Annotated in this window: 53 protein-coding genes and 2 pseudogenes (2 of these 55 only partly in view); 27 read left to right on the top strand and 28 right to left on the bottom strand. The window is 66.1% G+C overall.

Translation table 11 applies throughout. The annotated features are described in order from the left end of the window. Positions 1-314, top strand: partial view of a dienelactone hydrolase family protein gene (locus ACWF99_RS12045; protein WP_452535867.1) — the 3' end only. The gene continues 400 nt to the left of window position 1, outside the view; the window shows 314 of its 714 coding nt (coding positions 401-714); its start codon lies off the left edge, out of view; its stop codon occupies positions 312-314. Positions 315-482: 168 nt separating this feature from the next. Here the strand turns inward: ACWF99_RS12045 and ACWF99_RS12040 are convergent, their stop codons facing one another. From ACWF99_RS12040 to ACWF99_RS12025, 4 genes are all read right to left on the bottom strand, one after another. Further along, entirely contained in the window at positions 483-740 is a 258-nt protein-coding gene (locus ACWF99_RS12040; RefSeq protein WP_452535866.1) for an SHOCT domain-containing protein, read from the bottom strand. A 183-nt stretch (positions 741-923) separates the two neighbouring features. Further along, positions 924-1,262 carry a spore germination protein GerW family protein gene (locus ACWF99_RS12035; protein ID WP_452535865.1) on the bottom strand — a complete coding sequence of 113 codons (339 nt, stop codon included), beginning with the start codon at positions 1,260-1,262 and terminating at the stop codon, positions 924-926. Then, complete coding sequence (locus ACWF99_RS12030) at positions 1,249-2,259, bottom strand: Acg family FMN-binding oxidoreductase (protein WP_452535864.1); 1,011 nt, start codon at positions 2,257-2,259, stop codon at positions 1,249-1,251. The genes ACWF99_RS12035 and ACWF99_RS12030 overlap by 14 nt, the downstream gene beginning before the upstream one ends. Then, positions 2,249-3,235: an Acg family FMN-binding oxidoreductase gene (locus ACWF99_RS12025; protein ID WP_452535863.1), complete on the bottom strand. Its 987-nt coding sequence runs from the start codon at positions 3,233-3,235 to the stop codon at positions 2,249-2,251. Before ACWF99_RS12025 ends, ACWF99_RS12030 begins: the two co-directional genes overlap by 11 nt. A 209-nt stretch (positions 3,236-3,444) precedes the next feature. On the opposite strand from ACWF99_RS12025, the gene ACWF99_RS12020 reads away from it, so the two are divergent. Further along, complete coding sequence (locus tag ACWF99_RS12020) at positions 3,445-6,675, top strand: beta-phosphoglucomutase family hydrolase (protein ID WP_452535979.1); 3,231 nt, start codon at positions 3,445-3,447, stop codon at positions 6,673-6,675. Between the two features lie 131 nt (positions 6,676-6,806). On the opposite strand, the gene ACWF99_RS12015 is transcribed toward ACWF99_RS12020, so the two are convergent. From ACWF99_RS12015 to ACWF99_RS12000, 4 genes are all read right to left on the bottom strand, one after another. After that, positions 6,807-8,159 (bottom strand): wax ester/triacylglycerol synthase family O-acyltransferase, encoded by a 1,353-nt coding sequence (locus ACWF99_RS12015; protein ID WP_452535862.1) that lies wholly within the window; start codon positions 8,157-8,159, stop codon positions 6,807-6,809. Between the two features lie 176 nt (positions 8,160-8,335). Then, positions 8,336-8,725, bottom strand: coding sequence for a three-helix bundle dimerization domain-containing protein (locus ACWF99_RS12010; protein ID WP_452535861.1), 390 nt, complete (start codon positions 8,723-8,725; stop codon positions 8,336-8,338). A gap of 56 nt (positions 8,726-8,781) precedes the next feature. Next, complete coding sequence (locus ACWF99_RS12005) at positions 8,782-9,018, bottom strand: hypothetical protein (RefSeq protein ID WP_452535860.1); 237 nt, start codon at positions 9,016-9,018, stop codon at positions 8,782-8,784. Further along, a complete protein-coding gene (locus tag ACWF99_RS12000) occupies positions 9,002-9,352 on the bottom strand; it encodes a hypothetical protein (protein WP_452535859.1) in 351 nt (116 codons plus the stop codon). Before ACWF99_RS12000 ends, ACWF99_RS12005 begins: the two co-directional genes overlap by 17 nt. A 529-nt stretch (positions 9,353-9,881) precedes the next feature. Here ACWF99_RS12000 and ACWF99_RS11995 point away from each other — a divergent pair. From ACWF99_RS11995 to ACWF99_RS11980, 4 genes and pseudogenes are all read left to right on the top strand, one after another. Beyond that, positions 9,882-10,616, top strand: a pseudogene (locus ACWF99_RS11995) (1-phosphofructokinase family hexose kinase). Between the two features lie 68 nt (positions 10,617-10,684). After that, the gene (locus tag ACWF99_RS11990; protein WP_452535978.1) at positions 10,685-11,554 is read left to right on the top strand and encodes an AAA family ATPase; all 870 of its coding nucleotides are present in this window, start codon (positions 10,685-10,687) and stop codon (positions 11,552-11,554) included. 171 nt (positions 11,555-11,725) lie between these two features. Further along, complete coding sequence (locus tag ACWF99_RS11985) at positions 11,726-12,709, top strand: Acg family FMN-binding oxidoreductase (RefSeq protein ID WP_452535858.1); 984 nt, start codon at positions 11,726-11,728, stop codon at positions 12,707-12,709. 225 nt (positions 12,710-12,934) lie between these two features. Further along, positions 12,935-13,810 (top strand): universal stress protein, encoded by an 876-nt coding sequence (locus ACWF99_RS11980; RefSeq protein ID WP_452535857.1) that lies wholly within the window; start codon positions 12,935-12,937, stop codon positions 13,808-13,810. A 25-nt stretch (positions 13,811-13,835) separates the two neighbouring features. Here ACWF99_RS11980 and ACWF99_RS11975 read toward each other — a convergent pair whose 3' ends face one another. Further along, the gene (locus ACWF99_RS11975; RefSeq protein WP_452535977.1) at positions 13,836-14,834 is read right to left on the bottom strand and encodes a zinc-binding alcohol dehydrogenase family protein; all 999 of its coding nucleotides are present in this window, start codon (positions 14,832-14,834) and stop codon (positions 13,836-13,838) included. Between the two features lie 182 nt (positions 14,835-15,016). Between ACWF99_RS11975 and ACWF99_RS11970 the strand changes: the two genes are divergently transcribed. From ACWF99_RS11970 to ACWF99_RS11950, 5 genes are all read left to right on the top strand, one after another. Beyond that, complete coding sequence (locus ACWF99_RS11970; RefSeq protein WP_452535856.1) at positions 15,017-15,937, top strand: universal stress protein; 921 nt, start codon at positions 15,017-15,019, stop codon at positions 15,935-15,937. Beyond that, on the top strand, positions 15,934-16,602 hold the full coding sequence (locus tag ACWF99_RS11965) for an SRPBCC family protein (RefSeq protein WP_452535855.1): 669 nt from the start codon (positions 15,934-15,936) through the stop codon (positions 16,600-16,602). The genes ACWF99_RS11970 and ACWF99_RS11965 overlap by 4 nt, the downstream gene beginning before the upstream one ends. 18 nt (positions 16,603-16,620) lie before the next feature. Continuing rightward, positions 16,621-17,679 carry a zinc-dependent alcohol dehydrogenase family protein gene (locus ACWF99_RS11960; protein WP_452535854.1) on the top strand — a complete coding sequence of 353 codons (1,059 nt, stop codon included), beginning with the start codon at positions 16,621-16,623 and terminating at the stop codon, positions 17,677-17,679. Next, complete coding sequence (locus tag ACWF99_RS11955) at positions 17,676-18,188, top strand: GNAT family N-acetyltransferase (protein ID WP_452535853.1); 513 nt, start codon at positions 17,676-17,678, stop codon at positions 18,186-18,188. The genes ACWF99_RS11960 and ACWF99_RS11955 overlap by 4 nt, the downstream gene beginning before the upstream one ends. A 555-nt stretch (positions 18,189-18,743) precedes the next feature. Beyond that, on the top strand, positions 18,744-18,881 hold the full coding sequence (locus ACWF99_RS11950; RefSeq protein ID WP_452535852.1) for a hypothetical protein: 138 nt from the start codon (positions 18,744-18,746) through the stop codon (positions 18,879-18,881). Between the two features lie 382 nt (positions 18,882-19,263). Here the strand turns inward: ACWF99_RS11950 and ACWF99_RS11945 are convergent, their stop codons facing one another. Further along, the gene (locus tag ACWF99_RS11945; protein ID WP_452535851.1) at positions 19,264-20,178 is read right to left on the bottom strand and encodes an ABC transporter ATP-binding protein; all 915 of its coding nucleotides are present in this window, start codon (positions 20,176-20,178) and stop codon (positions 19,264-19,266) included. 157 nt (positions 20,179-20,335) lie between these two features. Between ACWF99_RS11945 and ACWF99_RS11940 the strand changes: the two genes are divergently transcribed. The 3 genes from ACWF99_RS11940 to ACWF99_RS11930 all read left to right on the top strand — a co-directional run bounded on the left by ACWF99_RS11940 (position 20,336) and on the right by ACWF99_RS11930 (position 22,914). Further along, the gene (locus tag ACWF99_RS11940) at positions 20,336-20,893 is read left to right on the top strand and encodes a flavodoxin domain-containing protein (RefSeq protein ID WP_452535850.1); all 558 of its coding nucleotides are present in this window, start codon (positions 20,336-20,338) and stop codon (positions 20,891-20,893) included. 46 nt (positions 20,894-20,939) lie between these two features. Further along, entirely contained in the window at positions 20,940-21,848 is a 909-nt protein-coding gene (locus ACWF99_RS11935) for a universal stress protein (RefSeq protein WP_452535849.1), read from the top strand. A gap of 85 nt (positions 21,849-21,933) precedes the next feature. Further along, positions 21,934-22,914 carry an Acg family FMN-binding oxidoreductase gene (locus ACWF99_RS11930; protein ID WP_452535848.1) on the top strand — a complete coding sequence of 327 codons (981 nt, stop codon included), beginning with the start codon at positions 21,934-21,936 and terminating at the stop codon, positions 22,912-22,914. A 66-nt stretch (positions 22,915-22,980) separates the two neighbouring features. On the opposite strand, the gene ACWF99_RS11925 is transcribed toward ACWF99_RS11930, so the two are convergent. Both ACWF99_RS11925 and ACWF99_RS11920 read right to left on the bottom strand, forming a co-directional pair. Beyond that, a complete protein-coding gene (locus tag ACWF99_RS11925) occupies positions 22,981-23,880 on the bottom strand; it encodes a universal stress protein (protein WP_452535847.1) in 900 nt (299 codons plus the stop codon). A 90-nt stretch (positions 23,881-23,970) separates the two neighbouring features. Continuing rightward, complete coding sequence (locus tag ACWF99_RS11920) at positions 23,971-25,677, bottom strand: SulP family inorganic anion transporter (RefSeq protein ID WP_452535846.1); 1,707 nt, start codon at positions 25,675-25,677, stop codon at positions 23,971-23,973. A 127-nt stretch (positions 25,678-25,804) separates the two neighbouring features. On the opposite strand from ACWF99_RS11920, the gene ACWF99_RS11915 reads away from it, so the two are divergent. The 3 genes from ACWF99_RS11915 (at position 25,805) to ACWF99_RS11905 (ending at position 28,774) form a co-directional block, all read left to right on the top strand. Next, a complete protein-coding gene (locus tag ACWF99_RS11915) occupies positions 25,805-26,257 on the top strand; it encodes a hypothetical protein (protein WP_452535845.1) in 453 nt (150 codons plus the stop codon). A gap of 95 nt (positions 26,258-26,352) precedes the next feature. Next, complete coding sequence (locus tag ACWF99_RS11910; RefSeq protein WP_452535844.1) at positions 26,353-26,997, top strand: response regulator; 645 nt, start codon at positions 26,353-26,355, stop codon at positions 26,995-26,997. Positions 26,998-27,037: 40 nt separating this feature from the next. Next, the gene (locus tag ACWF99_RS11905; RefSeq protein WP_452535843.1) at positions 27,038-28,774 is read left to right on the top strand and encodes a sensor histidine kinase; all 1,737 of its coding nucleotides are present in this window, start codon (positions 27,038-27,040) and stop codon (positions 28,772-28,774) included. Between the two features lie 5 nt (positions 28,775-28,779). Here ACWF99_RS11905 and ACWF99_RS11900 read toward each other — a convergent pair whose 3' ends face one another. Next, a complete protein-coding gene (locus ACWF99_RS11900) occupies positions 28,780-29,727 on the bottom strand; it encodes a CHAD domain-containing protein (RefSeq protein WP_452535842.1) in 948 nt (315 codons plus the stop codon). Positions 29,728-29,931: 204 nt separating this feature from the next. Between ACWF99_RS11900 and ACWF99_RS11895 the strand changes: the two genes are divergently transcribed. Beyond that, positions 29,932-30,801 carry a universal stress protein gene (locus ACWF99_RS11895; RefSeq protein ID WP_452535841.1) on the top strand — a complete coding sequence of 290 codons (870 nt, stop codon included), beginning with the start codon at positions 29,932-29,934 and terminating at the stop codon, positions 30,799-30,801. A gap of 943 nt (positions 30,802-31,744) precedes the next feature. Here ACWF99_RS11895 and ACWF99_RS11890 read toward each other — a convergent pair. The 3 genes from ACWF99_RS11890 to ACWF99_RS11880 all read right to left on the bottom strand — a co-directional run bounded on the left by ACWF99_RS11890 (position 31,745) and on the right by ACWF99_RS11880 (position 33,627). Continuing rightward, positions 31,745-32,128, bottom strand: coding sequence for a hypothetical protein (locus ACWF99_RS11890; protein WP_452535840.1), 384 nt, complete (start codon positions 32,126-32,128; stop codon positions 31,745-31,747). Between the two features lie 426 nt (positions 32,129-32,554). Next, a complete protein-coding gene (locus tag ACWF99_RS11885) occupies positions 32,555-33,043 on the bottom strand; it encodes a YybH family protein (RefSeq protein ID WP_378628033.1) in 489 nt (162 codons plus the stop codon). Then, positions 33,040-33,627 (bottom strand): NADPH-dependent FMN reductase, encoded by a 588-nt coding sequence (locus ACWF99_RS11880; protein WP_452535839.1) that lies wholly within the window; start codon positions 33,625-33,627, stop codon positions 33,040-33,042. Before ACWF99_RS11880 ends, ACWF99_RS11885 begins: the two co-directional genes overlap by 4 nt. A 133-nt stretch (positions 33,628-33,760) precedes the next feature. Between ACWF99_RS11880 and sigJ the strand changes: the two genes are divergently transcribed. Further along, entirely contained in the window at positions 33,761-34,651 is an 891-nt protein-coding gene (gene sigJ / locus ACWF99_RS11875; RefSeq protein ID WP_378628029.1) for an RNA polymerase sigma factor SigJ, read from the top strand. Between the two features lie 714 nt (positions 34,652-35,365). On the opposite strand, the gene ACWF99_RS11870 is transcribed toward sigJ, so the two are convergent. The 3 genes from ACWF99_RS11870 to ACWF99_RS11860 all read right to left on the bottom strand — a co-directional run bounded on the left by ACWF99_RS11870 (position 35,366) and on the right by ACWF99_RS11860 (position 36,737). After that, a complete protein-coding gene (locus ACWF99_RS11870) occupies positions 35,366-35,731 on the bottom strand; it encodes a cold-shock protein (protein ID WP_452535976.1) in 366 nt (121 codons plus the stop codon). After that, positions 35,706-35,849 (bottom strand): hypothetical protein, encoded by a 144-nt coding sequence (locus tag ACWF99_RS11865; protein ID WP_452535838.1) that lies wholly within the window; start codon positions 35,847-35,849, stop codon positions 35,706-35,708. Before ACWF99_RS11865 ends, ACWF99_RS11870 begins: the two co-directional genes overlap by 26 nt. A gap of 462 nt (positions 35,850-36,311) precedes the next feature. Further along, the gene (locus ACWF99_RS11860; RefSeq protein ID WP_378628027.1) at positions 36,312-36,737 is read right to left on the bottom strand and encodes an Hsp20/alpha crystallin family protein; all 426 of its coding nucleotides are present in this window, start codon (positions 36,735-36,737) and stop codon (positions 36,312-36,314) included. Positions 36,738-36,891: 154 nt separating this feature from the next. Between ACWF99_RS11860 and ACWF99_RS11855 the strand changes: the two genes are divergently transcribed. Continuing rightward, positions 36,892-37,200, top strand: coding sequence for a MerR family transcriptional regulator (locus tag ACWF99_RS11855; RefSeq protein WP_452535837.1), 309 nt, complete (start codon positions 36,892-36,894; stop codon positions 37,198-37,200). 389 nt (positions 37,201-37,589) lie between these two features. Here the strand turns inward: ACWF99_RS11855 and ACWF99_RS11850 are convergent, their stop codons facing one another. Continuing rightward, entirely contained in the window at positions 37,590-38,003 is a 414-nt protein-coding gene (locus tag ACWF99_RS11850; RefSeq protein ID WP_378628022.1) for a GlcG/HbpS family heme-binding protein, read from the bottom strand. Between the two features lie 140 nt (positions 38,004-38,143). Then, the gene (locus ACWF99_RS11845; protein ID WP_378628020.1) at positions 38,144-39,283 is read right to left on the bottom strand and encodes a glutathione-independent formaldehyde dehydrogenase; all 1,140 of its coding nucleotides are present in this window, start codon (positions 39,281-39,283) and stop codon (positions 38,144-38,146) included. Positions 39,284-39,638: 355 nt separating this feature from the next. Between ACWF99_RS11845 and ACWF99_RS11840 the strand changes: the two genes are divergently transcribed. Both ACWF99_RS11840 and ACWF99_RS11835 read left to right on the top strand, forming a co-directional pair. After that, entirely contained in the window at positions 39,639-39,935 is a 297-nt protein-coding gene (locus ACWF99_RS11840; protein WP_378628017.1) for a putative quinol monooxygenase, read from the top strand. Between the two features lie 75 nt (positions 39,936-40,010). Next, entirely contained in the window at positions 40,011-40,220 is a 210-nt protein-coding gene (locus ACWF99_RS11835) for a hypothetical protein (protein ID WP_452535975.1), read from the top strand. On the opposite strand, the gene ACWF99_RS11830 is transcribed toward ACWF99_RS11835, so the two are convergent. Next, positions 40,164-40,316: a hypothetical protein gene (locus tag ACWF99_RS11830; protein WP_452535974.1), complete on the bottom strand. Its 153-nt coding sequence runs from the start codon at positions 40,314-40,316 to the stop codon at positions 40,164-40,166. The two genes, ACWF99_RS11835 and ACWF99_RS11830, sit on opposite strands and share 57 nt — an antisense overlap. A gap of 578 nt (positions 40,317-40,894) precedes the next feature. Here ACWF99_RS11830 and ACWF99_RS11825 point away from each other — a divergent pair. From ACWF99_RS11825 to ACWF99_RS11815, 3 genes are read left to right on the top strand one after another with little or no spacing between them, the layout of a single operon-like run. After that, on the top strand, positions 40,895-41,311 hold the full coding sequence (locus ACWF99_RS11825; RefSeq protein ID WP_452535836.1) for a hypothetical protein: 417 nt from the start codon (positions 40,895-40,897) through the stop codon (positions 41,309-41,311). 47 nt (positions 41,312-41,358) lie between these two features. Then, a complete protein-coding gene (locus ACWF99_RS11820; RefSeq protein ID WP_452535835.1) occupies positions 41,359-41,529 on the top strand; it encodes an Lsr2 dimerization domain-containing protein in 171 nt (56 codons plus the stop codon). A gap of 18 nt (positions 41,530-41,547) precedes the next feature. After that, the gene (locus ACWF99_RS11815; RefSeq protein WP_452535973.1) at positions 41,548-41,727 is read left to right on the top strand and encodes an Lsr2 family DNA-binding protein; all 180 of its coding nucleotides are present in this window, start codon (positions 41,548-41,550) and stop codon (positions 41,725-41,727) included. Between the two features lie 630 nt (positions 41,728-42,357). Here the strand turns inward: ACWF99_RS11815 and mbp1 are convergent. The 4 genes from mbp1 to ACWF99_RS11795 all read right to left on the bottom strand — a co-directional run bounded on the left by mbp1 (position 42,358) and on the right by ACWF99_RS11795 (position 44,965). Beyond that, entirely contained in the window at positions 42,358-42,603 is a 246-nt protein-coding gene (gene mbp1 / locus ACWF99_RS11810; protein ID WP_063005764.1) for a microaggregate-binding protein 1, read from the bottom strand. Positions 42,604-42,998: 395 nt separating this feature from the next. Next, positions 42,999-43,655, bottom strand: coding sequence for a nitroreductase family protein (locus ACWF99_RS11805; protein WP_452535834.1), 657 nt, complete (start codon positions 43,653-43,655; stop codon positions 42,999-43,001). 370 nt (positions 43,656-44,025) lie between these two features. Then, positions 44,026-44,616 (bottom strand): DUF1877 family protein, encoded by a 591-nt coding sequence (locus ACWF99_RS11800; protein ID WP_452535833.1) that lies wholly within the window; start codon positions 44,614-44,616, stop codon positions 44,026-44,028. A gap of 115 nt (positions 44,617-44,731) precedes the next feature. Continuing rightward, a complete protein-coding gene (locus ACWF99_RS11795; protein WP_452535832.1) occupies positions 44,732-44,965 on the bottom strand; it encodes a hypothetical protein in 234 nt (77 codons plus the stop codon). Between the two features lie 244 nt (positions 44,966-45,209). Here ACWF99_RS11795 and ACWF99_RS11790 point away from each other — a divergent pair. After that, positions 45,210-45,398, top strand: a pseudogene (locus ACWF99_RS11790) (IS110 family transposase); the annotation flags it as partial. 105 nt (positions 45,399-45,503) lie between these two features. Here the strand turns inward: ACWF99_RS11790 and ACWF99_RS11785 are convergent. Both ACWF99_RS11785 and ACWF99_RS11780 read right to left on the bottom strand, forming a co-directional pair. Next, positions 45,504-47,660 carry an elongation factor G-like protein EF-G2 gene (locus tag ACWF99_RS11785; RefSeq protein WP_452535831.1) on the bottom strand — a complete coding sequence of 719 codons (2,157 nt, stop codon included), beginning with the start codon at positions 47,658-47,660 and terminating at the stop codon, positions 45,504-45,506. A 1,282-nt stretch (positions 47,661-48,942) separates the two neighbouring features. Then, complete coding sequence (locus ACWF99_RS11780; RefSeq protein ID WP_452535830.1) at positions 48,943-52,578, bottom strand: P-loop NTPase fold protein; 3,636 nt, start codon at positions 52,576-52,578, stop codon at positions 48,943-48,945. A 695-nt stretch (positions 52,579-53,273) separates the two neighbouring features. Between ACWF99_RS11780 and ACWF99_RS11775 the strand changes: the two genes are divergently transcribed. Next, positions 53,274-56,282: the 5' portion of a DUF4185 domain-containing protein gene (locus ACWF99_RS11775; RefSeq protein WP_452535829.1), read on the top strand. It continues 342 nt past the right edge of the window; the window shows 3,009 of its 3,351 coding nt (coding positions 1-3,009); its start codon is at positions 53,274-53,276; its stop codon lies beyond the right edge, outside the window.

The raw sequence follows: 56,282 nt of genomic DNA, 5'->3' as shown, positions 1-56,282 counted from the left end.
GCAGAATCGAGGCTGTTGTCGTCCGGGGCGGGCGCCCTGACCTGGCAGGTGCTCGGCTGGCCCGAATCACCGCTCCGACTCTGTTTCTGATCGGCGGCGGAGATCGACAAGTGCTGGCGCACAACCGTTCCGCGGCCGCGAGCATGCGGTGCGAACACCGCGTCACCGACATGTCCGCGCCCGGGCGCCGGGCGACCGGCAGCCAACTCGCCCGATGGGAGTCCTATTTGTCGGCGATGTGGATCACCGAGCACCTGCGACCACCAGGCCCTGCCGAGCCGAAGGCGCCGCGAACCAGCGGCAGAGGTGACTGATGTATTCCGATCTGGTGCCTTCGTCGTTCGAGACGACCGGGTGCGGTGGCAGCCGACGGCCGAAACGAATCGGCTGATCGTCGCGAGGGAGCACCGACCCCGCCGCGGGTGCCGTTGGCCGTCACGTATCAGTGCAATCGACGCCGCGTAAGAGCGCCGATCGGCCGACTATCGCTGGGCGGCCGAACGCAGAACCGCCAGTCGGTCGGCATATTCCTGCGCATCGATCTCGCCCCGTGCGAAGCGCTCTGCCAGCACGTGTTCGGCACCAGTAGCCGCCGGGTGTGCGGTTCGATCGGTGTCGAACCGGAACAGGTACCGGAGCGCGAGCACGAATCCCGCGAGCAACAGCCCCCAGAACAAGACCATCCCGAAGCCCATCCAGGCATATCCCCAACCATTGACGTCGTGGTCGTACCAATTCATCGCGGTCTCCTCCGGTATGAAACGCTCACTGCGCGTTTCCGGTCGTTACCGCCACTATGTCTCCGGACGGCCGCCTGCAGGGAGGGCCGAGCGCCACCATTCGGGACTACCAATGGCACATCGGCGAGTGACAAGAATCGGTCCGCCCTACCGTGACAGCGGTAGGGCGGACCGCGGACAAAACTAAGGCCGGCGCAGCCGGCGCGCGAAGCGGGCCCCGACGATCAGCGCGGCGAGTGCGACGGCACCGACCACGGCGATCAGCCGGTTGACATCGACAGCGGGCTGCCAGCGGACCCAGCCGTCGCGAATCACGAACGCGCCGACCGGTTTAGCGCCTATCCCGAAGCCCGCTCCCGAACCCTGCTGGCCCTCGGGGTCAGATCCGCCGCCACCACCTGCGCCGCCGGAGACCGCGGCGACGCCGATGACGGTGGTGCCATCACGCTCCACCGGCTCCGCGTATACCCGCTCGACGGTCATCGCGTCTTTGGCGATCGAGAATGCGTCATCGATTTTCATTGTTTCCTCCGGTGGGGTGGTCGGCTGCGCCGATATCGAGAAAGTCGTCAAGAGGGCGGCGTGGGGTTCTGGGTGGCGGATCTGTCCGCGCGGTGCCGATGCGCACAAGAACTTGCGGGTACCGCAGGCCCACCAGATCGGCCACGGCGGCACGGGCGGACGGCAGTTCCACGACATGTGTGATGGTGCAGGTGGACAGACCGCGCACGGTGCATTCGAGCAGTACCGCCGACAACGCACGCCCGCAGTCGAGCAGGTCCTCCGCCGAATCTCCCGGCGTCGACAGCACCGCTACCATCGCCTCGTCATCGCCGTCACCTGCGGGTTCTACAGTCCCGGAGGGGAATTCGCGGCCGATCGGGACCCGGGAGCGGTCGGTGGCCGCCGGCAGTGTGGCGGCGGGCACGCCGGCCCTGCCCGCATCCGGAGCCGCGGCCCACCAGCTCAGCTCCGCTTGGTACAGGGGGTCGTAGCGACGCAACCCGGCAGTTGTCGCGGAGATCCCGCGGAGCGCGTGCGCGGCAGGCGGGTCGAGAAAGATGATGGTCGTGCCGGATCTGTGTCCGAGGAACTCCAGTATTTCGCGCGTCACCAGCCGATCTGTGGGCGGCGCCATCGGCGTCCGGTCGGTGTAGCGCCGTTCGATCGCCTGGGCGAGAAGCAGTTCCGGCTCGGAAGGCACGTGCGGGCGCACAGGTTCGAGTGAGGCGAGGTGGGAGCGCACCGTGGGCTCCGGGAAGGTGGTGACGCGGGGCTCCCACCCCGCGGCGTTCCACGCGACGTCGGCGTGGTTCAGCATCACCCCGCAGCCGAGCATGCCTTCCCGATTGAACATGTCCGTCGCCGGCAGCAGCCGGCCGGCATCGACGTAGAGCGCCGCGGCGGTGCCGTCCCAGCGCCAGCGCCACGGCTGGCTGTTGTGGAGCGAAGGCGCGCGAGCGGCACGGTCGAAAACAGCGCGGACAGTCGCGAGGTCGGGCCTGGGGTCACCGGTCATCGGAATCCTCCGTGTCTCGGATCAACAGGTCGGTTATCGGTCGACGGGGCGTTTCGGGCGGGAAATCAGCACTCGTCGGTGCCCAACCGACCCGGACGATGGCCTGCGGATAAGCGGTGCCGAACAGCAGATCTCGACGAATAAGTGCGCGTTGTCCAGCGATCTCGAGCGGTTCGGTGAGCACGCAGGTGGCCAGGCCGATTCCGGTTGCCGTCAACAGCACGCTGCTGAGCGCCTCGCCGGCCCGCAGCCTCGACCGCCGATCATCGGCGCCGGTGCCGAGCACCAGCAATTCGGCTTGATCGGGTTCGCTTGCCGGATCGGCGAATTCGGCTGCGGCGAATGTTCTCGGCGGGAAGTCGTCCGCCGGATGCGTGGGCGGTACGTTGCGGGCGGGGACTCCGTCGGCACTGCCGTGGCGCCCCGACCACATCGCGAGTTCGAACCGATACGACTCGTCATCGGCATGAATCCTGCCCGCGTGCGCGGCGGCGGCTTTCACTCGTTCGCGGTCGTCGATACGTCGCACGATCGCGCCCAGTTCCATCGCTCGCTCGGCGAACAGACTCAGGTATCCCGGCGGTACCGGCCACGACGTGTAGTGGCGGCGGTCGGTCCTGCGTGCGGTGATCGACTTGCTCATCTCGATGTCGAGCGAGGTCGGCCGGCGCCGCAGCAGAGTCACCGCCGCCAGGTGGTCCGGATCGGCGGGGTCGGGGATTCGGTGAATGACCGGCGCCCACCCCAGCGCCGTGAGCGCTACGGACAGATGGTGCAACGCCGCTCCGCAGCTGAGCACGATGTCGCGGCGATCAGGGTCGGTCGCGGGCAGCGCACGCCGCGGGTCGAGGTAGAGGTGGATGCTCTGATCAGCGATGCGCCAGCGCCAGGGCTGCACATTGTGCACGGACGGGGCGCGCCCGGCCAGCCTCAGCGCCGCCATCACGGTGTTGTCATCGGGCAGTCCGCGCTCCATGATGTCCGTCCTTCGTCGATGGTCTGTCTGTCCACGGTCTCAGCAGCACCCAAGCGGGATAAGAGCACGATGACCCCGTTCGGAAGGACTTCAGGTCATCGGCGAGCCCTCCTGCGGCACTTCCGCTGCGTCGTGTCGTCGAGGCAGGATCGAACTGTGCATGGTGAACGAATTCGGGTGCTCGGGTCCCGCGACTGTCGGGCAGGGTGATGCGCCTCGAGAACCTGCCGAGATCGGCAGGCAGGACCGCCAACGGATACGGCGCGGTGGTGTTCGACATGGACGGCGTCGTCACCGACACCGCGACTGTGCACGCCGCGGCATGGAAGCGACTCTTCGACGAGGTCTTGCCTCAGCTGACCGACCGCCCGGTCCCCGCGTTCGATATCGAAGCCGACTATCGGCGGTTCGTCGACGGCCGTAGCAGAAGTGACGGAGTCCGATCCTTCCTGCGCTCCCGGAGCATGACCGTCCCCGAGGGGACGGCGCAGGATCCGCCGAGCAGTCTGACCGTGGCCGGACTCGCCGCGCGCAAGCAGGATCTGTTCGCCGCCGAGATCGCCGCATCGGGCGTACGTGTCTTTCCGGACGCCGCCGCACTGCTGGGTCGCCTCCGCGCGGCCCGGGTGCCGACGGCGCTGGTCACCGCGAGTTCCAACTGTGCCGCCGTGCTCGACGCCACAGGTCTGACCGAGGCGTTCACCGTGCGCGTCGACGGCAACGACGCGCTACGCGAGGCACTGCCCGGTAAACCCGATCCCGCGATGTTTCTCGAGGCCGCCCGCAGGCTCCGGGTGGAGCCGATCGACGCGGTGGTGCTCGAAGACGCGACGGCCGGGGTCCAGGCGGCCGTCGCGGGCAGGTTCGGTCTGGTCATCGGTGTCGATCGCACCGGCGCGGGCGCCGGACTCGCGAAGGTCGGCGCCGACGTCATCGTCACCGATCTGTCCGACCTGGCCCTCACCTCGTCGAACGCTGACCCGATCCCCGCGCGTTCGGCACGCTGGTGCGGTGGAGCGGCGCCCGCGAGTTCCGGCGGCTGGAACCTCATCTATGACGACTTCGACCCGGTACAGGAGGGCACGCGAGAAGCGTTGTGCACCACCGGAAACGGATACTGGGCCAGCCGCGGCGCCACACCGGGAACTACGCCGGACGGGGTGCACTATCCCGGCACCTACCTGGCCGGGATCTACAACAGGCTGACCTCGACGGTGGGCGAGCGGGTTGTCGAGACCGAACACCTCGTCAACGCGCCGGATTGGGCGTACGTCACCGTCCGGCACTCCGACGGAACGGTCCTTCGACCAGGCCTACCGGAAATGGTCAGCCACCACCAGGACCTGAACCTTCGCGCGGGAGTCCTCACCTGCCTCGACCGGTACGAGGACAGCCAGGGCAGGCAGACGACGGTGACCACTCGACGGTTCCACTCCATGGCGGATCCACACCTCGCGGTGCTGGAACTGTCGATCCAGGCCCACAACTGGGACGGCGAAGTGGTCGTCGAATCCGTGATCGAGGGCAGCGTGAGCAACCGCAACGTCGGCGCAGATCGAGCATTGGCCGCACAGCACCTGATTCCGGGAAATCATCGGAGGCTCGGCGAGGAGACCGTCCTGTACGAAACAGCGACCACACAGTCGGGTCTGACGATCGCCACGGCCGCGCGGACCAGGGTCGGTGCGACGGTCCTCGAGCGCCGATTTCGCGGTGACAGTTCCCGCCCGGGACTCGTCGTCACCGCCCGGATCGGCCCGGCGCATCCGGTCACCGTCGAGAAGGTCGCCGCCGTGAGCACCTCCCGGGATCGCGGTATCTCCGCCGCCGGGCTCGCCGCCGCGGATCGCATCGCCCGCGGCGCGGATGTCGCCGCGCTCCGTGATGCCCATGTCGCTGCCTGGGCGCAGCTGTGGGATCGCTTCGCCATCGGCCTCGGGGACCATCACGACCGCAACCTCGCACTCAACCTTCACGTCTTCCACGTACTGCAGGCGTTGGTGCACACCTCCACGAGCGATCTCGACGTCGGTGTACCTGCGAGAGGACTACACGGCGAGGGGTATCGGGGACACGTCTTCTGGGATGAGCTGTTCGTATATCCGATGTTGACGTTGCGGCAACCGGAGCTCACCCGAGCGCTACTGCGCTACCGCTACGAGCGGCTCGACCGCGCCCGCGACGCCGCGCGGGCAGCGGGCCTCGACGGTGCCCTCTATCCGTGGCAGAGCGGCAGCGACGGCCGGGAGGAGTCGCCTAGCGAGCTGTTCAACATCCGCAACGGGCAGTGGATGCCGGACCACTCCTCCCGGCAACGCCACGTGGGTCTGGCCGTGGCCTACAGCATCTGGCAGTACTACCAGAGCACGGGCGACGAACGATTCCTCATCGATGTCGGCGCCGAGATCGTGGTCGAGGTAGCTCGGTCGTTCGCCTCGATGGCCGTCTACGACCCGGGCGCGGACCGGTTCGACATCGAGGGAGTCATGGGCCCGGACGAATACCACGACGGAGATCCGCGATCGCCGGGGCGCGGGCTGCGCAACAACGCCTACACCAACGTCCTCGCCGCGTGGACGTTGGCGCGCGCCCGCGAGGTGGTCGCGCTCCTCGACGGCCGCGACTGCGCTCCTCTCTGGAATCGGCTGGGCCTGCGGTCCGATGAACCCGCACACTGGGATCGGGTCAGTCGGCGACTGCGCGTGCCGTTCCATCGAGACGGGGTGATGAGCCAGTTCGAAGGATACGAGGCGCTCGACGAATTCGATTGGGACTCCTACCGTGCGCGCTACGGCAACATCGAACGACTCGATCTCATCCTGCAGGCCGAAGGCGACACGACCAACCGCTACAAGCTGTCCAAGCAAGCCGACGTGCTGATGCTGTTCTACCTGTTCTCCGCGGAAGAACTGCGCCACGTTCTCGAACGGCTGGACTATCGCCTGCCTCCGGAATCCATCCCCCGCACCGTCGAGTACTACCTGGCCAGAACCAGCCACGGTTCGACGCTCAGCCGCCTCGCGCACGCCTGGGTGCTCGCCCGCACCGACCGGAAGGCATCGTGGTCGCTGTTCACCCGCGCCCTGGACGCCGACCTGGCCGACACCCAGGGCGGCACGACTCGCGAGGGCGTGCACATCGGCGCCATGGCCGGCACCGCCGACATGGTGCTGCGCTGCTATTGCGGCATCGAAACGCGCCAGGACATGTTGCGGCTGCACCCGGTCCTTCCTGCCGAGCTACCCGAGGCGGAGTTCACCATCTCCTACCGTGGACAGCCGCTCACTGTTTCGGTCACCCACACGGGTGTGCGGTTGCGGTTGCACCCCAGCACCGCCGGGCCGATCCGGGTCGACGTCGAGGGCAGCGAGCGGGTGCTCGAGGCGGGTCAAACGTGGGAAGTCCCGCTCGGCGCGGCGCCACACACCGCGGTCGGATAGGTGTCGGGGGCGTGCCTCGTCTCGGTGTCCGGTCGCTTTCAACGGCGGAAGCGCACTGGTTCGGCCGATGTGTACGAGCGCGTCGAACCGGGTCGCGCGATCCGGCACGCTCGGCGCACGGGTCCGGACAGTCAGCGAGAATCGCCGAGGCCGGCGCGGCTCGCTCGTGCCGATAGTTCAGCGATCTCGCGTTCGATGCCGTCGGCGATGTTGTCGATATCAGGTGTGGTGTCGAAGTCGCCGGTGATTCCGAAGATGAGGCAGTCGCGATAGCTGAGGACTGCGATGGTTGTGCGCAGGCGCATCGCGAGGGGGACGCACGGCAGGATTTCGAGCACCTCACGCCCCTGGAAAGTCAGACGGCGGCGGGGGCCGACAACATTGGTCACCAATGCGGCGACACTGCGCTGCGGGAAATGCCCCGCCAGCCGGAAGGTCCAACCCACAAGAGCATGGGGCAACCACTCGGCCATCGCCAGCAACGAGCTCTGCGCCCCGGCCTCCCCCCGGGCGCGATGTCGCGCGACGCGTTCGTGGACAGCGGTCAGCCGCTCGACGGGGTCGTCCAGCTCGATCGGCAGATACGGGATCATCGCCGACACACGATTGTCGGTGATCTCCTCGGCGCCGGGAGCACGCACCGATACCGGAACCAGAACACGGACTTTGCCGGCCGTCGGCTCCTCGCCACGCCGTGACAGCACGGTGCGATAGGCCGACGCGACAGCGGCTAGTACCACGTCGTTGACGGTCACTTCGAAACTCGTGCTGATCGCGCGGACATCTGTCAGCGACGCTCTGGCGATCGCATACCGGCGCTGTCGGCCGATAGAACCGTTCAACGACGACGAGGGCGCCGGCGAGACTGCCGCGCCCACCACCGGAAGCAGACCGCGCGCCATGGTCAGGGCGAAGCGCGGCACCGCCCACGGGTCCCGCACGCCCCTGACCAGTCGATCGACAAGGCCAATGCCCGAACCACGGGACGGGACAGTGCGTTTCGAGACACTGTCTTCGGGCGGATCACACAGTCGCTCGAACAAGCTCATCCCCGAGACACCGTCGACCATGCTGTGATGTGCCTTGACGATCAACGCCCAGCGGCCGCCGGCCACACGATCGACGACTACGCACTGCCACAGCGGATGGTCGCGGTCGAGCCTCTCCTCCAGCTCGGTAGCGACGAGCTCCCGCAGCGTCGGCTCATCGCCCGCGCCGGGCAGCGCCGTCCAGCGAATATGGTGTGCCAACGCGAAGTCGGGGTCTTGCTCCCACACCGGCGCGGTCAGATCCAGCGGTGCCCGGCGGACTCGCTGGCGAAGACGTTCATTGCGATCGACGCCTTCGGCGAGCATCGCGTCGAAGGCCGAGCGGGTCGGTACCGGCCCAGCCATGATCGCCACGGCACCGATGCCGAGGCTGATATGGCGATCGGTGTCCTCCAGCTCCATGAACCCCATGTCCAGGGGACGTAGCTCTGTCATCAGTCGACCTCGAAGTGGACGGTCGTGACAGCTCGTCACCGGATGGGACTGTGGCGCTGCCACTGCATCGATCCTTGCGCGAAAGCTCGGTCACGGGAAGTGCGAATAGTCCATCACCGGCCGCCGAAATACCCCGATGCGAGCGGTCCCGGTGCCGCGACGTTCTCTTCAGCCGATCACGCACCAGGTGCTCGGTCTTTCGTCATCATGATAGTTCTGGCGCGGTTCACGGTGAGCGGGATCAGATGTGTGGTGATCCGGGCCGCCGAGGCAATCCGCCGATAGGCGTCGTAGACGACGTCACGGACTTCGGCGAGGCTGTGCCCGGGAAACCTCGACATCAACACCGTCGCAATGGAGTCGAGCTCACTCGCCGTCGACGCCGTCACCACGGGTGACGCCGTCGTTTCCCGGACCGGATCGAGACTCCGAGTCGGCAACACGAGATGCCGCCCGACCGGTGCCGATCGGCACCGGTCGGGTGCGATCCAGTCGTTGGCTGTCAGTGCCGATGGCATCGTCTGCGCCGTGAACGCGGCCGGAGGTTCTTCGGTGAATCCGCCCATTGCCTTCGCTCCTGTCAAATCCGACCTTGGGGACAATTCGCGGTGACCTCGGCCGATCACGGTGCTGACATGTGCCGGTCCCAGGCGATCGAGTGGAGCCGGGTCACCAGTGATTGTGTGAGGAAGATCAGACACACCCCGGTGAACCCCGCGCCGATCAGAATCACCATGGCGGCACCTATTCCGCTCATCACGGCTGCGGACGGTGCTCGCGGATCGGGAATCGGATTGCCGGAGGCGTTGAGCCACAAGGGGATCCGGTCGCCTTCGGAGATCTTACGAACCACCGTCACCGTGGCAACCGACGAGCCGGAGGCGCCCGCCCAGCTCACCCGCGCGGTACAGGTGGGCGGGGGTGCGCTCGGGGCGTTGCAGGACCAGAGCAGTCACGACAGTGGCGCCCGCTCGCTGTGCGCGGATATCAGCGGCGTCGTCGGTGTAGGTGATCGTTCCCACCGCGCCGGCCACCGGCACCGAAACCAGCACCAGGACGGCGACGAGTATGCGCACCGCAGCCAGCAGTCGGTCGGGCCAGCGCATGAGCGGATTGGTGTTCCAGGGTCGGCACCGCCACAGCCTGGCCGTCCGCGACACCATGCCGTCGATCTGGAATGTGGAAGTCGTCATCTGTTCGGCTCCGATCAGCATCCGGTATGGCCCGGGGAAACTGCGGCCCCGCACCGGCGCGCACGCTCAGGTCGAGTCCGTCCAGCGCCGTGGTCGGCCGAAGACGTTTCATCAGACCTGCGATAGCGATGGCGAGCACGGGACTGGTTGTCATGGCTCGATCGTCGCCCCCCGGCAAGCACCGATTGCAGAGCCGAAAGTCCCGGGGCCGGTCGCGAATGGTCACCACTGTGGCGACGGTGCCTTTGGTCCCCTTCTCGCAGGCATCATTGCTCTGCTCCCCTGCCCCGGTCTCGAGCGACGCTGGCACCACGGCAACGAAATTTCGTCGCCATCACCGGAATACATCGACTCGCTGCGGCCCTGCACCCAGGCCGTCGCCCTCCACGCCTGACCGACGCGTCGAAAGGACAACCATGAACGGGCTGCTCACTTGCGTACTCGGCGCCGAAGCACTCGTGCTCGTGGGCCTCGTACGGACATATGTGTATCTGACAGCGCACCCCTCGAGCGCGAGACGCTGACGCCCATGCCCGTCTCGCCGCGCTCGGTGCCGATCGCCACTTTCACCGTCAATCCCACCGTCGACCTCTCGCTCGTCGTCGCGCACCTGCTACCGGAGGGAAAGACCCGCGCGCAGGTGCACTCGATTCGTGGCGGCGGCGGCGGGATCAACGTGGCTCGCTGTGTTCGGAGACTCGGCGGCGCGGCCGTTGCCGTGCACACCTGCGGCCGCGAAGTCGGCGCACGCCTGGAACGACTCCTCGATGACGAGAAGCTCGAACACACATCCATCGAGATCGCCGAAGACACCCGTGAGGCATTCGTGCTCGCGGACAACGCCGAGGGGCGCAGCTATCACATCGTGGCGCCCGGCCCGGTCCTGACCAGGAACGAGCAATAACGCTGTCTCGATACGATCGCCGAAATCGCCGGGCGCTGCGATTACTTCGTCCTCTCCGGTAGCGCGACTCCCGGCCTGAGTGAGGATTTCAGCGCCGCTGTCGCCCGCACCGTCGGCGCCCGCGGCGCGCGGCTCATCGCCGACATCGCCGGGGCACAACTGATGACGATGTTGCGCGAGCGGGTCTTCCTGCTCCGGCTCGACCGAACCGAGGCGGGCACGCTGCTCGGACATCCCGTCACAACCTTCGCCGACGCGCGCGCCGTGAACACCTGGCTGCTCGAACGTGGCGCTTGCGAGCACGTGATCACCACGGTCGGTGCGCTCGGTGCGGTCTGTTCCGACAGGCGCGCCCACTAGGGCGCATCATCGACGGACACGGCGACCTACTCACCGAGGACATCTTCGACCTGCCGGACGGGTTTCGGGTGCTGGACTGCCTGGACTTCGATGACCGACTGCGCTACGTCGACCGATTGGACGATATCTCGTTCCTCGCGATGGACTTCGACTTCCTCGGCCGCCCTGAACTGGGCAATCATTTGGTCGAGGACTACCTCCGCGCAGCGGGTGACCCCGCGCCTGCCTCCCTCCGCGATCACTACATCGCCTACCGGGCGACGGTGCGGGCGAAGGTCGATCTGATCCGCGTCGGACAAGGTGATCCGGCAGCGGCCCCGCGCCTACGCGAACACCTGTCCATCGCCGCCCGGCGACTCGACGCGGCGGCTGTCCGGCTCACCCTGATCGGCGGGCTACCGGGAACCGGAAAATCCACTGTCGCGGCGGAGTTGTCGGCGGCTACCGGAGCGGTATCACTGTCCAGCGACTCCATCCGCACGGAACTGGCCCAGGTCGGTGCGCTGGATGCGGAGGTCGGCCGGTTCGGCGCCGGACGGTACTGCGCCGCCGGTCGGGCCCGGGTCTACGACGAATTACTCTGGCGCGCGCGGGTTCTGCTCGCGTCAGGGGTGTCGGTGATCCTCGACGCGAGCTGGATCGACCTCGACGATCGACGACGCGCCACGCAACTGGCCGACGCGGTCGCGGCCGATCTCGTTGCCTTGCAGTGCGTGTGCCCCACCGATCTCGCCCATCAGCGCATCGGAGTGCGTCGCAACCATGAATCGGACGCGACCACCGCCATCGCCGATGCCATGGCGGCGACGGCTTCGCCGTGGCCCGAATCGGTCACCGTGGACACCGCCGTGCCCCTCGCCGATTCCGTCGCGGTTGCCCTTGATGCCTGGCACAGCACCACCACTGACACGACGGCGCTGGAATTCACGACTGGATGACAACGACCGAACCAGGCTCGGCGCCATCAGCAACCATCTGATGCGGCACCCCGACTGCCCGATTCATGGTTCGAACACCTGTGATGATCTCGATGCTGAGGGCATTTGGTCCCCGTCGAACGTGCACAAAGACCGTCTCGGCAAACATCTGGCATGACAAGAATCGGTGATATGAACGATCAACCGATTCCCGTCCCTGACCATCCCACGATCCGGGCCGCCATCCGGCTCGGGTCGCGCGCGCCGTCGGTCCACAACACTCAGCCGTGGCACTGGGTGTTCGACGGCAATCGGCTGCACCTGTTCCGCGATACCGATCGCCGGCTCATCGCCGCAGACCCGGACGGACGCCAATCGGTGATCAGCTGCGGAGCTGTACTGCACCATGTGCGGACCGCGTTCGCGACCCATTACTGGCGCACCGACACCGCGCGGCTTCCCGATCCGACCCGGCCCGATCTGCTCGCCACCATGGCGTTCCTGCCTTGGGCCGACCCCCCGATGGGCATTTTCCGGCGCGCCGAAGCGATCGCCCATCGATATACCGACCGGTTGCCGATGTCCGAACCCATCGGCTGGGCCTCGGTTCGGCTGGCGCTGGACAGCCTGGTCTCCCCGCACGAGGTGACCCTCGATGTTCTCGACGAAGACGCTCGTGCCCGCCTGTCCGTCGCTTCCGAGCAGTCCGACGCCCTGCGCCGATACGACATGGCCTATCAAGGCGAACTCCGGTGGTGGGCCGGCCATCCCGGCACATCCGAGGGCGTTCCGCCCTCTGCGCTGCCATCAGAATCCGAGCTCGCCGGGGTCGGTGTCGCCAGGACCTTCCCGACGCCGGGGGCCACGGACCGTCGCGGCGATCTGCGTGACCACGCCAAGCTGGTCGTGCTGACCGCGGCCGACGAGACGCCGATGACCTGGCTGCACACCGGCGAGGCACTCTCGACGGTGCTGCTCGAGTGCACCGCATCGGGAATGGCGACCTGCGTGCTCACCCACATCACCGAACTCGCCGTGGGACGACGACTCCTGAGCAGCCTCGTCGGCCATCCCGGAGTACCCCAGGTCGTCCTACGGATCGGCACGGCCCCGGACGACCGGCTGCCGCCCGCGACCCCGCGCAGACCGCTCGCCGACATCCTGACCGTCGTGTAAGCAACACTCCTCGAAGGACGAGCGCGGCCAACTGATACCGGTGACCGATGCCGGCCGGTCAGGCGAACTGGATCCGCACACCCGCACCCCATGGCCGTTCACCCTGCTCGGTCCCCGATCCTGGTGAGCTCGGCGACGACCTTGTGCCTCTCGGACCGGGACATCCGGCCCTGCCCCGCACCTCGGCTCCCGGCGCACAGTGGCAGGGACAGAAAGGCAGGCATCATGTCCGGTCCCAGAAATCTGAATCAACCTGTCGTGGTCGGAGTCGACGGCTCCGAGCAGTCACGGATCGCGCTACGTTGGGCGACCGAGTATGCCGCGCACCATCGCGCGCCGATGCAGCTCGTCTGCGCCATCGAGATCCCGATCGACTACGGCCCCGGCGTGGCCGGACCACCGTTCGACATCGCGACGCTGCGTCGCGACGGCGAGTCCATCGTCACCGACGCGGCACAGCGCGCCGTGGAGTCCGCTGCCCCGATCGCCGAGACAGTGATCTCGACCGCCGTGGTGGAAGGCTCCACCGTCGCAGTACTGCGCGACCGCAGTCGATCGGCGCGCCTGCTGGTCGTCGGCAGCCGTGGGCGGGGTGCGCTGCGGCGAGCACTGCTCGGCTCGGTCAGCACATCACTGGCCAGGCACGCCGAATGTCCCGTCGCGGTCATTCCGGAAACGGGATTCGACGCGGACGCCGCGGTGGTGGTCGGTGTCGACGGCTCACCGTGCAGTGCCGATGCGATCGCCATCGCCTTCGACGAGGCGTCCCGTCGAGGGGCCCGGCTCGTCGCTGTCTACGCCTGGTCGGAGTTCTACCGCTACGAAGCGCGCACCACCTTGCAGGTCGAAGCAGAAGCGGTGCTGTCGGAATGCCTCGCGGGCTACGCGGAGAAGTATCCCGAAGTGAGCGTCGATCGCATCGCGGTGGAGGATCGGCCCGCCCGAGCGCTACTGAACGCCGGGGCCGATGCCCAGCTGGTCGTAGTAGGCAGTCACGGTCGCGGCGGATTCGCCGGTATGACCCTCGGTTCGGTCGCCCAGGCCGTGCTGCACGGCACCGATCGCCCGCTGATCATCGCCCGCCCCCACACCGGGAGCTGACCGGCTCATTCGGACAGGTGACGCGTCACGGTACGAGTACCGCTGCCCCGTCGAACCGGCCCTGAGCCAGATCGGACAGTGCACGGTCAGCGTGGTCCAACGGGTACCGATGGGTCGACACGACCAGCCGATGCTGCTGCGCCAGGGCGAGAAACTCGCGGGCTCCAGCTCGGGTATTGGATGTGACACTACGAATCTGGCGTTCCCGGAACAGGTGTCTCTGGTAGTTCAGCGCGGGGATATCGCTGAGGTGGATGCCGGCGACAGCGAGTGTGCCGCCGCTGTCGAGCGCCTCGAGGGCGGGCGGCACCAATTCACCGACGGGCGCGAACAGTATCGCCGAATCCAGGGGTTCGGGAGGAGCGTCGGCGGCCTCCTGCACCGAATCGGCACCGAGGGCGAGCGCCAACTCCCGTGCCGCCGCACCCCGGGTCATCACGTGCACCCGCGCACCGCGGGCGATCGCGATCTGCGCGGTGATATGGGCACTGCCGCCGAAACCGTAGATGCCGAGCACTCCACCGTCGGGGACCTCGGCGCGCACGAGCGCGTGATAGCCGATGATCCCGGCACACAGCAACGGCGCCAACTCCTCGTCGTCGTACCCTGTCGGCAACGGCAGCACGAATTCAGCGGGCGCCGTGGCGAATTCGGCATATCCGCCGTCGTCGTCCCATCCGGTATAGCGCGAGCGCGGACACAGATTCTCGGCACCGCGCCGGCAATAACGACAGTGACCACACGTGTGCCGTAGCCACGCGACACCGACGCGATCACCCACCGCGACATCGGAGCACCCGTCCGCGACAGCGACCACCTCGGCGACCACTTCGTGCCCGGGCGTCACCCCCTGCCGGTGCACAGGCAGGTCACCTTCCACGACGTGCAGGTCGGTGCGGCAGACCCCGCAGGACAGGACCCGCACCAGCAACTCCCCCGGCTTCGGCACGGGAACCGGTTCGCGACCCATTCGAAGCGGTCCGGTCGCGACAGGACCGGGTTGTCGAACTCGCCAGACTCGCATCATGTCTTCGCTCCGAAGGTCTGCTCACGGATCGTTGCCGGTGTCCAGCCTCGCACGCGACCGACGTCGAAAGTATGTCCGATCGGCCCTTCGGTCGGGGACCTACGCCAGCAGTCGTTCGGCGCGGCGATTCCTACCGTCGAAGTATCCGCACCGCACACACGCCGATTGGGGCACTCATCATGAGCACTCATCTCGCCGACCACCCGCACGAGCTCGCGACATCCGCTGTCGTCGTCGGCACCGATGGCTCGGAGACGGCCGACGTCGCCGTTCGGTGGGCCGCGCAGACCGCCGCCGACCGGGGCCGCCGCCTGCTGATCGTGCACGGACTCGATCTGGCGCACACCGCGGCAGTGAATCCCTATGCCATCGTCACACCGTCGGTCATCGACGAGATACGCACCCGGGGCGCCGAAGTCCTCGAGGCTGCCCAGCGCGTGGCGCGCGACATCGCGCCCGGACTGGTGATCGGGACCGAGCTCGCTGCGAGCCACCCGGCGCAGACGCTGATCACGCTGTCGCGCCATGCCTATCTCGTCGCGCTCGGAGCGACGCCGGACGTCGGGACGCTCGCGCATCTGGGGTCGACGCTGCTGGCCGTCACCGCTCACGGCTCAGGCCGGATCGTGGTGGTCAACGACACCGGCGACGGAGTGCTGCCCCGCGTTACCGGCCCGATCGTCGTCGGAGTCGACGGCAGCCCGACCAGCGAGCAGGCCATCGCCGCGGCGTTCACCGACGCATCCGAGCGCACCGCGCCGCTCGTCGCGATCCACGTGTGGAAGAACACGTCCCACGGTGAATTCGCCGGTGAGCTCAGTGTCGAGGACCTGCAGACATCCGAACGCGCGCTGCTGGCCGAGCGGCTCGCCGGGTGGAACGAGAAGTACCCGGATGTGTCTGTGACGCATCGGGTCTACACCTGCGGGACTCGCCGGCACCTGCAGGACTGGTCGGATTCGGCGCAAATGGTCGTCGTCGGGAGCCACGGATGGGGTGGGCTACGCGGTCTCGTCCTCGGTTCGACCAGCAATTGGCTTGTCCAGCACGCCCACTGCCCCGTCATGGTCGCACACCCGGCGATCGAGGACCCGCGATGAAGAACACCACAGCGTTCGCCATCGGTACCGCGACCTACCTCGCCGGCCTCGGGCTCGGGTATGCGCTTGTGCTGCGCGAACAGTTCGCGACCTGGGGCGCGACCCGCGACGAAGCGGAGCGAACAATGCCCGGCGACGAACTGCTCTCGAACCCCGATATTCGCACTACCAGGGCGATCACCGTGGCGACCGGCCCGGCGGCGATATGGCCGTGGCTCGTACAGATCGGCCCCGGCCGCGGCGGCGCGTATACCTACGACTGGATCGAGAACCTGCTCGGCCTCGATATGCACAGCACCGACGAGATCCTGCCCGAATTCCAGCATCCGGCACTCGGCGACGTGCTCGCGCTCGGCGCGAACGGCCCCAGGATGCGGATCAGAGTGCTCGAAGCCAACCGGTCGCTCGTGTTCGGCTCCGAGGACGGCAACTGGGTCTGGTCGTTCAACCTCTACCCCGAACCCACCGGTACCCGATTGATCAGCCGCAATCTCATCTCGCTGACCGGGTCATCGGCGCGCTCACGGTTGTTCACCCGGCTCGTCGCCGAACCAGGCAGCTTGCTCATGGAGCGAAAGATGCTCTCGGGCATCCGCACTCGTGCCGAGCGCACTCGTCCCGCCGTCAGCGAACCCGCGATTGTCACGAGTCTGAGCACCTTCTGATCCGAAAGGAGCCCTTCCATGTTCGCCATGGTCTACGACGGCCCAGGCCGACCACACCGACGCGACGTACCCGATCCGGTGATCCTCGATAGCACCGACGCTGTCGTCAGAGTCGACACCGCCACCATCTGCGGGACCGACCTACACATTCTCCACGGTGACGTGCCCGAGGTCGAGCACGGACGAATCCTCGGCCACGAAGCGGTCGGAACCGTCACCGCTGTCGGCAGCGCGGTGCGCACCCTGCGGGCCGGGGACCGAGTTCTCGTTTCGTGTATCTCCGCATGCGGAGCCTGCGCGTCCTGCAGAGAAGCCCGCTACGGGCAGTGCACCGGTGGCGGCGGATGGCTGCTCGGCCACGAAATCGACGGTACCCATGCCGAATCGGTGCGCGTGCCGTTCGCCGATATGTCGACCCACCGGATCCCGCCCGGCATCAGCGACGAGCAGATGCTGATGCTGGCCGATATCCTGCCCACCAGCTACGAGGTCGGCGTCCGCAACGGCAGCGTTCAACCGGGCGATACCGTGGCCATCGTCGGCGCCGGGCCGATCGGGCTCGCCGCGGTGATGACCGCGCGACTGTACAGCCCGAGCCGCATCATCGTCATAGACCTCGCCGACACCCGGTTGGCGGCCGCGCACGAACTCGGTGCCGAACCGGTGCTCAACAGCAGCCGCGACGATGTGCGCGCCCGGCTCGCCGAGCTCACCGACGGTCGAGGCGTCGATGTGGCCATGGAGGCAGTCGGAGTGCCCGAAACCTTCGAACTGGCCGTCGATCTCGTGCGTCCCGGCGGTCACGTGGCCAACATCGGGGTGCACGGCGCACCGGCGGCGCTGCATCTCGAGAACCTGTGGAGCCGGGATCTGACCATCACCACCGGTCTGGTGGATACCCACTCGACACCGCGCCTGATCGAACTGATCCGATCCGGGCACCTCGATCCCACCCCGATGATCACGCACCGTTTCGAGATGGGCGCATTCGAGGACGCCTACGACACTTTCGCGCGTGCCGCGGAAACAGGGGCCTTGAAAGTCACCGTCACCCAGTCGAAGGCGGCAGGGCTATGACAACCGCGACGTCGAGTATCGTCGTGCGCCGGCTCCGCCCCACCGACCGCGACTCGGTGCGCGAACTACACGCCGGGCTCGATCGAACCGACGGCTGTTTCCGGTTCTTCGCCCCATCGTCCAAAGACCTCGACCGCGTGGTCGGCTCGATCGCGTCGAACGACCGCACGCACTGCGCTGTCGGCGCGTTCCTCGACAACCGCCTCGTCGGCGTCGCGAATTTCGTCGTCCTCGACGACGACGTCAGCGCCGAGATCGCCGTAGTCGTCGCTGCCGACCAACAACACCACGGCATCGGCACCGAGCTGCTCCACCGGCTCGCCGAGCTGGGCCGGGCCCGGGGCCTCGACCGGTTCATCGCCGAGGTGATGCCGACGAACTCCAAGGCCATGCGGCTCATCATCGATTCCGACTTCCCGATCTCGGCGCATCGCAGCGACGATGTCACTATCTCCGCTCGTCCCGAATTCTCTTCCGACCGCGCGCGCAGCACCCCCGAAACGCCGTAGGCGGCAGCGAGGAGTGCGGTGATCGACAGTGTGAGCGAGAGGTAGGAGTCGACCGCATCGCCCACGTCCGCCGTCAAGTAGCCTGCGATCTCTGGGTTGTCGGCGATGAATTGCTCGATGCTGTCGGCGAACGATCCGTAGGCGGCGCCGAGAACGAAAGTCCCTGAGCACCAACCGAATATGGTTGCGCGTTGCAAGCGCCACACGAGACCGGTGGGTGACCCGAGCCATCGCGACGCCGTTGCCCGCCCTGTCCGGTCCCGAAACAGCCCGGCCCCGAAGTCGCGGCGCCGCAAGAGCGCGAATGCCAGCGCGATCAGCATCGCCGACATCGCAGCCGACAGCAGCAAAGGCCACCACCGGTTGTCGACGAACGGATAGGTGCGCTGTCCCCACCCGATCGGCGAAAGCCAGGCCACCGCGTCGTTTCCCACATCGCCGATCGCGCGCAGGACGTAGGCCAGCGCGATCAGGGCGCCGATCGCCCCGTAGACGCTGCGCGGATTCTCGAACACCTGGGCCGCGACAGTCGTCGCTGACGCGACGGTGAATCCGATGCAGCCGATGGCCATCCCGACCAGGGCCGAACCCGCCACCGGTAGGCCGGTCGCCGCCGCTGCGGCGAAAACGACCAGCGCGACAACGACATTCGCTATCGCGGCGACGACGAGTGCCGCCACGACCGAAGCATGACGCCCCACCGGCGTCGATCTGATCAGTTCGCCACGCCCGCACTCCTCGTCGGAGCGGGTATTCCTGCCGATCACGAACATGTTCATCAGCGAGACGACGATCGCGAGATAGGCGAAGATCTCGAAGACCACCTCGCCGCCGACCGTCTCGAGCAGCCGAGACGGTCCACCCATCGCGATTACTGCGGCGTTCGCGGTCATGGTGGCGCGCAGCTGCGCCAGTTTCGTGGGCGAATCGTAGAAGTTCTGACTGCTCACCGACTGCAGCGCCATCAACGCACCGACTCCCACCATCCACCAGGGCAGCGTCCACCGTTCGCGGCGAAGCGCGAAGCTCACCAGTGTCGTGACACCCGCTGTCGACGGGGAGACGGTCGCGGTGTTCACGACACACCTACCGGTTCGTGCGGCCCGACCGCGTAATGGCGCAGGAAGATGTCCTCCAGGGTCGGCTTGCTGCTGGTCATCGCGATCACGCCGAGGTCGGCCAGCGCGCGCAGGACACCGTCGAAGTGCACGGTCTCCACCTCGAAGCGAGCGTGGCTTCCGTGCACGGTCAGCCCGCGCACGCCTGGCACGGCGGCGAGCGCGGTGGCGGGCCGATCGGTCTCGACACTGATCGAGGTGGTCTGCAGGTGCCGTAGCTCGGCCAGTGATCCGCTGTCCACGGTGTGGCCGTTGCGGACGATGCTGACCCGGTCGCACAGCGCCTCGACCTCGGCGAGCAGGTGACTCGACAACAGCACCGTACGGCCTTCGCCTACCAGCTCGCGGACACAGCGCTGGAACTCGGCTTCCTTCAACGGATCCAGGCCCGCGGTCGGTTCGTCGAACAGCAACAGCTCCGCGTCCGAGGCCAGCGCGGCGATCAAGGCGACCTTCTGCCGGTTGCCTTTGGAGTAGGCGCGAGCCTTCACCGTCGGGTCGAGTTCGAAGCGGGTGATCAACTCGGCACGCCGCCGCGGATCGATGCCGCCGCGCAGCTTCGCGAGCAGATCAATGGTCTCACCGCCGGTGAGACCCGGCCACAGCGTGACTTCTCCCGGAACGTAGGCGAGCCGGGCGTGAACGGCGACCGCATCGGCCCAGGGGTCTGATCCGAGTACACGGACAGTGCCCGAATCGGCGCGAAGCAATCCGAGCAGGACACGAATCGTCGTTGTCTTCCCTGCCCCGTTGGGCCCGAGGAATCCGTGCACCTCGCCGGCGCGAACGGCGAGGTCGAGTGAGTCGAGCGCTCGGGTTCTTCCGAAGGATTTCGTCAGCCCGGAAATATCGATGGCGAGGTGGTCGGTCATCGTTCGATCGTTTCCCGTTTGCGCTACCTGCGAGCAGAGCCGAAAGTCCCAGCCCGAACCGCGTTGGTCATCACCCGTCCGAGCAGTGCCATTGGTCCCTTCGTTGCGGGCACCACGGCTCTGACGACCTGCCGTCGCGGCGAGCGAAGCTGACACCATGACCACGAAACCCGCACCCCGAGTCGCCGTTCTGTACGCCACCGCGCAGGGGTCGACTCGCGATATCGCCGAATTCGTCTGGGACGACCTCGTTGCCCGTGGCGCGCGAGCCGAACTGCACGACATCGAACACACACCCGACTTGTCGGGCGTCGACACCGTCGTCATCGGGAGCGCGATCCACAACATGGACCTGTTGCCCGAAGCCCGCGCCTACGTTCGCTACCACCAGGACACGTTGAAGGACAAGGACATCTGGCTGTTCGGCGTCGGGCTCGGCCCCGCGCTGCGCGGCCCGATCGGGCGTTGGGTCGGGCGGCAGATCCCATCGAAGATCTCCGCCGTGATCCACACGCTGCACCCCCGCGACTACACCGCCTTCGCCGGTCGGTACGAACGTGCGGGTGTCTCGTGGCGCGCCAGGACCATGTACCGGATTCTCGGTGGCGGGCGCTACGGCGACCTGCGCGACTGGCAGGCCGTGCGCGAGTGGTCCACCAGGATCGGCGATGCCCTCGCGCTGCCCCACGCCCCGGTCAGCACTGTCCATCCCTGATCCGCCGGTGGTGCGTCAGTCAGCACCGACACCGAAAGGCCGAAACATGAACCAGCACAGCGAAACCCCGCACTCCGACGCGGCTGCCCCAGTGGTCGTGGGGACCGACGGTTCGCCCGGATCAGACGCTGCCGTGCGCTGGGCCGCGCGGGCGGCCGACGACCGGGGACGGACTCTACACATCGTCCACTGCACCGGGCCGATCCCGCAGGGAACTCCGCGCAGCGCCTACGACGCGTTCATCTTCGCCACTATGCAGGATCTCCAGCACGCTGCCGAGAAGGTGGTGGCCACAGCCCGCGAGGACGCGCGGGCGGTCGCGCCGAGCCTCACCGTGACCACCGAGCTCGCCCACGCCAACCCCGCACGGACTCTCATCGCGGCATCGACGCACGCGAACCTGGTGGTAGTCGGGGCGGCGTCGTGGGCGGGCTCGATCGCTCACTTGGGTTCGACTCTGCTCGCGGTGACTTCGCACGCGCGCGGGGCAGTGGTCGTCGTGCGCGGGCCCGACCCGAACCGCCGCACCGGACCGGTGGTGGTGGGTGTCGACGGCAGCAGTGTCGGTGAACCCGCCATCGGCGCCGCGTTCGCCGAAGCCTCGCTACGGGGCGCCGAACTGGTGGCCGTCCACGCCTGGAGCGATCTCTCGCGCGGCGAATTCGGCGGCTCCAGCTATCTGTCGCTGCCGATCGCCGACTCCGAAACAGCCGAGGCCGCTCTGCTGGCCGAACGCCTGGCCGGTTGGAGCGAAAGATTCCCCGACGTCACCGTGCGGCGTGAGATCGAGGTCTTCGGGGCCCGCGAACGGCTGGCCGAATGGTCGAAGACCGCGCAGCTCGTGGTCGTCGGCAGCCGCGGCCGGGGCGGATTCCGTGGCCTGCTGCTCGGTTCGACCAGCAACTGGCTGGTGCAGCACGCCAGTTGCCCGATGATGGTCGTTCACGCCGCCTGACCACACCGATGAGGGCACTTGGTCCCCGTTGAACGGGCGCAAAGACCGTCTCGGCGAACACCCGGCAAGGTCGAGACTCGATACTATGAACGATGAACCGGTAGTCCCCGACCATCCCACGATCCGCGCGGCGATCCGCCTCGGGTGCCGCGCGCCGTCGGTCCACAACACCCAGCCGTGGCGCTGGGTCTTCGACGGCACCCAGCTGCACCTGGTGCGTGACACCGACCGGCAGCTCACCGCCGCCGACCCGCACGGGCGCCAGGCAATGATCAGCTGCGGCGCGGTCCTGCACCACGTGCGGACCGCGTTCACGGCCGAAGGCTGGCGCACTGACACCCTGCGGTTCCCCGACCCGACCCGGCCGGATCTGCTGGCCACCCTCGGATTCTTGCGATGGCCGGACCCACCGATCGGTGTTCGCCGACGTGCCGAAGCGATCTCCCGCCGATATACCGATCGACTGCCGATGAGCGAGCCGATCGGGTGGGGTTCGGTCCGCCGGGCGCTCGAGGACCTCCTCTGCTCGTATGAGGTCACCCTCGATGTCCTCGACGAGCACGCGCGTGCCCGACTCGCCCTCGCCTCCGAGCAGGCCGATGCCCTGCGCCGCTACGATATGGAGTATCAGGCCGAATTGCGTTGGTGGGCAGGACATCCCGGAACACCCGAAGGTATTCCGCCCTCGGCGCTGATCTCGGAGTCCGAACTCGCCCGGGTCGGGGTGGCTCGGACGTACCCGACACCGGGACCCTCGGCCCGACGCGGCGACCTGCACGACCACGCCCGGTTTGCCGTGCTCACCGCGACCGGCGAGACGCCCCCGACCTGGCTGCGTACCGGCGAGGCGCTCTCGGCGATCCTGCTCGAATGCACGGCCTCCGGAATGGCCACCTGCGCACTCACCCACATCACCGAAACCACCACGGGCAGGCGACTGCTGAGCAGCCTGATCGGCCATCCCGGCATTCCCCAGGTCGTGGTCCGGATCGGCACCGCACCCGACGATCACCGACCCGAACCCACCCCACGCAGACCGCTGGGCGACATCCTCACCGTGCGATGACCCAGCGGCTCCGACAAGACGAGAACGGTCACCGGATTCCGGTGACCGTTCTCGTGTTTCGCGGATTCACCGCTCGGCACGTACCACGATCGTCGGGATCTCCACCGAGTGCAGCAGCGCGTTGCTCGTCGAACCGAGCAGCATGCTGGAGAATCCGCCTCTGCCGTGGCTGCCGACCACCACCAGCTGCGCCGACGCCGATTCGTCGACCAGTGTGCGGACCGGCCGATTGGCGACCACGATCCGGCGAACCGGTACGTCAGGATACTGCTCCACATAGCCGGCCAGCGCCTCGGCGAGATCGGCCTCGGCCGATTGCCTACCCGTTTCCCAACCGAACGCGGGCAGGTCCACCGCGCTGGCATCGCTGAACGCGTGCACCGCGACCAGTTCCACCTTGCGGCGCGACGCCTCGTCGAAGGCGAGCGCGATCGCGGGCACGCTGTTGGGGCTGCAGTCGACACCGACCACTACCGGCTGGGCCGCCGACACCGGATCGATCGCGGCGATACCGTGGATCACCGCCACGGGGCAGTGCGCGTGCTGGGCGGCCGCCCGGCTGACCGAACCGAGCAGTCCGCGCTGGAACGCGCCGAGTCCGCGACTACCGACAACCAGCATCCGCGCCGATCGCGAACGCTCGATCAGCAGCGGGGCGGCCAGGTCGAAGCTCACCTCGGTGGTGATCGCGAGATCCTCGTCGGGCACCGCGGCACGAGCGACCCGCTCGGCTTCCCCGACGACCCGCTCGGCGTCCACGCGCAGCCACTCCAGGTCGGCTTCGCCCAGTGACATACCAGGACCGAACCCGGTCTGAATCGCGCCCGAGGTGAGGATGTGCAGTGGCAGGTGGTGCAGAGTGGCTTCGGCTGCCGCCCACGCGGCGGCCTGGTAGGAGTTCGCCGACCCGTCGACGGCCGCGAGCACAGGCCCGTGGCCGCTGGTCGCCTGCTTCTTGTCGCTCATCATCGTTCCTCTCGTCGTCGCGGCCGTGGGCCGGTCGCGCCCTCGGATTCGAGGATCGTCCGGTCCGGCGCACGACATCAGGGGAGAAGGTCATTGTGGACCCGGGCCTATCGGCCCCGGATCGGCGCGGAAGGCCGCCACCGCGGTCGCCAGCGTGGGGAACAGCCGGTCGGCACGGATGCGGTCGGTGAGTCCGCTGGCGTCCAGGTCGTCGCGCAGGTCCTGTTTGACCCGCGCCATCGCGAAGACGATCCCGCGCGAGACGAGCTCGGCTCGCACCTGTTCGACCGCGTCGAGCGCGGTGAGGTCTACTTCGACATTCGCCTCGGCGCTGAGCACGAACCAGCGCACCGGTTGACCGCTGCGCTCACGCCACCAGTCGACCGCCGCGAGTGCCCGTTTGCGGAAGTCCTCGGCGTTGGCGAAACACAGTGGCGCGTCGTAGCGGTAGACAACCAGGCCCACCACAGGTTTCGCATCGGAATAGTCGTCTACGTCGTGCATGCCGGCGAGCCCTGGGACGAAGCCGAGGATCGCGTCGTGGGCGCGAGCGATGCGGCGAAGGAGGTCGAATACCGACAGCGCGATTGCGAGGAGGACGCCATAGAGCACACCGAGCACCAGCACCCCGGCCACGGTTGTCAGCGCCAGCACCAGCTCGCTGCGGCGGAAGCGCCAGATTCGGCGGAACTCTGCGATATCGATCAGCCGTAAGGCCGCGTAGACAACCAGCGCCCCCAGCGCGGCGGACGGGAATTCGGCCAGCACACCGCGCGCGCCGAACAACACGACCAGCACCGAGGCGAGCGTGACCAGTGCGTAGAGCTGCGTGCGTGCCCCGAGTAGATCGGCGATGCTGGTGCGGCTGCCACTGCAGCTCACGGGGAATCCATGCGTCAGCGCAGTGGCCACATTCGTCGCACCCAGAGCGGCGAGCTCGGTATTGGCCTGTACGTGAGTTCCGTGGCGCGCCGCGAAAGCCCGGCCGGTCAGCGCGTTGTCGGAGAAGCCGACCACGGCGATGCCGATGGCGGGCAGCAGCAGCGCCGACACGTCGGCCATCCCGAAGACAGGAATCGCCGGTGTCGGCAGACCGGCAGGAACCTCACCGATTACCGCTACCCCGAGCTGGTGTGACGGCAACGCTGCGACCACCGCTGTCGCGACCAGCACCGCGATCAACGGACCCGGCGCCCGCGGCAGCCACTTCGCCATGACCAATAGCCCCACCAGTACCGAACCCGCCAATGCGGCGGTGGCCGGATGCCACTGACCGATACCGGCCACGAACGAGCGCAATTGCTCGATCACCGTCGTCCCCTCGACCGGCACACCCGTGACCTTCCCCAACTGGCTCACGATCATCAGACCGGCCGTTCCGGCCAGGTACCCGACCAGCACTGGATGCGACAGCAGGTCTGCGAGCACCCCGAGCCGCATCAGCGCGCCCAGCAGGCACCACATCCCGACCAGCAGCGCCAGGACCGCGGCGAGCGCGGCGTATCGCTGCGGGTCTCCCGCGGCCAGTGGCGCCAGCGTGACCGCGGTCATCAGGGCGGTGGTCGACTCGGGTCCGACCGACAACTGTCGCGAGGTCGCCAGCAGCGCGTATACGGCCAGCGGCGCGAGCGCTGCCCACAATCCGACCACCGGCGCCAGCCCGGCGACTGTCGCGTAGGCCATCACCTGCGGGATCAGATACGCGGCGACGGTCACGCCCGCGACCACGTCCGAACGCAGCCACGCCCGTTGATACCCCTGGAATTGCCGAAGACCCGGCAGTACACGCGTCAACACTGTCTCAGCATTGTGGCCCGAAGCCGGTGCCGGGACTGCCGAACGTCACCGGATCGGGACCCGGGTCCCTGTTCTGCGGGACCTTCGGCCCTGCCGGTGATCGGCCCGAACGCGCGAGGCTGTCCCCATGATGTCCACCTACCTGCGGCGATTCGACGCTCGTCGATCTGTCCTGTGCCTGATCTCCGGCATCCTGGCGACCTGGGCGTTCGCGGGGTCGCTCGCCCTCATCACGGGGACGCTGGCACTGGGACAGACAGCCGAGAGTCGGCTGCCGTGGCAGAGCCCGATCCTGGCAGGGGTGATGCTGGCCATCGTTGTCGGCCTGCCGATGACGACCGTGGCCCTCACCGCCGCCCACGAGGACCGTGACCTCTCTCAGACGGCGATGGTCGCGGCGTGCGCGACGATCGGCTGTATCCTCCTGCAGCTGTTGGTACTACGGGAATTCAGCTGGCTACAGCCGGTGTGTGTGATCCTGGCTGTCACAGTCGCCGCCCTCGGCGCTCCGCCGCTCACCCACCGCACCCCGCTTCGCCACGCCTCCACTCGACCCGAACTGCCGAAGGCAGCACGGTGATCGTGACACCGCTCGAGCAATACCGTGATCTATCGGCCGCCCGAACAGCGGATGATGGGGGCAAAGGCCGACACCGACGCGAGAAAGAGTCACCGATGATCAAGGTGTTCCTGGTCGACGACCACGAAATCGTCCGGCGCGGTGTCGGCGACCTGATCGCCCTCGAACCCGACCTCGAGGTGATCGGCGAGGCAGGTTCGTGCTCGCACGCGCTCGCGCGGATCCCCGCACTGCGCCCCGATGTCGTGGTGCTCGACGTCCGGCTGCCCGATGGCAACGGCATCGAACTGTGCCGTGAGCTGCTCTCGGCCGAGCCCGACCTGCGGTGTTTGATCCTGACCTCGTTCACCGACGAGCAGGCCATGCTCGATGCGATCCTCGCGGGCGCGAGCGGTTACGTCGTCAAAGACATCAGGAGCCTGGAACTGATCAGCGCCGTGCGCGAGGTCGGCGAGGGCAAGTCACTGCTCGACAACCGGGCCGCCGCGGCGCTGATGGCCAAGCTCCGCTCGGAGGCCGAGGAGAAAACCGGCCCGCTCTCGACACTGACCGACCAGGAACGCACGCTGCTGTCGCTGCTCGGTGAAGGCCTGACGAACCGGCAGATCGCCGCTCGCATGTTCCTCGCCGAGAAGACTGTCAAGAACTACGTCTCCCGGCTTCTCACGAAGCTGGGCGTCGAGCGCCGGACCCAGGCCGCGGTTCTCGCGGCCGATCTGCGCCGTGAACAGCACGGATGACACTCGTCGCCACCCACGGAGCCGTGGAAGAATGCTCGCTATGGACAACACGACGGGGGCGAGTGGTCGGCTTCCGGTGACCGAGACCCTGTCACAACTGCGATTGCGTGAACTGCTCGCCGAGGTGCAGGATCGGATCACCCAGATCGTCGACGTCCGAGACCGGATGGACCGGCTGATGGAAGCCATGCTCGTGGTGACCGCGGGCCTCGACCTGGACAACACCCTGCGCACCATCGTGCACACCGCGATCGAACTCGTCGACGCCGGCTACGGGGCCCTGGGCGTCCGAGAAACCGACAGAACAAGCAACCAGCTCTCCGAATTCGTCTACGAGGGCATCGACGATCGCACCCGGGTACTGATCGGTGATCTGCCCCGCGGGCACGGTGTCCTGGGCGTGCTCATCGCGGATCCGAAACCCATTCGGCTGTCCAATCTTTCCGATCACCCGTCCTCGGTGGGTTTTCCCGCCAACCACCCGCCGATGCGGACGTTCCTGGGTGTGCCGGTCAAAGTGCGCGACGAGGTCTTCGGCAATCTGTATCTGACCGAGAAGGCCGGCGGTCTGGAATTCACCGAAGACGACGAAGTCGTCGTGCAAGCCCTCGCCGCCGCCGCGGGAATCGCGATCGAGAACGCCCGCCTCTACGAGGAGTCGCGCGTTCGGCAGCAATGGCTGGAGGCCATCCGCGATGTGGCCACCGAGTTGCTGGCCGGTAGTCCGACCGCTGACGTACTCGGACTCGTCGCCGAACGCGGACATGTCCTCACCGGTTCGGCGTGCACGTTCCTGGCGCTGCCCGAAGACCCCGATATCCCCCGGGACGAGATCACCGAACTGGTCGTGGTCGCCGCAGCCGGTGTGGACGCCGACAGCCTGATCGGCAACCACCTCCCCCTCGAGGATTCCCACTCGGCCGAGGCTTTCCGGTCGGGGCGCACCGTCGCCGCGAATTCGCCCGCCCACAACCCGATCTTCGCCTCGATCGAGGGGTTCGGACCGGTCCTCACCCTGCCCCTGCGTGCGAACGGCTTGGTTACCGGCGTCTTGACCTCGGTGTTTCCCACAGGCGCGGCGCAGCTCAGCGCGATCGACCAGGCGCTGATGACCACCTATGCCGATCAAGCGGCCGTGGCGCTACAACTGGCCGACACCCAACGCCGGATGCGCGAACTCGACGTCTACGCCGATCGCGACCGGATCGCCCGCGGCCTGCACGATCACGTCATCCAACGACTCTTCGCTGTCGGGCTTTCCCTGCAGGGCACGATGCAGCGAGCCAGATCCACCGAAGTGCGCGGCCGTCTCGACGAGACCATCGACGACATCCAGGCCATCGTCCAGGACATCCGCTTTTCGATCTTCGACCTACAGAGCAACACCGCCACCGACTCCTCGACCTATCGAAAACGCCTGCACAACATCATCACCGACATGACCGACGACACCGGCTTGCGCACCACCGTGCGGCTGGCCGGACCGGTCACCGTGCTCGAACCGCCGCTGTCGGACCACGTCGAAGCCGTCCTGCGGGAAGCCGTCAGCAATGTGGTGCGGCACGCCAAAGCAAACACCGTCGGGGTAGAACTCATTGTGCGCGACGAGGTCTCGATCGAGGTCACCGACGACGGGGCGGGCATCGATCCCGCGACCGCTCGCCGCAGCGGCTTGGGCAACCTGGCTGCCCGCGCCGCGGAGGTGGGCGGCACGTTCACCATCGCGCCACAGGAACACGGCGGTACCAAGATGCGCTGGACAGCACCGCTGGGCTGAGCCGTTCAGTCCTTTGTCCGCAGGTCCGCCATCACCCTGGCATCGCGCAACGATCGCCAGTAGGCCGACGGCAGTTCCGCCGAACACCGAGCGGTCCGGTCGATTTCGCGCTGCAGCAACAGTCCGTAGGTGAAAGTCGACTCCCCCGCGTTATCCGCTTCCCTGGTGATCTGGATCAGGTGATGTTTGGCCACCACCGCGTCCTGGTGTTCGCCGAGAAGATCCTGCACAGCACGCATGCCGTCGCATGCCTGCGCGGTGCGCGACGGGGAAAGATCGTGGACACCTTCCAGGTAGTAGCGCGTGCGCCGAATCGCTTTCCGCAGTGCGTGGACCGCGGCGTCACGGGCGTCCTCCTCCCCCGCGGATTCGACCGCGCGCATGCGCGACCTGACCCGATCGAGCAGCGCGCTCAGCACCGCCGCGTTGTCGACATCGTCGATCCCCGCCACGATGCCACTGCGCAGCAACCGCTCCTCGGCCATCAGGTCCTCGATCATGGCGGGAAACCGGGGCGAGCCGAGCAGATCCCGTGCCGCAATCCACGCGAGCCTGGTTCGCTCCCCGAAGTATGCGGTGATCCTGGCGCGCACCGGTCCGCGGACATAGCGCGGACGCAGCACATCAACAGCGGCGTGCAATCGCGCCGACTGTGTCCGCAGCTCGTGGGCCGCGCCGACGCTGATACCGAACCAGCGCAGTTCCTCGATCAGTCTGCGCACCTCCGGCTCGGCATGAACAGTTCGCCGGTGTGCGCTCAGGACGCTACGGGCCCGCCGCGACGCGATCACCATGGCGGGGACCGAGTCAGGATCGTCGTGCGCCTCGACCGTGATCTGACCATCCAGGATCGTCTCGCGCTGAGTGTGCAGGTAGCCGGCCAGCAACGTGCTCACCGACACGGGCTCCGCCGACGTGCGGACATCGACGGTGAGAGAGCTCTCGGTCTTCATCGCAAACCTGCCTTGCTGAGTGGGTGAACGGTTCTGTCACCACCCTGCTCGCAACACCGTCACCCGCCCAGGGTCGTTCGCCCCCGCAGGTCCCCGATCGGGGTGTTCTCGCCGACGACCTAGTACCTCTCCGCACAGGCCATCCGACCCTGCTGCGCTGCTGAAGCCCCGGCGCACAGTGGAGGAAACAGAAAGGCCCACATCATGTTCACTCCTGGACACCCGAACCAGCCCGTCGTCGTCGGCGTCGACGGATCGCAGCAGTCCCGCATCGCCCTGCGCTGGGCTGCCGAGTACGCCGCGCGGCACCGCGCCCCGCTGCAACTCGTCTACGCCATCGATGTCCCGGTCGACTACGGGCCGGGCCTCGTCGGGCCACTCTACGATGCGGAACAGCTGCGCACCCACGGCGAATCCATCGTCGCCGCGGCTGCGGCAACGGCCGCGAAGGTTCCCCTCATCGACCAGACCGTCATCTCCACCTCCGCGGTATCCGGTTCCCCGGTTTCCGTGCTGCGCGAGCGCAGCAGATCGGCGCGGCTGGTGGTCGTCGGGAGCCGTGGGCTCGGCGCAGTGCGTCGCACCCTGCTCGGCTCGGTCAGCACATCACTCGCCCGCCACGCCGAATGCCCCGTCGCGGTGATTCCGGAAACGGTAGCCGACACCGGTGCGGTGGTGGTCGGTGTCGACGGTTCGCCCTGCAGCGCCGACGCGATCGCGATCGCGTTCGACGAGGCCGCCGAACGCGGTGCGGGTTTGGTGGCAGTCCATACATGGTCGGAGTTCTACCGCTACGAAGCGCGCACGACCATGCAGACCGAGGCCGAAGCGGTGCTGTCGGAAAGCCTGGCCGGATACGCCGAGAAGTACCCCGAGGTGTCCGTCGAGCGCGTCGTCGCAGAGGAGCTGCCCGCCAAAGCGATCCTCACCGCCGCCGCAGCCGCACAACTCGTCGTCGTCGGCAGCCACGGCCGTCGCGGATTCGCCGGCATGACTCTGGGCTCGGTCGCCCAGGCGGTACTGCACGGCGCCGAATGCCCGCTCATCATCGCCAGGCCCACCGCCTGCAATTGAACTACGTGCGCTGCCCGACGCGGTGATGGTCAGCATCGAAGCTCACCTGCAAGCCGCGCACCCGTCGAGTTCGCGATCGGCGATGGCAGGGCCCGTCGCGATCTCACTACGGAAATATCCGCACCTCGAACCTCGCCCAGCCGAGATGATCGCGCGCTACCGACCTGTCCGCACGTCGATTCGGTGACCTAGTCGCTCACGAAACCTCGCGGCGTGCTGGATCGAGCAGGGATGCTCGGCAACGCGTTTCAGACCAGCGCCAGACAGGTCTGCTCGGTCAGTTGGTGTGCGTAGTGGTCCAATCGCCCTCCGGACACGCAAAGAAGGCCCCGATCATCAGATCGGGGCCTTCTTCGTCTGCACGATGTACCAGCGAGAGGCCGCGCGGATCTCGGTTCTGCCAGACACCCAACCTGCTACCCGTCGACAACGACCGGACCGCCGCCGGCGAGTCCCCGCTTCTCGTCGCCGACGCACTGCCCGCAACCGCACAGATCTTCGTCGCCACCCCGCGCGAGGCATCCCGACCTCACACCAGCAGGTTCGCACTGATGGCAAACAGCAGCGTTGCAGTACAGCACCTTGGTCGACAACAGCACCGGCCCGGACAGAAGTGTTGGCCCATCAAACTCACAGGCTTTGAACCTGCGACCGCCTGGCGCAGGTTCCAGTTGTCCAGATCATACCCATCAGTACCCAATAGTGCTCAGCACCAAGCTTTTTCACGAATCGACCGTTCTCAGCATTTCGCATCAATTCGCTTTGATTCCGGTCAAAAGTGTGGGGTTTCTGTGGGGCGCTTCCCACGCCCGCCCGCTCCCCTGCACGCGACATGCCAGACACCACTGACCGAAAAGACCTGCTCTGTCGGTCCGCAGCGCAACCTGCACGCTGTGCGGGCGAGAGGGGACACCGCACAGCTGTGCGACCAGGCGCTGGAACGTCACTCGCTCGCCGGTGTCGCTAGCTGGAAGTGCTCGGGATCGGTGCGATGGTGAGCGAACTCCTCGTCGGTCAGTGTCGGGAAACTGTCGTGGTAGGTCTCGTCATCAAAGACCTGCACCGCGAGAGTGTCAGGGCTGAACCGGGAGAATTCCATCTTGAACGTGGGCGAGACAAGGACCGACGAAGGGAGATAGAAACGCCGGATCAGCGGCTGCTTCTCCGCGTCGCTACTGATAAGCGCATGGCCGGAGGTGCCTGCGACAAATCGTGGTGGCCCACCTAACGCCGGGAATATCTCGGCAATGATGTCCTGCACGGCGAGAATAGCCTTGAGAGCGGCGTCGCGGGCATCGGTATTGTCCAGGCCCGCGTTGTAGTGCACTGCGCGGTTTCGCAACTGATTGATTGCCCGCAGTTCGCTAATCCGTTCGATCCAGGGCCTTCCACATTCCATCGTGTCTTAGATGATCTTGCGCGATCCGCCCGTTTTCTCGCTGGCCGCCGCACCGGGCCGACCTAGCGAAGCAGAGGTCGGCCAAGCTCGGGGCAAGGATGTGCGCGATCCGCCGCGCAGCTCGGTGGCGCGAGGTGACCGCTCATCGGCATGAGCGGACATCAGGCCGACCGCCAGCAAAGGGGACAGTGGCAGCGCCGTGTCGGGCCCCTACCTCGGCGAGGTCCGCGCGGCGGGTGAGCATCGAAGCTCACCCGCCGCGTCCTCGAAACCGAGCAACCCTATCCCGACATCGAGTTCGCATTCGGCGTCGAGCGTGCTAGCCGGTCTCACCGCAACCGGGTCGCTGACCGGTCAATACGGGCGCTCTGCGCCCCCTAGATCGAGGTCGACCACGCCTTTGCCGCTCGCCATGTCGAGTGGCACCGAGACCTGGTCGTGTGCGATCAACCAGGTGTCGGCGATCTTCTGCAGTCCGTAGGTGACCCGGACCCATATACCGTTCGTTGCCTCGCCGTTTCTCAGTGTGCCGCGCAGACGTGCAAAGGCATGCCCGAAGGCCACACCATCGCCGACACTGAGCGTCAGATCGCGAACGTCATAGGTCACACTCTCGAAGAACAGGAACACCCTCGCCCAGTTCTCGAGTTTCGCCGCTCTCCCGACGTGCCGGTGCGGCGGCTCGAGATCGAAGGACACGACGTCACTTGTGTACAGCGATTTCAGAACCTCGAGATCCTTAGCTCGTACTCCTTCGATCGCCTTGTCGATTTGCCGCCGGATCTCGGCGCCATCGGCTTCGATGCGGTCAGCGCGTGACTGGAAGTCGTTGGATGCGGTCATGATCGACTCCCCATGAACTGCTCCTGCGCCGCCCGCAGCGGCGCGAGCGCAGCACTCCAGGCGATGACCTGATCCAGCGTTTTGTTCAGGGCGGCGATGTGGTGGTCGCCCGGTATGAAGGTGACGTGGTTCTCGAAATCGGTGAGCAGAGAGATCTCTACCGGACGGCTCACATCCGCCAAACCGAGCCCGCTGCAGACCACCCGCAGCTGCGCCACGGCACGGGCACCGCCGCTCACCCCATAGGAGACGAAGCCGACCGCCTTGTCGGTCCATTCCGCGTACAAGTGATCGATTGCGTTCTTCAGCACTCCGGGGATGCCGCCGTTGTACTCCGGGGTCACCATCACGAAGCCGTCGAACGGGCCGATCCGCTCGGCCCACGCGCGGGTGTGCGCGTGCGCCGACGGGCCGAACATCGGCGGCGCGGACTCGTCCAGATGCGGTAGCGGGTGATCGATCAGGTCGATCAGGTCGAACTCGGCGTCGCCACGCTGCGATGCCGTGTCCAGAACCCACTGTGCGATTTGCGGGCCATTGCGGTTGGACCGGGTACTGCCGAGGATGATGCCGATCTTGGTCATTTCCGGAAACTCCTGCTCTGCTGAGACCGTTACAACCTTCCGACGACGTAGCCGGGACAAATGTCAGGCCTCACAATTCGAGTCGCTGTTTCGTCGGATCAGTGAGTGCCGTCGACACGAGGAGCCCAACACCATGACCGATCCGCACCTGCGCGCGGTGATCGACGAACGCCGTCAGCTGATCAATCTCGCTTACCGCCTGATCGGCTCGCTGGCCGAAGCCGAGGATGTGGTGCAGGAGACCTACGTGCGGTGGTACGCGCTCTCCGAGCGACAGCGACAGGACGTCGTGACCCCTGGGGCGTGGTTGACGACAGTCGCCAGCCGCATCTGTCTCGACCTGCTCGGCTCGGCGCGTGCCAGGCGGGAACAGTATGTGGGCGAATGGATTCCGGAGCCGATACCCAACCACTCCGAGTGGTTGGGTGGTCTCGCCCCTGGTGACCCCGCCGACCGGGTCACCCTCGACGAGTCGATCGGGATGGCCTTCCTGGTCGTGCTCGATTCCATGACGCCGGCCGAGCGAGTGGCGTTCGTCCTGCACGACGTGTTCCGCTATTCCTTCGCCGAGATCGTCGACATCGTCGGCCGAACCCCCGCGGCATGCCGCCAGCTCGCCTACAGCGCCCGCCGCCGCATCGATACCTCGCAGCGCCCATCGAGCGCCCAGCGCGCCGACGTGGTCAGAGACTTCAAACGGGCGTGGGAAACAAACGATATGGAGGCCCTGATCGGATTGCTCGACCCGACCGCAATCGCGACCGCAGACAGCGGCGGTCTCGCTCCGGCCTTCCGAGACCCGATCACCGGCAGCGAACACATCGCCAGCGCCTGGATCGAAATCGCCACCCGCGGCCCCCGGGTAGCGCTGCTCGAGCGCACAGTCAACGGTCAGCCCGGCCTGGTCGCCCAGCTGCGTGACGCCGTCATCTCGGTCTACGCCTTCGACATCGTCGGCAACCGCATCACCCGCATCTGGGCAATCCGCAACCCGGAGAAACTACGTCTCTGGACAACCGGCTGAACTGTGGCGGCGGAAACGTGACTGTCAGAAGCCGCCGCCCCGTTTACCGAATGCACGGTGTATCGGATATTCACTGCGTCGCGCCCTTCGCAGACGCTGTCGGCGTTTCGGCGCTCGATCAAGGCGCAACCCACCTCCATGGCCGCAAGCCATGGCGCCGCGTAGGCAGGCCAGCCGGTAGTCGGCCTGGTGGCGGGTCGGAGACCGCAGCGTGAACCGCGGTGGACCAGTCATCGCGCTGCTACTTATGAAGCACCACCACGACCGGGTCCACAGGGACGAACTCAGTTGTGTTCACCACGCAGGAGCGTGCGCCGAATACGGTATCCGAGCCCGACCGAGCAATACGACCAGCCGCGCCGCCGAGGCCCACCGCGACGGCGCAACACCGTTGCTCAGCTCCACACGAGAGCCGCTTCCCGCCCGTCGTCGCTCCGCAGCGCCGGTGAATACCACCCGACCAGAGTGCGGCGGTCCGGCCGGGTGGCCGCAGCCGAAGGGGCCGTGGTCGTGGCGGTCAGCGACGGAATCGCGGTTCGTGCAATGGAGAGACACCATCCATGATCTCGGTCCACCACATATCGAGAGGGCTGGGTTCGGGCCACCGGATTACGGTCGTTCCGGTTGTCGGCGTCGCTGGTTCCTGCCGATCGACGGCGTTATCGGTAGGCATTGCTGTTCCTCCGCAATAGGTCAGACTGCGTGCGTTCGGTGTCATCGGTCCTTGCGAGCGCGCACCAGCGATCGCGCCCACGCCCGTGGCCGCGAAACCGGGACCGCAATATCAGTACCGGGCTCGACATAGGTCAGCACTTGGATGGCTTCGGGTCCGCGACCGGCATCGGTCATAGTGAAGATCACGCGTTGTCCCGCGTGCAGAATCTTGAAACCCGGTGAGACGATGGCGGTGTAGTCGCAGAACACCGCCGGTCCACCCCGGTCTGCGATCAAGAAACCGAACCCTTTCGCGGCGTCGAACCAGGAAACGTGACCGGGCTGCCAGTACTGGGATTCCCCGGCCTCGCACTGGTGCGGGTCCGGGTGCGCGCAGTGCTCAGTAGGCGAGGCAGGAGAGCTCATCATCGTCGGCACAGGGGATACTCCGGGCTTGGTCGATACGGTCGGCTGCGTCGGCGAGGTCGGCGCCACGCTCGGACTCGTCAGGGTGGACCGCGAAAGCCGTCGGTAAAACGATCATCGGGTCCTCCTCGAATCGGTCGAATATCGGACGGGTGGAGCCGGTGGCCGGGTCCGTAGGCCCGGCCACCGGCTTGCAGGAAGTCGAATTCAGCTCATGCGAAAAGGCTTCGGAGATCGTTCGATACCGTCACCTCCCTCACTGTCGGTACTCAGTGGTCGCGAATCGGAGGACGCTGTAGCTGCTACGCCATTGCACGAGGAGGGCTGCGCTGAGTGGGCGCTACCTCGACCGGCCACCTCGGTGACCAGCACCTCGACAACGTCGGCGTTCTCACGCGATGCCGCGACGGCTTCCGCAAGCGACACAGGGACCGACCTGCTCGAGCACCGACGAGGTCGATCTCGGCGATCAACGCGACGTAGTCGGGATCGAGCGCCACCAGCGCGGTATCGACCCACCACGCTCGACCAGGCATCGTGTCAGTAATCGGGGCAGACATCGCCGACCTCCCTCACCGACTCAGGCGTTGATCACCTGGGGTTCGCGGTCGTGGTCGCGGGCGATCTCGATCTTGCGGGGTTTGGCCTTCTCCGCGACCGGGATCGACAACCGCAGCACACCGTTGCGGTAGTCGGCGCGGATCTGGTCGGTGTCGAGGCTCTCGCCGAGGAACAACTGACGGCTGAACACCCCGCGCGGGCGCTCCGCGGCGATCATCGACCGATTCGCGTCGAGGCCGGGTCGGCACGCGCGCACCGTCACCACATTGCGCTCGACGTCCAAATCCAGCGAGTCCGGGTCGATTCCGGGCAGATCGAACTCGGCCACGAACTCATCACCGTCGCGCCAAGCATCCATCGGCATCGCCGCCGGCTGTGCTGCTGTGCCGAACATCTGCTGGGTCCACCGGTCCAGATCACGGAAAGGATCGGTGCGCATCAACATGGTCGCCACCTCCAACTCACTCCATTCTCACTAGTATGACGATCAGATAACCTCTGTCATCTGACATAGATATTTTCTAGCACTCTACCTAGATGAGTGCAAGTACTGGAAACAAGTAATCTAGGAGAGAATCGAAGGAATCGAGAGGACGCAGATGGTCTCCCCGCACAACTCAGGGCCGTCGCCAGCGCAGGCGGTGTATGCGATCTCCGTTGCCGCGGAGCTGGCCGGCATCGGGGTCCAGACCCTGCGCCTGTACGAGCAGCACGGACTGGTCACACCCGCGCGTAGCGCCGGTGGCACCCGCCGCTACAGCGGCGAGGACCTGACGCGCCTGCACCGCATCAACACCCTTACCGGCGACGGGGTCAATCTGACCGCGGTGGCTCGCATACTCGAACTCGAAGACACCGTCGCTCGCCTAACCGCCGAACGCGATCGACTACGCGCCAAACCGAAGTAACGATTGGCGCGACCGCAGTCGATCCGGCTCGCCGCCCAGCGGCAGCCCAAGTTCGTCAAGGGGCAGCACCCAGATGTCCATCTCATCGAGAGCGGGCCGGTGGCGTCCTTGTCGGCCAAGACGTGTTCGACGTCGATCCCGTCGAGTTGACGAATGGTGTTCTGGTCCAGGGTCGAGACCCTGATGTAGACGACGCGCACCCCCGCCGCTGACCGCTGTGCGTCACATCCCTTGCCCCGCTGTCCGTTCCACCTGCGACCGCCACACGGCCTGAGCCACGCCCGTGGTCAGACGTGGGTGATGAAGGGCAGTGCGTGGCTGGTGCCGTTCAGCTCGGTGCCACGTGCCACGTCGACCAAGCAAAACACGGTGTCGACGTAGTTCACTGCTCACATCGCGGCCACGGCAGCCTCGGCGACGGTCTTGTCCTGCTCTCCGGTGCCACCGCTGACGCCAACCGCTCCGACGACCTGGCCGTTGTGCCGCAGCGGTACACCGCCGGCGAAGATCATGATGCGCCCGCTGTTGGAGGCGTGTATCCCGTAGAACTGCTCGCCCGGACCGGCGGCGGCCGCGAGGTCCTCGGTCGAGATGTCCAGCGCCCGCGCGGTGAACGCCTTGTTGATCGAGATGTCGATGCTGGCGATCCAGGCACCGTCCATTCGCACGTGGGCCACGAGGTTGCCGCCGGCATCGACCACCGCAATGTTCGACGGCGACTCGATCTCGTCGGCTTTGGCCTGTCCGGCGGCGATCAACCTCTGCGCATCGTCGAGGGTCACCGAGGTCTGGTTCACTGTCATGATCTGCTCCTTTGGGGCGTCGTGGACTCCGCGACGACGTCGGCCCGGCGGCAACGTGTTTCGCGATCCGCTTGGCCTGCAGTGTCGTTGCCATGGTTGTAGGTATTGCCATGGTTGTGCTCATGTCGGTCCTGGACGCCTCACGGATGCATGACGACCTTGGTCCATCCGTCGTCCCGGGCATCGAAATGCCGATATCCGGACTCGGCCTCGGCCAACGGGAGCTCGTGAGAGACGATCCAGGACGGTGTGGCCCGGCCCTCGTGGATCAGGTCGCGCAGCTGCCGGTTGTAGTGCTTGACGTTGGCCTGTCCGGTCCCGACCTTCTGCCCCTTGAACCAGAATTTGCCCATGTCGAAGGCGATCTTGCCGTGGCGTTCGAGTTCGTCGGGGCCGTTTTGGTCCTGGGGCAGGAAGATGCCGACCACGCCGATGTGGCCGGTGAAGCGCACCGAGTCGACGAGCCGGTTCATCGTCATCGCGGCGTCTTCATGACCTTGCGGGTCGTGCGCCTGGTACCCGACACACTCACAACCCTTGTCGGCACCGCGCCCGTTGGTCAGATCGAGGACCTGCTCGACCGGGTCGCCAGTGGAGTCGTCGATGGGTATGACCCCGATCTGCTCGGCGAGCCGCAGCCGGTCGGGGTGACGGTCGACGATCATCACCGTGCTCGCGCCCTGGATCATCGCCGAGTATGCCGCCATCAGACCGACCGGCCCTGCCCCGTAGATCACCATCGAATCGCCGGGCTGCATGTCGGCCAGGCGGGTGCAGTGCCATCCGGTGGGAAAGATGTCGGAGAGCATCACATAGTCGGTTTCCTTGTCCTGCGCATCCTCGGGCAGGCGCAGACAGTTGAAGTCGCCGAACGGCACCCGCAGATACTCCGCCTGTCCGCCCCAGAACGGTCCCATCCCGGCGAAACCGAACGCGGCGCCGGCCATCTTCGGATCCGGGTGCACCGTCAGGCAGAACGCGGTCAGTCCTTCCTCGCAGTTTTGGCAGAAACCGCAGCCGATGTTGAACGGCAAGCACACCCGATCCCCGGCCGAGACCTTGACCACCGCATTGCCCACCTCTGCGACGATCCCCAGATTTTCGTGACCGAGGACCATCCCGGGCTCCAGGTCGGTGCGGCCCTCATACATGTGCAGATCCGATCCGCAAATGTTGGTGCTGGTGATCTTCACCAGCACATCGGTCGGTCGCTCGATCCTCGCATCGGGCACATCCCTCACATGGACCTCACGTGGTCCGTCGTACACAAGCGCTTTCATCTCGACACTCCCTCACATGCGCGTTTCCGATTGATGCCCGGCCCGCACCGCCAAGGGGCTACATACGAGCGACCGGCCGAATGAATCGTGCTCCTGAGGGCAGACGACACGACATCGCACGGAACGACAACCACACCAAAACGTTTGACACACCATATTTCGCGTCACGGCCGACGAGCAGTGGGTGCATTTCGAGCGTCGCATTCCCTCCACCACGAAGTCTCCTCCTATAGCTCCACGATCGCTAGGGGTTGAGAATTGTTTTAATTATCCGAGAGTTCGGGTGCCTCCTTCCCTTCACAGGTAAATGGTGTGATGCTGGACCGTATCCACCACCTCGAACAGGAGATCCGACATGGCCACCAAGGCGCTGCTGGTCCGACTCGAAGCCAAACCCGGCAAGGAAAACGCAGTCGAGGAATTCCTCCGATCGGCGTTGCCACTCGTCGAGCAAGAGCCTGGCACGAAGCCCTGGTTCGCGGTACGGTTCGGCCCCTCGACGTTCGGCATCATCGACGCATTCCCAGATCAGGCTGCCCGTGAAACCCATCTCGATGGGCCGGTCGGCAAGGCCCTCGGTGAACGCGCCGACGAGCTCTTCGCTACCCCGCCCGAAATCAGCGAGCTCGACGTGCTCGCCAATAAGCTCTGAAACTCGGCGATCTCGTTGACTCGCAACACTTCTACCCTCTTCGACAGACTCCACACACTCTGAACGCCACCCCAGATCACACTGGTCGAACACGGCGTCACCCATATGAAATTCTTTCCCGCCGAATCAGCCGGTGGCACAAGAGCTTTGCAAGCGCTCGCCGGTCCACTTCCAGACATCATATTCTGCCCACCCGGAGGTATCACCCCGGCAAAAGCCGAAACCTATCTAGCTTTGCCGAACGTCTGCTGCGTCTGGACAAGCCGCCGGATTGTCCTGGAATAGGTCAAGGTATAGCGCGACGGCTTCTTTGACCGTGGGAAGCGCATCGTTCAGGCGCCCGGCCTGATACAAACAGCTGCCGAGATTGTTCAATGACATCGCCAGGTCTGGAAGGCAGGCCGTGTTGTTGTCCTCGGCCAACCCGCAATAGATCGCGACGGCTTCCTCGGCGGCGGTCGACGCATCGTCGAGGCGCCCGACTGCCGCCAGCTGGTCAGCCCTGACCCGGACAGAAGTGTTGGCCTCTCAGACTGACAGGATTTGAGCCTGCGACAACCCGGCGCGGGTTGGCCCGGTGCTCCCTGGTCGGGAAGGCCACCACGGAAGATCTGGCGGGGCGGCCGGCGAGGGGCTCGAGCCGAACGGGCTCTTCGCGGTACTCGTGCTGCGGCGGTTCGCCGCCCCCGCCCTGCCGGTACCACCCCGAATCGCTTACCCGCGGTGGGGCTTTCGGGGACCGGCCTTCCGGTCGCCAGCGGTGACATCTCGACGATCGCGCCCCGGCAGCTGCGTCGCCCGCTCGGATCGGGGTATTCCACGGAGTGAAGGGCGGTGACGCCGGGTCGCTGTGCACCGTGGCATCACGATCGTCGGTCCGCTCATCGGCTCGACTCGCACGCGACCGGCGGGCGGGCGGCACCACACGTATACCGGTGTAACCGGATTCGGAGACTGTCATGATTGTTTTCCTCGGCCTGGTCCTGCTCATCGCCGCGGTGGTGATCGGCACGGCGGGCGTGCTGAGCAACAGCGGACCCGCCCACACGCTCAGCGACGACTTCAGCCTGCTCGGCTACCACATCACCGCAACGTCGGGCACGTTGTTCCTGTGGGCAGTTGTGCTCGGAGCCCTCGGCATGCTCGGCCTGGTCCTGCTCACCGCCGGCGCGCACCGTTCGTCGCAGCGCCTGCGTCAGACCAAGGCCGATCTTCGGCTCGCCCGTCGCACCGGCACGAGCGGGCGGACCTTCCGTCCTTCGGCCGAGCCGAAGGAGAAGGGGACCGTGCTCGCGAAGACACCGCGTAGTGCGAGCGCACGCCGCACCTGGCGACATCCCTTCGGTGACCGCTCCGCCGACGCCATGACGCACTGACCCGACCGCACGGAATCGTCATCGGCACCCACCGACACATTGCCTAGTTGCCAACCGCGAGACCGGTAGCGTCCACGCGATCGACATCCGCTCCCGGTGACTTCCACGGCACCTCCGAGGCCGACGAGACCGTCACCTTCGGAATCGACGGAGTCACCTACGAAATCGGCCTGTCCGATACCAACGCCACCAAGTTGCGCGACACGTTCGACCAGTGACTCCCTTACGCCCGCCGAATCGGCCGCGCCAAGACATCCACTGACCGACTCACCGCGAAAACTCCTGCGAGCGCACCGATTCGACGCAACGATCTCACTGACATTCGCGCATGGGCCAGCAAGAACGGTCACACAGTGTCGCCCCGCGGACGGATCTCGACCGAAGTTATCGCCGCCTGCGAGGCTGCGTCTGCGTAGAGCAGAAGGTTGGTCGGCACGAAGCTGTGTGATGTTCACCGTGATATCGACGTCCCACCTGCGGAGACCCCCGTCAGCGACACCAGTCCCGACCATCCGCCAACGGCGAGCAGCCCTGCGGTGGTTCCCTGCAGTTCGGGTGACGCGACCGGACCGGGCACTACCGGCGCGTCGACGGAGGTTCTTCACGCTGCGGACCACTTCGACCCACCCACTGTCGATGTCGCCTTCTAACTCTTTTGCGGCCACCCGGATCAGCCCCGGTTGACGCGACCTCCCGATTTCGCAATGCCGCCACAGACACCACATCCACACCCGCAATGGCCTCGTGCGCACGCACGACCGCGAGCTGCGTCTGTGCAGCGGCCAACAACCTCTGATCACTCGCGGCGCCTTCGTACTGTAAATCCTCGAGTAGCACAGCACACGGGCGGCCGAATTGAGTTGGCGCTCTGGCGATTCCATACTCGATGGACAAACCTGGCTCGAAACCAGATCCTTCGGTTTCCGGTAGGCATCGGCCACCGCTTGACTAGCGGTATCTGAACTCTCGGCAGGACACGCATACAAGAGGTGGGAGGGGCTCGGACGAATTCGTCCGAGCCCCTCCCACCGTGTCAGCAGCCCAAATCAGCGGTCGCGCTGATGCGCTGCTTGGCGCGCCTCGTCGATGTCGGCTTCAGCGCGTGCTTTCTCCGCCGCGGCTTCCTTGCTGGCAGCCTCGCGCTGGGACTCGGCCTTGTCCTGCTGGGCCCGACCCTCTTCTTTGAGGTTGTCGTCGCCGGTAAGCGCACCGGCGGCTTCTTTGGCCTTGCCTTTGACGTCTTCGACGACGCCTTCGACGCCTTCGCGAACTCCATTACCGTGCTCGGGCATAGTTTGACCTCTCGTCGCAAGGATGAACTGTCGTTTCCGGCATACCCCGACTCCTCCGAACCAACCAGGGTCGTCGAAGTCAACAGCGTCGAGGTCAACGCCGCCGAAGTAGCTGACTGCGGCCCGGTACGGTGACGATTTCTCTCCGATCCTCAGCGTCGGCTTCGGTCACCGGACTCTGCGATCGACCTGAAGGCATGCTCTCGGCGGAGATCGATTCGAAGGGTTCGGCAACACCATCGAGCACACAGCCGAACAGTGTCAGATCAGCGGACCGAGACCGCAAGAGTGAACGTGTTGCGCAGTCCAGAAAGACAGACCTATCTACCCCGCCGCTGCCAAGTAGAGCTTCTCGCCGCCGGCGTAGATGAAGCTGCGGGCGAATCGGCTCAGCACTACCATTTGTTGACGTGCAGTACTGTTTCGAGCGGGGCGCGTTTGGCGAGCTTGAAGTCGGTGCCCTTCGTGTAGGCAACAGGCAAGAGCACGCCCTGCCGAGTACTCGGCGGAACTCCCAGCGCCTCGGCGACCTCTCGTTCGTACTCCAGATGCAGTGAGGTCCACGCAGACCCGAGGCCGCGCTCACGCAGTGCGAGCGCGAAGCTCCAGGCGGCGGGGAGCAGCGAACCCCACAGACCGGCCTGGTTCCCCTCCGGCATCTGCCCACCCGGAACGTGGATCGCACCGATCACCAGCACCGGTACCTGCTCCATCACCTCCGCCAGATAGGTCGCACTCGAAGCCACCTTCTCCGCGGTATCGGCGTCCTTCGGCGGCTTCGCCTGCCGCACGGCCGCACCCGCCGCAGCGTAGGCGGTGTAGGACTTGCGGTAATACTCCGCCACGATCTTCTTGGGCTCGGGATCGGTCAGCACGATCCAATGCCAGCCTTGCAGGTTACTGCCCGACGGCGCCTGGAGCGCTACCTCCAATGCGTCGGTGACCACCTCCAGCGGCACCGGCCGATCCAGGTCGAGACGTTTGCGCACCGACCGGGTCGTGGTCAGTACCTCGTCGGCGGACAGGTCGAGATGCGGGAACTCGACAGTCATACGTTCTCCCATCTTGCGCTCGGTCTCAGGATCGCCCCGTCATGTAGTCGACGGTGCGCCCATCAACGTATGCGAAGATCCCTTCACCGGCATCGCCATCCCCCAGCACACCACGAATCCGACAGCCCATCCGGTCGCGGGCTCGGCGATCCGGCTGTTATCAGAAATGCGGCCCGGGGGCAGAGAATGAGCGTGCCCCGCGATCCACGCTCAACTCGGCAAGCGCGGACGTTCCACCGATGCAGGCTTTCGAGATCATGTCGTGCTATTGATCTTTCGTCACGATCTCAGGCCGCGCGGGTCTAGGCGGCAGGAGGCATCCGGTCGTGAGTCGATCGCGGCACACTCATCGCTTGACCGAGCTGCTGGTTCAGTCGAGTGTTACCAGTACGTATTCGTCCAGGTCGGCGGCAAGTCGGTACAACTCGGCATACTGGGCCAGCTGATCGAGAAGGTAGTCGCGATCCCACGGTCCTTTATAGACACCGGATGCTTCCATCGCTTCAGCGTCGAACAGATGTGAAGCAGTCTCCAGATTGTTCTCCACATAGTCAGCTATGGTTCGCGCAGTAGTCGGGCGCACAAACCGAAGCGGATTCCCTTGCCCCGCAGCCGCACCCGAAGCGAGGGGCTCCGCCCCGAATACTGCGATCTCGGCCAACCCGACTGGATTGCGTTCTTCCTGCTTCCGGCGGTTGGGCGCAAGCAACCAGTACGCCGCGTCCCACGCCCGCGTCGAGAAAGTCCGGTTAAGAATGTCGGGCCGCTGCCTCACGATCTGACGAGCGACCGGGGCCAGCTCCGCCCAGATCGGGTCATTCCAGTACTGCGAATCGGCACCATCGCTGGTAGCCAAGCTGCTGAAGAACTGGATCGCGTTCTCGGCGGCCTCACGATCACGCATCGCACGTTCGAGCAGCGGTTCGTAAGGAACTGCCTGGTACCGAGCATCGAGGGCCATCCCCAGACCATAGGACTCAGCTCGAGTAGGCCCTACCCGGCATTACATAATCGGCATGAGCGTGCGTTCAGTGGAGCGGGCCCGCGGATCGTCCGACGGGCCCGCCTGGTCGATGTCAGACGCAGTGTGCGGGCGGGGCCGGGCTCCAGCTGCCGATGCAGCCCGCAGCGATGTACGCGAGTAGATCGATCACGGCCGAGCCGGTCTGTAGGACGACCGGTTCGGCTGCGGCGGTGTGGCTGATGGCGGGCTGCGTCGGCGTTTCGGGCACGGCGATGGCGAGTCCGGTGGAGGCAGCGCCGAACGCGGAGACCGCGATGGCAAGAGCAGCAAAGCGTTTCACGAGCATGCGAGCGAGCCTAGTGTGAAACACGAATATTTAGACATGGATCGAAACCCCCTGATTTCGGGGGGTTGCGACGGATGAATGCATGATCCGGGGGGTGGTGTCGCCGGGCACTGGTGGCGTCGACGGACCGCTAATGGGGACAGGGCCGCAATCGAGGTCTGTTCGTCACGTGGGTGCGGGGCGTTGACGCTTCGATCGGGCGACCGTTCCACCAGCGTTTTCGAACCTGATGAGGAAACATCAAGTGACACAGGTATACGCCGTGTTCTGCGGCATCGACGTCGGCAAGGGCGAGCACCACTCAGTCGGCCTCGATCCGAACGGCAAACGGCTCTTCGACAAGGCGCTGCCCAACGACGAAGCCCGATTGCGGGCGGTGTTCGACCGGCTCGCCACGCGGGGCCGGTTGTTGATCGTGGTCGATCAACCCAACCGACCTATGCGCTCAGGGCTCCAGCGAAATCGTCCGAACTCGAGAGCATCCAGCAATCGGCGGCGCCCGTCGAGGAGACCCGCTCTGCACGATCGCCCCGGCGATTCAGGCCGACGCCTCGGCGATTTCCTTGCGTGCCCTTTCGGCGACCCCGGTCGGCATCGGCTCGTGCCGCAAATAGCCGCGGGCGAACGACCCCGCCCCGTGGGTGAGCGATCGCAGGTCGATGACATACCGGCTCAGTTCGAGTTCGGGTACCTCGGCCCGGATATGGGTGAAGCCGGTATCGGCCTGCTCGGTGCCGAGAATGCGTCCGCGCCGGGTGGACAGGTCGCCGAGGACGGCGCCCAGCTGGTCGTCGGGGACCGTGACCCGCACCGCGGCAACCGGTTCGAGCAGCAGGGTCCCGGACGCGTCCGCCGCGTCACGAAGGGCGAGCGCACCCGAGGTCTGGAAGGCGGCGTCGGAGGAGTCCACCGAGTGCGCTTTCCCGTCCACGAGTGTCACTCGCACATCCACCAGCGGATATCCGGGAGTGACCCCGCGCGCGGCCTGCGCCCGTGCCCCTTTCTCCACCGACCCGATGAACTGCCGCGGCACTACCCCACCGACCACCCGGTCGACGAACTCGAATCCGGCCCCCGCAGGCAGCGGTTCCACCTGGATGCGGCACACCGCATACTGCCCGTGCCCGCCGGACTGCTTGACCAACTTGCCGTGCCCCTCGGCTTCCGCGGCGAGCGTCTCCCGTAACGCCACCCGATACGGTTCCACTTCCACTCGCACCCCGAACCGCCCGCGCAACCGTTCCAGAGCGACGTCCCGGTGGGATTCCCCCAGACACCACAGCACCAGCTGATGGGTGTGGTCGTTGTTTTCCAGCCGCAGGGTCGGATCCTCGGCAACGAGCCGGGTCAGCCCCTGCGAGAGCTTGTCCTCATCGGCCCTGCCCTGCGCCCGAACAGCCACAGGCAGTAACGGTTCCGGCAGCTGCCACGGCTCGATCAGCAGGGGTTTCCCAGTGGCGGAGAGGGTGTCGCCGGTTTCGGCGTGGCCGAGTTTGCTCACGAACGCGATATCGCCGGCGACTGCCTCGGTCAGTGACTGCTGTTGTTTCCCCAACGGCGCGGTGACCCCGCCGACCCGGTCGTCGGCTTCGTGCTCGGGTCCGCAGACGCGGACGGTGTCCTCGCTGTGCAGCGTGCCGGAAAACACCCGCACCAGCGATACCCTGCCCACGTACGGGTCAGACGAGGTCCGGATGACCTCCGCGGCGAGTTCGGCCGCCGGATCGCAGTCCAATGCGATGGGCGCGGTGCCGTCGCCGCGCGGCGCGGCCGACAGCGGGTGTTCGATCGGTGTCGGGAACCCTGCCGTGATCAGTTCCAGCAGTTCGAGCGCGCCCAAGCCCTGCTCCGCTTCCTCAGCTGCCGGCGCCGCGAACAGCACCGGATGGAAGCTTCCGCGCGCCACGGCTCGCTCCAGGTCGTCAACCAGGGTGTCGACTTCGACGGGCTCGCCGTCGAGGTAGCGGTCCATCAGCGTTTCGTCTTCGCTCTCGGCGATGATCGCCTCGATCAACCGATCGCGGGCCGGGTCGATCACCGCGAGCTGTTCCGCGGAAGGTTCGGTGCGCACCCGTTTCCCGCTGCGATAGTCGGCGACACGTCGCTCGAGCAGTTCCAGCAGTCCGATCGCGGGCCGGTGCCCATCGGGGGTCTTCTGCCCGTAGACCGGCAGGTGCAGGGGAAGGACTGTGTCGCTCGCTCCCCCGGTCAGCAGTGCCTGACAGGCCTGCACCAGTTCCGCGTACTCCGCCCGCGCCGTGTCCAGATGTGTCATCACGATCGCCCGCGGCATCCCCACCCGCGCGCATTCGGCCCACAGTTCCCGCGTAGGCCCCGCCACACCCTCCACTCCGTCGGCCGCCGACACCAGGAAGAGGGCCGCGTCCGCCGCCCGCAACCCGGCCCGCAGTTCGCCGACAAAATCCGGGCATCCCGGAGTATCGATCAGATTGACCTTCACCTCGCCCCACTTCACGGGGACCACCGACACCTGCACAGATCTGTGCTGTCGCCGTTCGACCTCGTCGTAGTCCGACAGTGATGTTCCGTCCTCCACGCGGCCTGCGCGGTTCACCGTCCCGGTCGCCAACGCCAGCGCCTCCACCAGCGTCGTCTTGCCCGCACCACTGCTGCCGACCAACGCCACGTTCCGGATGCTCTCCGGTCGCTGCGCACCGTTCGTCCGGTCCACCATGTCGCACGCTCCCTCGGGTCGGGATCCGGCTCCTTCGAGCTTCCCACCGCGGGTAGGGACACGTCCACGATTTCCGGGATCGATGCTGCACCGCTCGATTCAAGCGTGTGCTGACGCAGCCCACGTAGCGTCGCTGTTAGTGGACAACACCGCGACAGCCCGCCGTGCCGACGTTGATGTCTGCGGTGTCGTGCCGGATCACGAGCACACGGACCTGGCCGGGCACGTCGACGCCGTGGCGCCTCATTGTCGCCGCTGAAACCCGCCTACACCGCAATCGAAACCGGGCAGGACACCGCCTTCTACACCGGCAAGGTCGCAGTGGCCTCGTTCTTCACCACCTCCGTACTCCCCCACCTCACCGCCGACTTGGCAGTCTCGGGCACGGACCTGACCAGCACGGATCTCGACGAGGCCGGATCTGACCCTGGTCTCACCCTGAACAATCACCACGTCAACACGTTGGCACCGGCGACCCGGTTTCGATCTCCTCGCACGCCACCCACGGGGCGAGGCGGCAAGTCCCACTGCCGCTCGCTGGGCCGCCTGATCTCTACGACGTCGAACCCCGCCCCGAGCAACGCTGCGGTGTGCGAGCCCAGCCGCCCTCTACCGCTGCCGTCACCATGCCTGCTTCGAACACTGCGAACGCCGCGGCGACGATCGCTTGGGTGACCAAGTACCGATCCGCGGCTGGTGTTGCATGCGTCGCGATTCGAGGTCTGCACACGGCCGGAAAGCGACCCGCGGCCCGCCCACGCGGTCTCGAGTGGAACTGGGCCACAGTGATGGAGGTAGCCGATGGACTACGAATCGACAGCATCTTGGCCCTAGCTGAGCACTTACTACCACTGACACGATGGCAACCGGCGCAATGTCGACGTTGGACCCTGGCATGGGCACGGAACGAGGCGGTCAAGGCGCTGTGTGAGTGGCCGCGTCCTGACTGGCCGAGCTGCCGCATCCGTAGAACCGGACGACTGGACCCGAAAGCACATCGGGGCGAGGCTACAGCCGGACCGACCTCCTTGCGTTTGGGCCGGCTGGCCACGAAGAGCTCAACTCGTCGCGAGTGAGGCCTGATTCGAAGACCTGATCGGTCGCGCACCGACTCCAATCACGTCTGGCGTGCGAAGCACCCAGCCGGCCGATCGGGTGGCGAACCGAGTATGCGGAGAAGCTGTGCCCGACTGCGGGCACAGCGCCGGCAGTCCAGCTAGGTCTCCCGCTTCCCGCACGTCGAGATCTGCGGGGACATCGCGGTGGCCGGACTGCTGGTTGTTCAGAGCAGTCGGACAGCTAACGTCCCGATCCTGGGGCCTGCCGCCAGGAAAATCCGGAGGTCCGCGCACCACATTGGCAGATCGGTTTCGGCAGGAAGAGCCATCAGCCCCACGACGGCGAGCACCTCTCTCCATGGCCGTGTGTCGTCACGACTCGCCTGCTCGAGCACCTCCAGTGGATGTTCCACGCCGTTCGACGATGGCCCAAGCAGCGAAATCAGGTGCGGCCATCGGATGGCCAGCGCAGCAAGTTTTGCTATCTGCTCAGCCGACGGCGCCATCCGGCCGTCAAGACGCTGTCGTTGCGCGACGAATGTGTAGAAGCGGAACAGATTGATGTACCGCTTGATCTCGCGTGGCGTCGTCGCGGCAAGGCTCGGCAGCGCTGCCGCGATGGCGTCCGCCGCATCGGCGTCGCGATAGAGGTCCTTGAGAACAGCCTCGACAGCGGCAATGGTTTCCGGACGCAGAGGATCGGTTGGAGCGTTCGGAATCAGCAGCTGTTGAGCGGCACGCGCTGCCTCCGGCAGAGTTGTGGGTGAAGGAGTGTGGAGCCGGATCTCGGCAGTCAGCCGTCGCACGAGATCCAGGTCGAGCATGCCAGGGTTGTCTCGTTCTGCGGCGGCGGCCGATGGCTCCCGCGACTGCTGCGTGTGGTTCCGCGCGCTTGCTCCGACGTCAGCATCCTCACGGCGTCGTGGCTCTGGCTGATGAGCCGGAGCGAACATCGCAGCGGCAGGCGGTGGGCTGGGTCTGTTGGCTCGTAGCTGGCCTCGGGCGTAGTTTCCGATGCCACCCAAACCTCGGGGAGCAGGCAGGCTCAGCGGCAGTTGGATGATCTTTTCCAGGAAGCGCCAGCCGAGCGTGGCCCAGTCGCCCCGTGCGTGGCCGACTTGGAGGGCCGTGTTCAGATCTCTGTATGCGACTTCGATGTGAGCGGCCACCACTCGTGGTTCCATCGCGATGACGAAGACGCAGTTCGGAAACTCACCGGCGAGAAAGAGATTGACCGCTTCGATGACCTGGACGACGGTGCCTGGTGTACATCGGTCGAGATCGTCGACGAACACGACCAGTGGACGATCCTCTGTCGCGACCAGGTCGAGGACTCGTTTCATGTCCATATGAACGAGGTAGAGCAAGCCCGACTTCGGTCCGTAGCCGGGTTCTGGAAACAGGTCGAGTGATCCCTTCAGCTCGTCGCCCACAACGCGGCCGAACCCTCCGGCTGCGGGACCCTGGATAAGACCGCCCAATGGACCAGCTGCAGCTTGGCCGAAGAAGCCGTACGTCCGAATGGCCGAGCCGACGATCCCGGCTGAGGTTGCGATCGCGACGATCCCGCTTGTCGTGGGACCCAGCGGGATGCTCGCGCCGGACAATTTGGCCAGCAGCAGTACGACGAAGGCGACCGCGATTCCCGCTGCCACGCCCAACACGACTGGCAGCAGCCGTTCGAGGATCGTCCGGTACACACGGCGCCGGACGGCGACGCGGTCCATCCGAGCGAGGTTGAGTTTCAACCAGAATCGTTCGCGGTCTCCGACCGGCAGACGCGCGGTGATCTGAGTGATGATTTCGTGGGCGAGCCCGGACCAGATCTGCTCGCCGCTCTGGTACATCCAGGGGTTGAACCAGACCGTCGCGCGCCAATCCTTGGGATCCAGGCCGCTGGTTTGGCCACGTTGTTCGGCGCGCAGCAGGGGAATCGGCTCCGCGGCGCCGAGGGGTTCCTCAGCCTGCAGCAGCGCCTCACGAACGCTCACCGGTTGAGTCTGCGCCGCCGCCTCTCGTCTCCGGCGGCGAAACCAGAACCGCTGTCGGTCAGGGGCAGGCCTTTCCATCAGAACCGCTCGTGACGTCGGGTCGAGTTGTATGGGGCGCGGAGTGCGGGCGCCCGGTGGCGACGTGCCGAACGGATCCTCGCCCACTCCTGGATCGAGCCGTTTCTGCACCATCCGCATGAGCGAGGTCTTGCCGGCGCCCCACGGAGCCTTGACCCCGATGGTCAGGGGCGGCTGAGTCAACTCGTGCTGGATGAATGATGCGATCGCGTTGGCATAGGGGGCGTGCTCGAGCTCATCCTCGGTAGTCCAGAAATCTCGCGTCAGCCTCGGTTCCGGAAGGTGATCGCGCCCGGACAACCAACGATGTACTTCTTCTTGGAGTGCAAGCCGCGCTTCCTCCCCCTCTCTGTTCGCCAATTCCGCTGCCGCGAACCGCTGTACGGGCTCGTCGGTGAAGTACACGCGGCCGTCAGGTCGCTCTACCATCAAGCCCTGACCAACCAGTAGATCGAGCATGCGCGACGCTTCGGCGCGGTCGGAGTCGGTCAACCGCACAGCGATCCCCACATCCAGTCCCTCGGTGTCGATCAGCGCTGCCCGGCGAAACAGCTGTGCGGTTTGTGGATCCAGTTCGCTGTACCGGAACGCGACCAAGCCGATCATGCGGTTCTGCACACTGTCAGCGTCACGGAATTCCTCGGGACGGTGTTGCGCCTCTTCGATGAGCTGACCGACCAATGGATTGCTGTCGGCGAATGCGGCGAACCAATCGCCGGCCGCGTGCGGGCTCGGTGCCGGTGATGTCACGCCGCCGGAATCGGTCGCAGTGCGCAACTCAGACAGCAGCACCCGCGCGGACTCGGGTAGCGACGGTGTGATCGTGTCGAGCCAGGACACGATGGCGTCGGCTCGGATCCCTTCGCAGGCAACCCAGTCGATCTGGTCGTCATCATCGCCCTCCTGCCACGTTGTGCCATCCAGACACAGGAGATGTCCGGCCTCGTCGCGTCTCGGAACACCGACGTGATGCAGCGCTACCATTTCCCACTGGTCGTTGAATATCGGTGAACCGGAGTTGGCCACGCCTTGATCGGTGTCGTACTGCACAAACTGATCGAGTACGAGTACCAAACGGTTTCCCCGAGTCCACAGCTCTTTGAGGCGACCGTACGGGTGCCCGATCAGGTTCAGATTCTCCCCAACCAGGACCGAACCGCGGATCGGGACCAGAAGCTGGCGCCCGAACCTGTCACCGGGAAATTCTCCTTCGTTGTCCGGATGCAAGAGGACCAAGGAGGCGTCCAAGTGCCGGTCACCCACCATGAACGAGTCAGGATTCAACAGGAATCGCCTCGTCGGTTTCGGCACGCCGTCGGGGCCAACCTCGGCATCGAACTCGACGACCACATCGCGAGCTGTGTCCGTGTCGGGAAGGACATGCCAATTTGTCATCAGCAGCTTACGGGTGACCAGAATCCCCGTCCCTATCGGCACTTCCTGGCCCATACGACGAAGCGAAATACGGGCGACGCATTGCGCGGCCCGAGCAGCGCGCGACACCCACGCAGCGGAGGTGTTGTCCGAGGCTGCGATTACTCGCTCGAGTGATGGCAACGTCGAGGTGGCACTCGACGCGGCAAGTTGGATGACCACACTGGCAGGGACAGCGCCACTGGCCAGGAGCCGGTCTGCCCGGGCTTCGATGTCATCCGGATCGCCTATGATGCCCGTCTCACTGTCGGATCGCGACCGTTCGATCTCGTCACGGAACGGCCCACTCTCTTCGAACCGGCGCGCCGCGTCGTCCGCATTGTCCCAGCGAGCAGCCTCGGAACCGCTAGATGCCATGACCTCGCCTCCTCCTGGTACTGCAATTATCTGCTCCGCAGTAGATCGGGCGACAACTCTTGGTGCGTATCCGCGATACAAAGGGTGCGTTGACGAGAGCTGATCCAATTATTATCCCATCAATATCTTGAGGCCGCGTCCAATCCACCGACCTCAAATAGACGTTATTGAAAGTAGGGGTGACAGCATTAACCGCGCCGCCGGAACACGGGCATATCGGATCGCCCGCCTCGCGGCCGGGGACAGCCTGGCGCTGCCTCAGGAGTTGGTCGGGTTTCTCGACCACCTCCGGGCCCTCGGGGTCGACGAGCGGATCGTCCAGGTCGAACGCGACGGCTGGATCCCGCTGGTCGCGCGTTCGCCGGAGCGCGTCCCGGGTTGGATCACACGCAAGCGGAAACAGATCGCAGACCCGCAGCGCATCGACTTCTCCTGATCGGCCCGTACTCGACCGGTCGTGGATACAGAACAAAGCCCATGTGATCGCCCAGCGAAAGGCGGTCGATGACTGCGTCACCGCCGGAATCGGGAATGGTCACGACGTGATTGTCACCCCGCTTGGTCGCCTGGCGCCATGACACCACCGCCGAAGAAGTCGAGTAGTGGATTACGCGCGTGATCATCGCCGCTGGTTACGACAATCAGAGTCTCGAACAGTGGCCAGCCCGTTGTACCGACGAAGCGAGGAGGCTTCCATGACCACCAGGCCAGTGCACAGCACATTCCGGATTTCGTCGGGTTTTCGAACGCCGGACCGACCTGACCATGACGGTATCGATATCGCCGCACCGGCAGGCACACCGATCTTCGCACCGGTCGACGGTGTGGTCGTCGAGGGTGCGGAACGCCCACCGGGGTCGGTGTCGGGGTTCGGAAACTGGGTGTGGCTGGATGCACAGGACAGCCGCGGTGTTGATCTGATCTTCGGACACATGCGTCATGCGAGCATTCTGGTGAAGCAAGGCGACCGGGTCCGGGAGGGCGAACAGATCGCGAGTGTGGGGTCGGAGGGCCAATCGACCGGTCCGCATCTGCATTTCGAGGTGTGGGGCCCGCCCGGGCGCATCGGCGGTGAACCGAGGAATCCGCAGCGTTTCCTCGAGGGTGCAGTCGACCCCGGCACGCAACCCGACCCCGGTATCGACGGGTCGAGCCCGGAGGCCTTCCCACTGCCGCGAGGGTTCTTCTACGGACCGCTGGAGGGCCCCGCCTCGTCGATCTCCGGGCGTCACGGCAGCGAACGGCCCGAGTGGATTGCGGGCTTGAAGCGCTGGCAGCAGGCGCGGGGCCTGCCACAGACCGGTGTTTACGACCAGACAACCGCCGACGCGGCGCGTACGGTTCAGTTCGCGAATGGGTTCACCCCTGATGGACTGATCGGCCCGGCGACCTGGCGGGCGGGATTCACCAGCACCTCGCCCGGGGAGCGTCCATCGAGGATGCAGCTGGTCGATCACGCCGCGGCGCGCCCCGGGGCGCAGGCAGTGAAGGCCGACGGATACCACGGGGCTGTTCGCTACCTGGTGGACTCACCTGAACGCGGCCTGATCAACAAGAAACTCACTCCCGAGGAAGCCGCAGGGTATCTCGATCTGAAGATGCCCCTTGTCAGCAATTGGCAAAAGGGAAAGAACGCCACTGCCGATTGGCGCCGCGGGTTCGACGGCGGTGTAGCCGACGCCGAGGCCGCCGACGCGTGGCACCGGCACTGCGGCGGCCCGGCCGAGGCTCCGATCTTCTTCTCCATCGACGACGATCTGTCGCTGTCCGAGTGGAACAGCATGGCCACCCACTATCTGCGCGGCGCGGCGTCGGTGCTGGGCAAGGAGCGCGTCGGCGCGTATTGCAAATACCTGGCGTGCGATTGGGCAGTCGAGGACGACGTCGTCGGCACGTGCCGCGACGGCAGCGGAAAACGGTTCCTGTGGCAACCCAACACCTGGCTGGGCGGTAGGCCGCTTGGCACGATCTCCGATCACGCCTGCCTGTTCCAGCGGCTCATTCACCCGCGCGACAACGTCAAGGTCGCTGGGATCAACGTCGACGTCAACGACACCCTCACCGCCGACTTCGGGCAATGGCAATACGCCGCCCAGCCCGTTACCCCAGAACCGATCGTCGTTCCCGGCCCGATTTCGGTGCGCGAACCCGACGGCTACGACATCGCCTGGCACGCCGGGCCGGGCTCCCGCTCCGGGCATGGCCCATACAAGCGGATCTACCTGCACACCACAGAGAATCAGGACTGGATCAGCCGCGCCGAAAACGTCGCCGACGGTCAAGCGGCCAGGCAGGACGGGTCGTATCACTACATCGTCGACGACAACCACATCATCCAGACAGTCTCCACGAAGAACGCCTCCTGGAGCGTTCCGGTGCGCGGCGTCAACGACGAGAACCAGGATTCGGTGCATATCGCCCTCGTCGGGACCTCCGGCGCGATTCCACGGTGGACCACCAGTCCAAGCCCCAATGTCGAATCGAACCCGAAGCAGCGCTCCGTGTGGCTCGAGCACGACAAGATGCTCGACATGGTGGCCTTCACCATCGCCAAAATATCCGAGGAACACCACATCCCGATCGAGCGGGTCGACATCGCCGGTGTCGGAAACGACATGCACGGCGTCTCCAGCCACAACAACTACACCTACGGTTCCGTGAAACTGAGGGGCTTCAAGGACGGCACCCACTGGGACGTCCCCGACACCTTTCCCTACGATGTCGTCCTCGCCGCGGCAAAGCAATACGCGGGCATCCCCGACGACCCGGACCGTTTCCCACTTCCGAACGGGCACTACTGGGGTCCCTTGTCCGGGCCGCAGGAGTCGTGGTCGAACAGGTTCGGCAACGAGCCGCAAGCGTCGAAGGACGGCTTGCGCCGCTGGCAGGCCGCCCTCGGAATCGCACAGACCAGCGTGTACGACGACGCCACCCGCGACGCTGCGACCGCGATGCAGAAGGCAAAGGGCTGGCCGGTCACCGGCCATGTCTACGCCGGTGAGTGGTACGGCGTCATCAAGGACGGCTGGCGGTTGCCTGCCCCCGCTGCCGTCCCCACCGGCACACGCAAGATCACCAACGCGACCGGCCCCGGCCACACCGACCAGTTCGGTATGGCCGCAACCGATCTCGGGGTGATGACCCGTACACCCTCGGGCCGGATTCTCGCCGTCTTCGGCGATACCTTCCGCGACCCGATGGTCGGCAGTGACGACTGGCGCTCGCCGGTCGCGTTGTACTCCGACACAACGAATTTGGACAACGGAATCGTGTGGCACGAAGCCGCGGGACCGGTTCCGAACTACGCCCAGCAACTGTGGCCCTACGACCACGAGGGAGGGACGACGGCGCTGCCCTCCGACGTCATCACCATCGGCCAGGACATCTACCTGCACGTGATGATCAACCAGGGCCTCGGCAACGTGGTGCGCACCGAGATCTGGACGTCGAGCGACAACGGAAAGTCCTGGCGGCACACCGGTGCCCAGTTCGACGCCGGCCTGCACAACGGGTTCGCGCAGCTGTGGACCTGGGAACGCGACGACGACGGGTGGGTGTACGTCTTCTCCACCGGATTCCAACGCGACAAGGGGGTCATCCTGCGCCGCGTCCGCCAGGACCGGATCACCGACCCCGGCGCATACATCGGCTGGGGTTGGCGCGACGGCAGCTGGAACTGGGGAAACCCACCGACACCGGTACTC

It is taken from the genome of Nocardia sp. NPDC055002 (genome assembly GCF_053608825.1).
This window is presented reverse-complemented; position numbering and strand designations above follow the sequence as displayed.

Excerpts from the sequence above, each read along its gene's own strand:
- mbp1 (WP_063005764.1), bottom strand. The coding sequence starts at position 42,603 with ATGCCCGAGCACGGTAATGGAGTTCGCGAAGGCGTCGAAGGCGTCGTC.
- ACWF99_RS11780 (WP_452535830.1), bottom strand. The coding sequence starts at position 52,578 with ATGGCATCTAGCGGTTCCGAGGCTGCTCGCTGGGACAATGCGGACGAC.
- ACWF99_RS12030 (WP_452535864.1), bottom strand. The coding sequence starts at position 2,259 with ATGACCGGTGACCCCAGGCCCGACCTCGCGACTGTCCGCGCTGTTTTC.
- ACWF99_RS11975 (WP_452535977.1), bottom strand. The coding sequence starts at position 14,834 with ATGCGAGTCTGGCGAGTTCGACAACCCGGTCCTGTCGCGACCGGACCG.
- ACWF99_RS11930 (WP_452535848.1), top strand. The coding sequence starts at position 21,934 with ATGAACGATGAACCGGTAGTCCCCGACCATCCCACGATCCGCGCGGCG.
- ACWF99_RS11960 (WP_452535854.1), top strand. The coding sequence starts at position 16,621 with ATGTTCGCCATGGTCTACGACGGCCCAGGCCGACCACACCGACGCGAC.
- ACWF99_RS11900 (WP_452535842.1), bottom strand. The coding sequence starts at position 29,727 with ATGAAGACCGAGAGCTCTCTCACCGTCGATGTCCGCACGTCGGCGGAG.
- ACWF99_RS11795 (WP_452535832.1), bottom strand. The coding sequence starts at position 44,965 with ATGCTCGTGAAACGCTTTGCTGCTCTTGCCATCGCGGTCTCCGCGTTC.
- ACWF99_RS12000 (WP_452535859.1), bottom strand. The coding sequence starts at position 9,352 with ATGACGACTTCCACATTCCAGATCGACGGCATGGTGTCGCGGACGGCC.
- ACWF99_RS12035 (WP_452535865.1), bottom strand. The coding sequence starts at position 1,262 with ATGAAAATCGATGACGCATTCTCGATCGCCAAAGACGCGATGACCGTC.
- ACWF99_RS11925 (WP_452535847.1), bottom strand. The coding sequence starts at position 23,880 with ATGAGCGACAAGAAGCAGGCGACCAGCGGCCACGGGCCTGTGCTCGCG.
- ACWF99_RS11905 (WP_452535843.1), top strand. The coding sequence starts at position 27,038 with ATGGACAACACGACGGGGGCGAGTGGTCGGCTTCCGGTGACCGAGACC.
- ACWF99_RS11870 (WP_452535976.1), bottom strand. The coding sequence starts at position 35,731 with ATGAGCTCTCCTGCCTCGCCTACTGAGCACTGCGCGCACCCGGACCCG.
- ACWF99_RS11915 (WP_452535845.1), top strand. The coding sequence starts at position 25,805 with ATGATGTCCACCTACCTGCGGCGATTCGACGCTCGTCGATCTGTCCTG.
- ACWF99_RS11850 (WP_378628022.1), bottom strand. The coding sequence starts at position 38,003 with ATGACAGTGAACCAGACCTCGGTGACCCTCGACGATGCGCAGAGGTTG.
- ACWF99_RS11855 (WP_452535837.1), top strand. The coding sequence starts at position 36,892 with ATGGTCTCCCCGCACAACTCAGGGCCGTCGCCAGCGCAGGCGGTGTAT.
- ACWF99_RS12040 (WP_452535866.1), bottom strand. The coding sequence starts at position 740 with ATGAATTGGTACGACCACGACGTCAATGGTTGGGGATATGCCTGGATG.
- ACWF99_RS11825 (WP_452535836.1), top strand. The coding sequence starts at position 40,895 with ATGATTGTTTTCCTCGGCCTGGTCCTGCTCATCGCCGCGGTGGTGATC.
- ACWF99_RS11880 (WP_452535839.1), bottom strand. The coding sequence starts at position 33,627 with ATGACCAAGATCGGCATCATCCTCGGCAGTACCCGGTCCAACCGCAAT.
- ACWF99_RS11845 (WP_378628020.1), bottom strand. The coding sequence starts at position 39,283 with ATGAAAGCGCTTGTGTACGACGGACCACGTGAGGTCCATGTGAGGGAT.
- ACWF99_RS11865 (WP_452535838.1), bottom strand. The coding sequence starts at position 35,849 with ATGATCGTTTTACCGACGGCTTTCGCGGTCCACCCTGACGAGTCCGAG.
- ACWF99_RS11910 (WP_452535844.1), top strand. The coding sequence starts at position 26,353 with ATGATCAAGGTGTTCCTGGTCGACGACCACGAAATCGTCCGGCGCGGT.
- ACWF99_RS11980 (WP_452535857.1), top strand. The coding sequence starts at position 12,935 with ATGTCCGGTCCCAGAAATCTGAATCAACCTGTCGTGGTCGGAGTCGAC.
- ACWF99_RS11800 (WP_452535833.1), bottom strand. The coding sequence starts at position 44,616 with ATGGCCCTCGATGCTCGGTACCAGGCAGTTCCTTACGAACCGCTGCTC.
- ACWF99_RS11970 (WP_452535856.1), top strand. The coding sequence starts at position 15,017 with ATGAGCACTCATCTCGCCGACCACCCGCACGAGCTCGCGACATCCGCT.
- ACWF99_RS11860 (WP_378628027.1), bottom strand. The coding sequence starts at position 36,737 with ATGTTGATGCGCACCGATCCTTTCCGTGATCTGGACCGGTGGACCCAG.
- ACWF99_RS11955 (WP_452535853.1), top strand. The coding sequence starts at position 17,676 with ATGACAACCGCGACGTCGAGTATCGTCGTGCGCCGGCTCCGCCCCACC.
- ACWF99_RS12025 (WP_452535863.1), bottom strand. The coding sequence starts at position 3,235 with ATGGAGCGCGGACTGCCCGATGACAACACCGTGATGGCGGCGCTGAGG.
- ACWF99_RS11965 (WP_452535855.1), top strand. The coding sequence starts at position 15,934 with ATGAAGAACACCACAGCGTTCGCCATCGGTACCGCGACCTACCTCGCC.
- sigJ (WP_378628029.1), top strand. The coding sequence starts at position 33,761 with ATGACCGATCCGCACCTGCGCGCGGTGATCGACGAACGCCGTCAGCTG.
- ACWF99_RS11945 (WP_452535851.1), bottom strand. The coding sequence starts at position 20,178 with ATGACCGACCACCTCGCCATCGATATTTCCGGGCTGACGAAATCCTTC.
- ACWF99_RS11935 (WP_452535849.1), top strand. The coding sequence starts at position 20,940 with ATGAACCAGCACAGCGAAACCCCGCACTCCGACGCGGCTGCCCCAGTG.
- ACWF99_RS11985 (WP_452535858.1), top strand. The coding sequence starts at position 11,726 with ATGAACGATCAACCGATTCCCGTCCCTGACCATCCCACGATCCGGGCC.
- ACWF99_RS12010 (WP_452535861.1), bottom strand. The coding sequence starts at position 8,725 with ATGGGCGGATTCACCGAAGAACCTCCGGCCGCGTTCACGGCGCAGACG.
- ACWF99_RS11840 (WP_378628017.1), top strand. The coding sequence starts at position 39,639 with ATGGCCACCAAGGCGCTGCTGGTCCGACTCGAAGCCAAACCCGGCAAG.
- ACWF99_RS12020 (WP_452535979.1), top strand. The coding sequence starts at position 3,445 with ATGCGCCTCGAGAACCTGCCGAGATCGGCAGGCAGGACCGCCAACGGA.
- ACWF99_RS12015 (WP_452535862.1), bottom strand. The coding sequence starts at position 8,159 with ATGACAGAGCTACGTCCCCTGGACATGGGGTTCATGGAGCTGGAGGAC.
- ACWF99_RS11950 (WP_452535852.1), top strand. The coding sequence starts at position 18,744 with ATGCAGCCGATGGCCATCCCGACCAGGGCCGAACCCGCCACCGGTAGG.
- ACWF99_RS11805 (WP_452535834.1), bottom strand. The coding sequence starts at position 43,655 with ATGACTGTCGAGTTCCCGCATCTCGACCTGTCCGCCGACGAGGTACTG.
- ACWF99_RS11830 (WP_452535974.1), bottom strand. The coding sequence starts at position 40,316 with ATGTCATTGAACAATCTCGGCAGCTGTTTGTATCAGGCCGGGCGCCTG.
- ACWF99_RS11885 (WP_378628033.1), bottom strand. The coding sequence starts at position 33,043 with ATGACCGCATCCAACGACTTCCAGTCACGCGCTGACCGCATCGAAGCC.
- ACWF99_RS11785 (WP_452535831.1), bottom strand. The coding sequence starts at position 47,660 with ATGGTGGACCGGACGAACGGTGCGCAGCGACCGGAGAGCATCCGGAAC.
- ACWF99_RS11895 (WP_452535841.1), top strand. The coding sequence starts at position 29,932 with ATGTTCACTCCTGGACACCCGAACCAGCCCGTCGTCGTCGGCGTCGAC.
- ACWF99_RS11940 (WP_452535850.1), top strand. The coding sequence starts at position 20,336 with ATGACCACGAAACCCGCACCCCGAGTCGCCGTTCTGTACGCCACCGCG.